At 45.0% G+C, this 57,671-nt stretch carries 46 protein-coding genes, 2 tRNA genes, 2 rRNA genes and 3 pseudogenes (2 of these 53 running past the window's edge); 22 read left to right on the forward strand and 31 right to left on the reverse strand.

Going from position 1 to position 57,671, the window contains the following annotated elements; translation table 11 throughout:
• The 3 genes from ACOJUN_RS08500 to ACOJUN_RS08510 form a co-directional block, all read left to right on the forward strand.
• Nucleotides 1-2,482, forward strand: a 23S ribosomal RNA gene (locus tag ACOJUN_RS08500); it begins 986 nt to the left of the window's first position.
• Nucleotides 2,483-2,685: 203 nt separating this feature from the next.
• A 5S ribosomal RNA gene (gene rrf / locus ACOJUN_RS08505) occupies nucleotides 2,686-2,801 on the forward strand.
• A 271-nt stretch (nucleotides 2,802-3,072) separates the two neighbouring features.
• The gene (locus ACOJUN_RS08510) at nucleotides 3,073-3,885 is read left to right on the forward strand and encodes a formate/nitrite transporter family protein (protein WP_317144287.1); all 813 of its coding nucleotides are present in this window, start codon (nucleotides 3,073-3,075) and stop codon (nucleotides 3,883-3,885) included.
• A gap of 100 nt (nucleotides 3,886-3,985) precedes the next feature.
• On the opposite strand, the gene ACOJUN_RS08515 is transcribed toward ACOJUN_RS08510, so the two are convergent.
• On the reverse strand, nucleotides 3,986-4,423 hold the full coding sequence (locus ACOJUN_RS08515) for a hypothetical protein (RefSeq protein ID WP_422136216.1): 438 nt from the start codon (nucleotides 4,421-4,423) through the stop codon (nucleotides 3,986-3,988).
• Nucleotides 4,424-4,911: 488 nt separating this feature from the next.
• Between ACOJUN_RS08515 and ACOJUN_RS08520 the strand changes: the two genes are divergently transcribed.
• The gene (locus ACOJUN_RS08520; RefSeq protein WP_422136217.1) at nucleotides 4,912-6,042 is read left to right on the forward strand and encodes a hypothetical protein; all 1,131 of its coding nucleotides are present in this window, start codon (nucleotides 4,912-4,914) and stop codon (nucleotides 6,040-6,042) included.
• 69 nt (nucleotides 6,043-6,111) lie between these two features.
• Here the strand turns inward: ACOJUN_RS08520 and ACOJUN_RS08525 are convergent, their stop codons facing one another.
• Nucleotides 6,112-7,881 (reverse strand): DEAD/DEAH box helicase, encoded by a 1,770-nt coding sequence (locus tag ACOJUN_RS08525; RefSeq protein WP_422136218.1) that lies wholly within the window; start codon nucleotides 7,879-7,881, stop codon nucleotides 6,112-6,114.
• Between the two features lie 124 nt (nucleotides 7,882-8,005).
• Between ACOJUN_RS08525 and ACOJUN_RS08530 the strand changes: the two genes are divergently transcribed.
• Nucleotides 8,006-8,665, forward strand: a complete 660-nt coding sequence (locus ACOJUN_RS08530; RefSeq protein ID WP_422136219.1) for an XRE family transcriptional regulator — start codon at nucleotides 8,006-8,008, stop codon at nucleotides 8,663-8,665.
• A gap of 86 nt (nucleotides 8,666-8,751) precedes the next feature.
• On the opposite strand, the gene ACOJUN_RS08535 is transcribed toward ACOJUN_RS08530, so the two are convergent.
• From ACOJUN_RS08535 to ACOJUN_RS08555, 5 genes are all read right to left on the reverse strand, one after another.
• A tRNA-Phe gene (locus ACOJUN_RS08535) sits at nucleotides 8,752-8,827 on the reverse strand.
• 41 nt (nucleotides 8,828-8,868) lie between these two features.
• Nucleotides 8,869-8,944: transfer RNA gene (locus tag ACOJUN_RS08540), tRNA-Phe, on the reverse strand.
• A 146-nt stretch (nucleotides 8,945-9,090) separates the two neighbouring features.
• On the reverse strand, nucleotides 9,091-9,309 hold the full coding sequence (locus ACOJUN_RS08545) for a hypothetical protein (protein WP_422136220.1): 219 nt from the start codon (nucleotides 9,307-9,309) through the stop codon (nucleotides 9,091-9,093).
• Between the two features lie 20 nt (nucleotides 9,310-9,329).
• The gene (locus ACOJUN_RS08550) at nucleotides 9,330-9,602 is read right to left on the reverse strand and encodes an oxidative damage protection protein (RefSeq protein ID WP_422136221.1); all 273 of its coding nucleotides are present in this window, start codon (nucleotides 9,600-9,602) and stop codon (nucleotides 9,330-9,332) included.
• Nucleotides 9,603-9,658: 56 nt separating this feature from the next.
• Nucleotides 9,659-11,125: a protein adenylyltransferase SelO gene (locus ACOJUN_RS08555; RefSeq protein ID WP_422136222.1), complete on the reverse strand. Its 1,467-nt coding sequence runs from the start codon at nucleotides 11,123-11,125 to the stop codon at nucleotides 9,659-9,661.
• 266 nt (nucleotides 11,126-11,391) lie between these two features.
• On the opposite strand from ACOJUN_RS08555, the gene ACOJUN_RS08560 reads away from it, so the two are divergent.
• A complete protein-coding gene (locus ACOJUN_RS08560) occupies nucleotides 11,392-12,429 on the forward strand; it encodes a hypothetical protein (RefSeq protein WP_422136223.1) in 1,038 nt (345 codons plus the stop codon).
• Nucleotides 12,430-12,517: 88 nt separating this feature from the next.
• Here ACOJUN_RS08560 and ACOJUN_RS08565 read toward each other — a convergent pair whose 3' ends face one another.
• Together ACOJUN_RS08565 and mutY are read right to left on the reverse strand one after the other, a co-directional pair.
• The gene (locus tag ACOJUN_RS08565; RefSeq protein WP_422136224.1) at nucleotides 12,518-13,432 is read right to left on the reverse strand and encodes an acyltransferase; all 915 of its coding nucleotides are present in this window, start codon (nucleotides 13,430-13,432) and stop codon (nucleotides 12,518-12,520) included.
• 91 nt (nucleotides 13,433-13,523) lie between these two features.
• Complete coding sequence (mutY, locus tag ACOJUN_RS08570; protein ID WP_422136225.1) at nucleotides 13,524-14,624, reverse strand: A/G-specific adenine glycosylase; 1,101 nt, start codon at nucleotides 14,622-14,624, stop codon at nucleotides 13,524-13,526.
• 293 nt (nucleotides 14,625-14,917) lie between these two features.
• Between mutY and ACOJUN_RS08575 the strand changes: the two genes are divergently transcribed.
• Together ACOJUN_RS08575 and ACOJUN_RS08580 are read left to right on the forward strand one after the other, a co-directional pair.
• Nucleotides 14,918-15,901 carry a TDT family transporter gene (locus ACOJUN_RS08575; RefSeq protein ID WP_422136226.1) on the forward strand — a complete coding sequence of 328 codons (984 nt, stop codon included), beginning with the start codon at nucleotides 14,918-14,920 and terminating at the stop codon, nucleotides 15,899-15,901.
• Nucleotides 15,902-16,123: 222 nt separating this feature from the next.
• Nucleotides 16,124-18,208 carry a hypothetical protein gene (locus tag ACOJUN_RS08580; protein WP_422136227.1) on the forward strand — a complete coding sequence of 695 codons (2,085 nt, stop codon included), beginning with the start codon at nucleotides 16,124-16,126 and terminating at the stop codon, nucleotides 18,206-18,208.
• Between the two features lie 154 nt (nucleotides 18,209-18,362).
• On the opposite strand, the pseudogene ACOJUN_RS08585 reads toward ACOJUN_RS08580, so the two are convergent.
• Nucleotides 18,363-18,524: pseudogene (locus tag ACOJUN_RS08585) on the reverse strand (A/G-specific adenine glycosylase); the annotation flags it as partial.
• A gap of 238 nt (nucleotides 18,525-18,762) precedes the next feature.
• Here ACOJUN_RS08585 and ACOJUN_RS08590 point away from each other — a divergent pair.
• From ACOJUN_RS08590 to ACOJUN_RS08600, 3 genes are all read left to right on the forward strand, one after another.
• A complete protein-coding gene (locus ACOJUN_RS08590; protein ID WP_422136228.1) occupies nucleotides 18,763-20,859 on the forward strand; it encodes a hypothetical protein in 2,097 nt (698 codons plus the stop codon).
• A 234-nt stretch (nucleotides 20,860-21,093) separates the two neighbouring features.
• Nucleotides 21,094-23,166, forward strand: coding sequence for a hypothetical protein (locus tag ACOJUN_RS08595; RefSeq protein WP_422136229.1), 2,073 nt, complete (start codon nucleotides 21,094-21,096; stop codon nucleotides 23,164-23,166).
• A 230-nt stretch (nucleotides 23,167-23,396) separates the two neighbouring features.
• The gene (locus tag ACOJUN_RS08600) at nucleotides 23,397-25,448 is read left to right on the forward strand and encodes a hypothetical protein (RefSeq protein ID WP_422136230.1); all 2,052 of its coding nucleotides are present in this window, start codon (nucleotides 23,397-23,399) and stop codon (nucleotides 25,446-25,448) included.
• 384 nt (nucleotides 25,449-25,832) lie between these two features.
• On the opposite strand, the gene ACOJUN_RS08605 is transcribed toward ACOJUN_RS08600, so the two are convergent.
• Complete coding sequence (locus ACOJUN_RS08605) at nucleotides 25,833-26,309, reverse strand: hypothetical protein (RefSeq protein WP_422136231.1); 477 nt, start codon at nucleotides 26,307-26,309, stop codon at nucleotides 25,833-25,835.
• A gap of 362 nt (nucleotides 26,310-26,671) precedes the next feature.
• Nucleotides 26,672-27,565, reverse strand: coding sequence for an IS110 family transposase (locus tag ACOJUN_RS08610; protein WP_422136232.1), 894 nt, complete (start codon nucleotides 27,563-27,565; stop codon nucleotides 26,672-26,674).
• 115 nt (nucleotides 27,566-27,680) lie between these two features.
• Between ACOJUN_RS08610 and tnpA the strand changes: the two genes are divergently transcribed.
• Both tnpA and ACOJUN_RS08620 read left to right on the forward strand, forming a co-directional pair.
• The gene (gene tnpA / locus ACOJUN_RS08615; protein WP_422136233.1) at nucleotides 27,681-28,085 is read left to right on the forward strand and encodes an IS200/IS605 family transposase; all 405 of its coding nucleotides are present in this window, start codon (nucleotides 27,681-27,683) and stop codon (nucleotides 28,083-28,085) included.
• Nucleotides 28,086-28,537: 452 nt separating this feature from the next.
• Nucleotides 28,538-30,592 carry a hypothetical protein gene (locus ACOJUN_RS08620; RefSeq protein ID WP_422136234.1) on the forward strand — a complete coding sequence of 685 codons (2,055 nt, stop codon included), beginning with the start codon at nucleotides 28,538-28,540 and terminating at the stop codon, nucleotides 30,590-30,592.
• Nucleotides 30,593-30,679: 87 nt separating this feature from the next.
• Here ACOJUN_RS08620 and ACOJUN_RS08625 read toward each other — a convergent pair whose 3' ends face one another.
• The 5 genes from ACOJUN_RS08625 to ACOJUN_RS08645 all read right to left on the reverse strand — a co-directional run bounded on the left by ACOJUN_RS08625 (nucleotide 30,680) and on the right by ACOJUN_RS08645 (nucleotide 37,753).
• Nucleotides 30,680-31,453, reverse strand: coding sequence for a metal ABC transporter permease (locus ACOJUN_RS08625; RefSeq protein ID WP_422136235.1), 774 nt, complete (start codon nucleotides 31,451-31,453; stop codon nucleotides 30,680-30,682).
• Entirely contained in the window at nucleotides 31,453-32,370 is a 918-nt protein-coding gene (locus tag ACOJUN_RS08630; protein WP_422136236.1) for a metal ABC transporter substrate-binding protein, read from the reverse strand. The genes ACOJUN_RS08625 and ACOJUN_RS08630 overlap by 1 nt, the downstream gene beginning before the upstream one ends.
• Nucleotides 32,351-33,589: a hypothetical protein gene (locus tag ACOJUN_RS08635; RefSeq protein WP_422136237.1), complete on the reverse strand. Its 1,239-nt coding sequence runs from the start codon at nucleotides 33,587-33,589 to the stop codon at nucleotides 32,351-32,353. Before ACOJUN_RS08635 ends, ACOJUN_RS08630 begins: the two co-directional genes overlap by 20 nt.
• Nucleotides 33,590-33,808: 219 nt before the next feature.
• Entirely contained in the window at nucleotides 33,809-35,902 is a 2,094-nt protein-coding gene (locus tag ACOJUN_RS08640; protein ID WP_422136238.1) for an AsmA family protein, read from the reverse strand.
• Nucleotides 35,903-36,010: 108 nt separating this feature from the next.
• Nucleotides 36,011-37,753 carry an SPOR domain-containing protein gene (locus ACOJUN_RS08645; RefSeq protein ID WP_422136239.1) on the reverse strand — a complete coding sequence of 581 codons (1,743 nt, stop codon included), beginning with the start codon at nucleotides 37,751-37,753 and terminating at the stop codon, nucleotides 36,011-36,013.
• 248 nt (nucleotides 37,754-38,001) lie between these two features.
• On the opposite strand from ACOJUN_RS08645, the gene ACOJUN_RS08650 reads away from it, so the two are divergent.
• From ACOJUN_RS08650 to hisF, 5 genes are all read left to right on the forward strand, one after another.
• Nucleotides 38,002-38,745: a hypothetical protein gene (locus ACOJUN_RS08650; protein WP_422136240.1), complete on the forward strand. Its 744-nt coding sequence runs from the start codon at nucleotides 38,002-38,004 to the stop codon at nucleotides 38,743-38,745.
• Between the two features lie 146 nt (nucleotides 38,746-38,891).
• Nucleotides 38,892-39,485 (forward strand): imidazoleglycerol-phosphate dehydratase HisB, encoded by a 594-nt coding sequence (gene hisB, locus ACOJUN_RS08655; protein WP_422136241.1) that lies wholly within the window; start codon nucleotides 38,892-38,894, stop codon nucleotides 39,483-39,485.
• Nucleotides 39,486-39,598: 113 nt separating this feature from the next.
• Nucleotides 39,599-40,243: an imidazole glycerol phosphate synthase subunit HisH gene (gene hisH / locus ACOJUN_RS08660; protein WP_422136242.1), complete on the forward strand. Its 645-nt coding sequence runs from the start codon at nucleotides 39,599-39,601 to the stop codon at nucleotides 40,241-40,243.
• Nucleotides 40,244-40,309: 66 nt separating this feature from the next.
• Nucleotides 40,310-40,666 carry a DUF4870 domain-containing protein gene (locus ACOJUN_RS08665; RefSeq protein ID WP_422136243.1) on the forward strand — a complete coding sequence of 119 codons (357 nt, stop codon included), beginning with the start codon at nucleotides 40,310-40,312 and terminating at the stop codon, nucleotides 40,664-40,666.
• A 41-nt stretch (nucleotides 40,667-40,707) separates the two neighbouring features.
• A complete protein-coding gene (gene hisF, locus ACOJUN_RS08670; RefSeq protein WP_422136244.1) occupies nucleotides 40,708-41,481 on the forward strand; it encodes an imidazole glycerol phosphate synthase subunit HisF in 774 nt (257 codons plus the stop codon).
• Nucleotides 41,482-41,531: 50 nt separating this feature from the next.
• On the opposite strand, the gene ACOJUN_RS08675 is transcribed toward hisF, so the two are convergent.
• From ACOJUN_RS08675 to ACOJUN_RS08720, 10 genes and pseudogenes are all read right to left on the reverse strand, one after another.
• A complete protein-coding gene (locus tag ACOJUN_RS08675; protein ID WP_422136245.1) occupies nucleotides 41,532-42,542 on the reverse strand; it encodes a hypothetical protein in 1,011 nt (336 codons plus the stop codon).
• Nucleotides 42,543-42,559: 17 nt separating this feature from the next.
• Nucleotides 42,560-43,714, reverse strand: a complete 1,155-nt coding sequence (locus tag ACOJUN_RS08680; protein ID WP_422136246.1) for an RNA-binding domain-containing protein — start codon at nucleotides 43,712-43,714, stop codon at nucleotides 42,560-42,562.
• Nucleotides 43,693-46,320, reverse strand: coding sequence for a TrlF family AAA-like ATPase (locus ACOJUN_RS08685; protein WP_422136247.1), 2,628 nt, complete (start codon nucleotides 46,318-46,320; stop codon nucleotides 43,693-43,695). The genes ACOJUN_RS08680 and ACOJUN_RS08685 overlap by 22 nt, the downstream gene beginning before the upstream one ends.
• Before the next feature lie 59 nt (nucleotides 46,321-46,379).
• The gene (locus ACOJUN_RS08690; protein WP_422136248.1) at nucleotides 46,380-47,657 is read right to left on the reverse strand and encodes an AhpA/YtjB family protein; all 1,278 of its coding nucleotides are present in this window, start codon (nucleotides 47,655-47,657) and stop codon (nucleotides 46,380-46,382) included.
• 163 nt (nucleotides 47,658-47,820) lie between these two features.
• A pseudogene (rhuM, locus tag ACOJUN_RS08695) lies at nucleotides 47,821-48,171 on the reverse strand (RhuM family protein); the annotation flags it as partial.
• Nucleotides 48,172-48,243: 72 nt separating this feature from the next.
• Entirely contained in the window at nucleotides 48,244-48,369 is a 126-nt protein-coding gene (locus ACOJUN_RS08700; protein ID WP_422136249.1) for a hypothetical protein, read from the reverse strand.
• A 129-nt stretch (nucleotides 48,370-48,498) separates the two neighbouring features.
• Nucleotides 48,499-48,633, reverse strand: coding sequence for a hypothetical protein (locus tag ACOJUN_RS08705; RefSeq protein WP_422136250.1), 135 nt, complete (start codon nucleotides 48,631-48,633; stop codon nucleotides 48,499-48,501).
• A pseudogene (locus ACOJUN_RS08710) lies at nucleotides 48,632-48,742 on the reverse strand (cell filamentation protein Fic); the annotation flags it as partial. The pseudogene ACOJUN_RS08710 and the gene ACOJUN_RS08705, both read right to left, overlap by 2 nt.
• Nucleotides 48,739-49,779, reverse strand: coding sequence for a virulence RhuM family protein (locus ACOJUN_RS08715; RefSeq protein WP_422136251.1), 1,041 nt, complete (start codon nucleotides 49,777-49,779; stop codon nucleotides 48,739-48,741). The pseudogene ACOJUN_RS08710 and the gene ACOJUN_RS08715, both read right to left, overlap by 4 nt.
• Nucleotides 49,776-50,114 carry an N-6 DNA methylase gene (locus ACOJUN_RS08720; RefSeq protein ID WP_422136252.1) on the reverse strand — a complete coding sequence of 113 codons (339 nt, stop codon included), beginning with the start codon at nucleotides 50,112-50,114 and terminating at the stop codon, nucleotides 49,776-49,778. Before ACOJUN_RS08720 ends, ACOJUN_RS08715 begins: the two co-directional genes overlap by 4 nt.
• Before the next feature lie 390 nt (nucleotides 50,115-50,504).
• Between ACOJUN_RS08720 and ACOJUN_RS08725 the strand changes: the two genes are divergently transcribed.
• The gene (locus tag ACOJUN_RS08725; protein WP_422136253.1) at nucleotides 50,505-51,221 is read left to right on the forward strand and encodes a hypothetical protein; all 717 of its coding nucleotides are present in this window, start codon (nucleotides 50,505-50,507) and stop codon (nucleotides 51,219-51,221) included.
• 372 nt (nucleotides 51,222-51,593) lie between these two features.
• Here the strand turns inward: ACOJUN_RS08725 and ACOJUN_RS08730 are convergent, their stop codons facing one another.
• Complete coding sequence (locus ACOJUN_RS08730) at nucleotides 51,594-51,815, reverse strand: hypothetical protein (protein ID WP_422136254.1); 222 nt, start codon at nucleotides 51,813-51,815, stop codon at nucleotides 51,594-51,596.
• 266 nt (nucleotides 51,816-52,081) lie between these two features.
• On the opposite strand from ACOJUN_RS08730, the gene ACOJUN_RS08735 reads away from it, so the two are divergent.
• Nucleotides 52,082-52,810, forward strand: coding sequence for a hypothetical protein (locus tag ACOJUN_RS08735; protein WP_422136255.1), 729 nt, complete (start codon nucleotides 52,082-52,084; stop codon nucleotides 52,808-52,810).
• 545 nt (nucleotides 52,811-53,355) lie between these two features.
• Nucleotides 53,356-54,057 carry a hypothetical protein gene (locus ACOJUN_RS08740; RefSeq protein ID WP_422136256.1) on the forward strand — a complete coding sequence of 234 codons (702 nt, stop codon included), beginning with the start codon at nucleotides 53,356-53,358 and terminating at the stop codon, nucleotides 54,055-54,057.
• Nucleotides 54,058-54,158: 101 nt separating this feature from the next.
• Here the strand turns inward: ACOJUN_RS08740 and ACOJUN_RS08745 are convergent, their stop codons facing one another.
• On the reverse strand, nucleotides 54,159-55,475 hold the full coding sequence (locus ACOJUN_RS08745) for a hypothetical protein (protein ID WP_422136257.1): 1,317 nt from the start codon (nucleotides 55,473-55,475) through the stop codon (nucleotides 54,159-54,161).
• A 421-nt stretch (nucleotides 55,476-55,896) separates the two neighbouring features.
• On the opposite strand from ACOJUN_RS08745, the gene serB reads away from it, so the two are divergent.
• A complete protein-coding gene (gene serB / locus ACOJUN_RS08750) occupies nucleotides 55,897-57,123 on the forward strand; it encodes a phosphoserine phosphatase SerB (protein ID WP_422136258.1) in 1,227 nt (408 codons plus the stop codon).
• A 40-nt stretch (nucleotides 57,124-57,163) separates the two neighbouring features.
• Here serB and ACOJUN_RS08755 read toward each other — a convergent pair whose 3' ends face one another.
• Together ACOJUN_RS08755 and ACOJUN_RS08760 are read right to left on the reverse strand one after the other, a co-directional pair.
• Nucleotides 57,164-57,592, reverse strand: coding sequence for a hypothetical protein (locus tag ACOJUN_RS08755; protein WP_422136259.1), 429 nt, complete (start codon nucleotides 57,590-57,592; stop codon nucleotides 57,164-57,166).
• On the reverse strand, nucleotides 57,579-57,671 hold the end of the coding sequence (locus ACOJUN_RS08760; RefSeq protein ID WP_422136260.1) for a hypothetical protein. It continues 93 nt past the right edge of the window; only the last 93 of its 186 coding nucleotides appear in the window; its start codon lies beyond the right edge, outside the window; its stop codon occupies nucleotides 57,579-57,581. The genes ACOJUN_RS08755 and ACOJUN_RS08760 overlap by 14 nt, the downstream gene beginning before the upstream one ends.

The raw sequence follows: 57,671 nt of genomic DNA on the forward strand, positions 1-57,671 counted from the left end.
CGGGGGTAGAGCACTGTTTGGGCTAGGGGGCCATCCCGGCTTACCAACCCCATGCAAACTCCGAATACCGATGAGTGCAATCACGGGAGACACACGGCGGGTGCTAACGTCCGTCGTGGAAAGGGAAACAACCCAGACCGTCAGCTAAGGTCCCAAAGTAATAGTTAAGTGGGAAACGATGTGAGAAGGCCCAGACAGCCAGGAGGTTGGCTTAGAAGCAGCCACCCTTTAAAGAAAGCGTAATAGCTCACTGGTCGAGTCGGCTCGCGCGGAAGATGTAACGGGGCTCAAACTATTCACCGAAGCTACGGGGTTCAGTTGTCAGTTTACAGTTGTCAGTTGGCAGTATGAGAAGTAAGTATGCAGCGATTTGAAGATTTAGAAGTATTTCAATGGGCCTATAAGCTTTCTTTGAAAGTTCACAAGCTCTCGCTGGAATTTCCGAGAATTGAACAAATGCATGGACTTGCTGATCAGATGCGCAGAGCCAGTAAAGGAATCTGTGCAAATATTGCTGAAGGACATGGGAAACTGATCATCTCAAAAGCAGAGTTTCGAAGGTTCATATTGATGGCTATCGGATCATCTGACGAAATGAGAGTTTGGTTAAGGTACTGCCTTGATCGTCAATTACATTGACGATCAGCAATGGCAAGACCTCAAAACCGAATACAACCAAGTCAGTAAGATGTTGGTTAGTTTGCACAAGAGTTTTAAATAACTCAGTTCAAACTGACAACCGACAACTGCAAACTGACAACTGAACCGGTAGAGGAGCGTTCTGTAAGCCGTTGAAGGTTCACCGGAAGGTGGGCTGGAGGTATCAGAAGTGCGAATGCTGACATGAGTAACGATAAAGGGAGTGAGAGGCTCCCTCGCCGGAAGACCAAGGGTTCCTGCGCAACGCTAATCGGCGCAGGGTGAGTCGGCCCCTAAGGTGAGGTCGAAAGACGTAATCGATGGGAAACAGGTTAATATTCCTGTACCCCTTTTGACTGCGATGGAGTGACGGAGAAGGCTAGGCCAGCAGGGCGATGGTTGTCCCTGTTTAAGGTCGTAGGCTGTGGACTCAGGCAAATCCGGGTTCACAAAGCCGAGAACTGATGACGAACCCACCAAGGTGGGGAAGTGGTTGATGCCAGGCTTCCAGGAAAACCTTCTAAGCATCAGGTCAAAAGGGACCGTACCCGAAACCGACACAGGTGGTCAGGTAGAGAATACCAAGGCGCTTGAGAGAACCTGGGTGAAGGAACTAGGCAAAATGGCACCGTAACTTCGGGAGAAGGTGCGCCGGCTTTGGTGATCGGGCTTGCCCCGTAAGCTGAGGCTGGTCGAAGATACCAGGTGGCTGCGACTGTTTATTAAAAACACAGCACTGTGCTAACACGTAAGTGGACGTATACGGTGTGACGCCTGCCCGGTGCCGGAAGGTTAATTGATGCTGTTATCGCAAGAGAAGCGGTTGATCGAAGCCCCGGTAAACGGCGGCCGTAACTATAACGGTCCTAAGGTAGCGAAATTCCTTGTCGGGTAAGTTCCGACCTGCACGAATGGCGTAACGATGGCCACGCTGTCTCCACCCAGGACTCAGTGAAATTGAAATCGCTGTTAAGATGCAGTGTATCCGCGGCTAGACGGAAAGACCCCGTGAACCTTTACTACAGCTTCACAGTGGATCTTGATGTTGCTTGTGTAGGATAGGTGGGAGGCTTTGAAGTGTGGACGCCAGTCTGCATGGAGCCAACCTTGAAATACCACCCTGGCAATATTGAGGTTCTAACCCAGGTCCTTTAGCAGGATCGGGGACATTGTGTGGTGGGTAGTTTGACTGGGGCGGTCTCCTCCCAAAGAGTAACGGAGGAGCACGAAGGTTGGCTAAGCACGGTCGGACATCGTGCGGTTAGTGTAATGGTACAAGCCAGCTTGACTGCGAGACGTACATGTCGAGCAGGTACGAAAGTAGGTCATAGTGATCCGGTGGTTCTGAATGGAAGGGCCATCGCTCAACGGATAAAAGGTACTCCGGGGATAACAGGCTGATACCGCCCAAGAGTTCACATCGACGGCGGTGTTTGGCACCTCGATGTCGGCTCATCACATCCTGGGGCTGAAGCCGGTCCCAAGGGTATGGCTGTTCGCCATTTAAAGTGGTACGCGAGCTGGGTTTAGAACGTCGTGAGACAGTTCGGTCCCTATCTGCCGTGGACGTTGGAAGTTTGAGAAGAGCTGCTCCTAGTACGAGAGGACCGGAGTGGACGAACCACTGGTGTTCGGGTTGTGTCGCCAGACGCATTGCCCGGTAGCTAAGTTCGGACGGGATAACCGCTGAAAGCATCTAAGCGGGAAGCCCCCTTCAAGATGAGACTTCCCTGGCCGTAAGGCCCATAAGAGACGTTAAAGACTATGACGTTGATAGGCGGGGTGTGTAAGCGTTGTGAGGCGTTGAGCTAACCCGTACTAATGACTCGAGAGGCTTGACCATATAACGCCAAAGCGATTTGCGCAGCGAAGCTGCCAGCAAAAGCTGGAAGCTTGAAGCCGTACACAGTGAACGAGAGTGTTGAGCAAGAATAGACGACACAGCTTAAAAGAGATTTGGATTCCAGAGCCTTGGTTTTCGAGAAACAGCTTCAAGCCTCCAGCTTCAAGCTTCCAGCTCGAGAGCCAACGGCTCGACCAGTTTTGCCTGGTGACCATAGAGCGTTGGAACCACCCGATCCCATCCCGAACTCGGTAGTGAAACGACGCATCGCCGATGGTAGTGTGGGGTTTCCCCATGTGAGAGTAGGTCATCGCCAGGCATTGAATAAAGCAAAACCCCGGTTGAGAGATTGATCGGGGTTTTTGTTTAATCGTATCCCATTACTCTCAAAACTTTTTCCTTCTTTGGTGCATGTTCACACAAAATGCACCGATTCACTTCTTTCCCATCAACTATTTTCTTCAGGTACTTGCCATCCTGTAAATAGTTAACTTATTAAAAATCAAATTGTTAAGTGATAAATCAAAAGACAGGCATCTTTTTTGCTGTGCAGGACTCGACGAATAATAAAATTAGCGAGATGGAATTATATGGCTTATATCGAACCCGATCAGTTTGTCAAAAAAATGGTGGACTCCGGTGAGTCAAAGATCTTTATGTCAACCAAAGATACTTTTATTCGAGCCTTCATGGCAGGAGCTATTCTGGGACTGGCGGCTATCTTTGCCATTACAGTGACTATCAATACTGGCTCACCGCTGATCGGAGCTCTGTTGTTCCCGATTGGTTTTATCATGTTGTATCTCATGAAATTTGACTTGTTGACCGGCGTCTTCACCCTGGTTCCTCTGGCGTTAATTGATAAACGACCTGGTGTGGATATGCGAGGGCTTCTCAGGAATTGGGGTCTGGTATTTCTGGGGAATTTTGCCGGAGCACTGACTACTGCTTTCTTTGTGTCGTTTATTTTGACCTATGGCTACAGCATTGATGGTGGAGCCATAGCTGCGAAAGTCTCCGCCATTGGTGAGTCGAGAACATTGGGCTATCAGGAGCATGGTCTTGCAGGTTGGTTAACGATTTTTGTTCGGGGAATGCTCTGTAACTGGATGGTATCAATGGGGGTTGTCGGCGCCATGATCTCAACGTCTGCAGGTGCAAAGATGGTGGCCATGTGGATGCCTATTATGCTGTTTTTCTTCATGGGCTTCGAGCACTCTATTGTCAATATGTTCCTTTTTCCCTTCTCAATGATCATGGGTGGTGAGTTTACTGTGATGGATTACCTGATCTGGAATGAACTGCCTACCGCTCTGGGGAATTTGGTAGGAGGTTTCCTTTTGGTTGGCCTGCCACTTTATTTGACCCATGTAAGAACCAGCCCGGAGCGAGGACTGGCTTAACGTATCAGAGTGACTGCCTCTCTTACATAAAGAGGTAGTCACAAAAGTTGTCTTGAGAAAAAAGAAAAGAACGGAAGGAATTTTACGTGGTGGCTCAGGTTTATTGCCGGGGCTCTGTAACCGCAACGCTCTCAAGAAAATCCATGATAGTCTGAACATCCTCCAGTTCACCTTCTTCATTCCAGAGTACTGCGATGGAACCTGCCCGGAAGCTCACTCTGACAGCGGAAGCAGGTAATTTGGAGAGCTTTTCAGAGCCGACTCTAGTGTTTTCAGGCCAGCATCCATCGGCTTTTTCCAGAACGATAACGGGATCATTATCTTCAGTCAAAGACACAGTGGAATACTCAAGCCATGGGCTCTGCTCGATAATGGCAGATTCAGGTAAAAGATCTTTGTCTTTGATTTCCCGACAGGTAAAGCCAGACAAGATGGCTTTGTTTCTAAGCTTCATACGACGCCTGTCTGACTTGGAAGGCAGGAGCCACATGAAGTTACCAATAATAATCAGAGCAATGAGTGCGATGATCCAGATCATGTCATTATTCTACTGTAAGTACTCAACCATACGAAATCATATTTTCTGACTCATTGTTCAGGCACTCTGACTGCGTTGCAACCCTGGTCATATAGCTTGCTATGTTCCCGTCGTTGTGCCTTGCAGAGCACCTGCCCAATAAGCCAGAAATATTCGATTCCGTATGGCTGAGTACTTAATGCCTTAAGCAAATGTTTATGGACAAGGATAATACCATAAGGAATTAAAAGTAGTTACTGACCAGCAGCAGGACTGATTTGTACCTATGTTCAGTAAGTCCCACCTGTGTTCTGTATCACGGACAGAGGCGATTAAATCAGATTCAGGAGCTTGATAATAGATTGATGTCTCTACAATTACTCCAGCTGTGAGCCCTATCAGCGGATATGATTCATTATCCGGATTGAAGTAAAAAAAGTAAGGATACCGTTGAACTTTATAAAAAAATAATAATCTAAGGAATATGAAATTAAAAAAGGAGAAGACAGATGATAGCCACTGGAGGAGCACCCAATAGCAATATTCTTGAGAATCACAGCCTGCTTGGTAGAAGCAATTCAGCTCAAGGACAACAGAACAGTGAGACACGGACCTGTTCCTGGGCTCAGCATAAAGTTAACAAATTGCATCTGAAATTAAGAGGACCAGATTCAGCATTAATGAAAGCAGCCAAACACAACGATACTAAGCTGATCAGCTATATCATTGACAGGCACCCGACCTCTTTACAACTTTGCTTGAAGCAAAAAAATCGAAATCCGGCCATTCAGGCGGCAGTTCATGGTAAAACGGAAGCACTCCAATTGTTAATTAACTATGGAGCATTACCGGATACAGTATTGGCGAGTGAAAGCTATGAAAAAGGAGAAGGTAACCTCCCCCGACTATTTGTTCGCAGTGGCAGGCACTCTAGTTATTCGCCTGCTGATTTCACATCAAAAATAATGAAGGTGTTACTGGAAAACAATGATACCAACGTTAATAGCGTCAATTGTATTCAAGATTTTACTGGAAGTATGTACATGACACCAACGGAATTAGTAAACAGCCAGGTAGGAGCCAAAAACAGAGGCGTAATCAGTGAATTACTGGCCAGCGATCCCAGAACCCGGGTAAATACAAAAATAGGATTTGAGTACTCAGGGCCTTTTAAATCTTCCTTTCATATTAAATTTCCTCCTGAGTTTTCATTTTATAAAAAAACGGGTGAAAGAAAGATCCCTGTTAGCCTTATCGGTCAGGCCATATTGTTAAATAACCCTCATTTAGCACTTACACTACTTGACCGTCCGGATCTGGATCCCGGTAAACCCGATGGAACAGTCGAAAACCTGCTGATTATTTTCTTTAATAAATTAGCAAAGGGCTTGTTTTATAATCTGGGAGATCCTCTGAGAAAAAAAATGATTGCATCCGAAGAATTTCGCAGGCAGATCCTGAACTGTGACTCATTGTTAGCCAAGAGACGATTCATCTTACTCTTATCTATGGATTTCAAAAGCAGGAATATCCAACACATCGAAGAACTTATTTGGCTTAATCGCGATGAATTAAACACGCGCATCAGACATGAACTCTCTCAATATGATATAAGAGAATCTGTCGAAAGAGAGGTTTAGTCTGGTTATTGCTGTCATAAATGTCTGGTTTCAGGCTCCTTCATAATAGGTCTAGAGTATGAGGAGGAGTTATTCAGCCTCATAAGCCTTTCGGTAATGACCCTCATAATCAAAGAGCTTATCAACGACCGACCAGTAGTGTTTCTCTTTTCTGGCAATCACGAAGTCTGGTTTGCGAAATTTCTTTTGTTGACTGATAACGGAGTCGACTGACTTTGCCCTGAAGGGCTCAGCACGATTAATCAGGGCATGTTTGCCAAAGTGATGATAAAAAGCACCTTGTTGTGCAGCGGTGTCCAGACGGAAATACTCGCTGACTTCAGCTCCGTCTTCATCGTAGTAGGTGATTTTGATTCTGGGGTGATTTCCTCCGGAGTCAGATTCCATCGTCATACCGGAGCAACGAAGCACCATACAGTCTTTCAGGTTAAGGGCATCTCGCAGTTTTTGATCCGGATCAACCAGTGTTTTTCTGCATTGATGACATTTTCTCGCGGCAATGTCGTTTTCTGCACCGCATTCTTGACACTCCTTGAAACGATAGCGGAAATCGCATCGAACGATTTGACCTTCAAACGTTTCAACGCCCTGGCAACGGCGACCATAGTGCTCGATCAGATCACCGTCATCATCGACAATGCCCCAGAAGCTGTTCTCATGGCCACAGGCAGGGCAGGGAACTGTCACCGCAACGGATTGGGAGTCTGGCTTTGGACTACCTACTTCAGGGCTGAACAGATCATAGCGATTGCCGGCAAAATCTATAACCAGACAATCTTTCTTGCCTCTTGCCAAACGTAGCCCACGGCCCACAATCTGTTGATAAAGGCTGACAGACTCGGTGGGGCGAAGAATAGCGATCAGATCAACATGGGGGGCGTCGAAGCCGGTGGTTAAGACCGAGACGTTGACCAGATATTTGATCTTCTGAGCCTTGAAAGCCTGAATCAGGTTATCGCGTTCCTGAGTAGCCGTGTCACCAATGATCAAAGCGGATTCAGATTCTGGCAGATAGCCCATTATTTCCCGGGCATGGTCCACGGTAGAAGCGAAGATCATGATACCTTTTCTGTTTTCCGACGCTTTCAGAACCTGATTGATGATCTGTTGTGTCGCCCGCCCTTCGCCCTTGAGCAGCGTGTTCAGATCAGCTTCGCTGTAGCGACCAAAACGGTCCCTTGATAAAAGACTGAAGTCGTAAAAAACAACAGGAGCATCAATCAAGGTTGCCGGTGTCAGATAGTTGTTTTTGATCATGTACGACAACGGAAGTTCATAAATGCAGCTTTTGAAAAATCGCTTTTCTGCCGTTCGCAGGGTGCCTTTTTGGTTTCCGGGCAGGTAATGCTGATAAATCCAACCCATGCCAAGCCGGTAGGGCGTTGCCGTTAATCCCAGTATTTTCAGCTTTGGATTGAGCTTTTGAAGGTACTCAATAATCTTGTGATAACTGGAGGTTTTCTCCAGAGAAACCCGATGACACTCATCTATGACCAGCAACGTGAAGTCCTCGTCATTAAACTGATCCAGGTTTTTAACGACAGACTGAACACTGCCAAATACAACCTGCTCAGTAGCCTCTTTCTTGCCCAGCCCGGCACTGAATATGGAAGCTTTCAGCTCATAGCTTTCGTATTTGACATGATTCTGTTCAACCAGCTCTTTGACATGAGCCAGAACCAGGACCCGGCCACGGGCAATGCGTCCCAGCTCACTGATGACCAGGCTCTTGCCAGCACCTGTGGGCAGTACCACAAGGGCAGGGTCGTCACTGTTGCGAAAGTGCTGTATCACTCTGGAAACAGCGTCTTGTTGATAAGGGCGTAGCTGGAAAGTCATTGGCTGATTATATCGGTCCTTTGCTAAAGGCTGAACAGCAGGCCTCTTTTTTATCTGTGCACGTTTAATCAGATCTGCTGTTGTATAATTGCTCTTTCATTCTTATTTCAGGACAAAACAGAGTATGGCAAACGCTTTCGCGCGTCGATTCCAGTTGATAGTTGATCGTCTGGCAAAGGGAAACAAAAAGCAGTTTGCCGAAATGACAGGCAAATCCGCCTCTCACATCTATAAAATCTGTCGGGGTACAAGCCGCCCTTCCATGGCCTATCTGGAAAGTCTCTATGATGAGTTTCGGGTCGACCTGAACTGGTTGCTGACTGGCAATCAAAACGACAGTGGACAAATATCTGATACTAAAGAAAGTAAAGAAATTGTCTTCGCTCCTATGTTTGATGTAGAGGCCAGTGCAGGAATGGGTTCAGCTGTTCAGGGTGAAGAAGTCAGCGATTATTTTGCTTTCAATAAAACCTTTCTGAGCCGACAATTGGGCGTTTCCGGTGAAAGTCTGGCATTTGTCACCATCAGCGGTGACAGTATGCTGCCCACCTTTCAGGACGGAGATCAGGTGTTGGTGGATCTGTCCCGGAGATCAGTCCATAGTGAAGCTGTTTACCTTATTCAAACCGAAGATGGTTTGATGGCCAAGCGGGTAAAACAGGTGCAGCATGAACTGAAAATAACCAGTGATAACCCTGAATATCCCCGTTGGAATATGGATCTGAAAAAGGTGGAAGAGAATCCAGTTGTGGGCAAGGTCATCTGGTGTGCCAGGGCGGTCTGAGTAGCGCTTCAGAGGTACACTATTAATCTGTAAATTTTTTCGGCGCACAAAAAAAGGGTTACAATTTCTCGTAACCCTTTGATATATGGTGCCTAGGGGCGGAATCGAACCACCGACACGCGGATTTTCAATCCGCTGCTCTACCAACTGAGCTACCCAGGCCAGACTGCTTTTCGACTTAATAGCACCATCGTGAAGATCGATGGTGCCTAGGGGCGGAATCGAACCACCGACACGCGGATTTTCAATCCGCTGCTCTACCAACTGAGCTACCCAGGCGTTTCATGCAATCATGTGCGAGGCGTATTAAACGGATTTCACCCCTCTGAGTCAAGTCGGCTACAACGATTTTCGGTCTTTTGAAGAAAAAAATTGGGTTGGATCAATAGATTAGAGATGTAACGCAGCAGACAGAGCTTGCTTTGTCATTGAAAAACGACATAGTCTGCCAATTCTTCCAGAGAGTCCAGTTCCGCTATTTCTTCAATCGGTGCCTGCCCTTTTTCTTCCTTGTAAGTCTGATAGGCCCGGGTATCTACAACAATGTCGCCATTTTCTTCCTGAAAGAGGACGGAGTGGTCGCTGATAGCAGAGAGGATCTGCTTCTTTTTGTTGTTAGAGATGGAAATGTCTTTGATGTTCATGGTAGAGGCTCCTAATCAGTTTACTTCTGCTCAGGCACAAAACCATCAGCGGTATCATAATCTTCACCGGCGAAAAACTTATCCATCTGTTCGGTCAGGTATTTGCGGGTTTCAGGGTCCAGCAAGTTGAGGTGTTTCTCGTTAATCAGGCGAGTCTGGTGGGCTTGCCATTCGCTCCAGGCTGTCTGGGAAACGTTCTCATAAACCCACTGGCCTTTGGGTCCGGGCAGAGGTGGTACAGCAAGACCTTCGGCTTCTTTTTTGAGTTTTACACAATGTACGGTACGGGCCATGGGTATCCTCATTTTCTTAATCAGTAACAGGTTGGAATGGTATAGCAAACTATCCGTCAGGACGAGCAGCTGACTTCCAGCTTTTTACCCCACTCAGGGGGCTTTTGAGCATAATGTTCCAGATCAGGGTGCTCATCATAGGGGGACTGCAACACTGTCATCAGTTGTTCAATCTCGACGTAATCCCCTTGTTCTGCCTTCTCGATAGCAGCCTGGGCGAGATAGTTTCGCAGAATGTATTTGGGGTTAATTTGCTTCATACGTTGGTGGCGCAGCTGCTCTGGCTCGGAGTTTTGAGAAACTCTTTCATCATAGCGTTGCAGCCATTGTCCGAGCGGCTCAGATTCGCTGCATAAAGCAACGAATGCGGATACTCCCTGACCCACATGGTAATCAGACAAGGTTCGGAAAAACAGGGTGTAGTCCACATGTTGTTCATGGAGCAACTGCAGAAGATCCTTGATCAGATCTGAGTCTTTGGGGTCTTCTTCCAGGAGTCCCAGCTTTTCACTCATCAATGACAGGTATCTGGCTGAGTATAGTGCAGGATAGGTGTCCAGTATTTTTTGCAGAACGGATACATCGTCGAGCAGAGGCACCAGGGCCTGTGCCAGTCGGCCACAGTTCCAGTAACCGATATCAGGTTGCTGGCTGAAGGCGTAGCGACCGGAGTGATCAGAGTGGTTACAGATGAAGTGCCAGTTGAAATCATCCTGAAAGCCGAAAGGTCCGTAATCAAAAGTTTCGCCGAGGATACTCATGTTGTCGGTGTTCATCACCCCATGCGCAAAACCGTTAGCCTGCCAAAGGGCAATCATTTCAATGGTTTTGTCTACCACCGTTTTGAAAAATAAACTGTATTTGTCGTTTTTATCGGAACACTCGGGAAAGTAGTTCTCAATGGTAAATTCGCCCAGAGTTTCAAGGGCATCGTATTGTTTGCTGTAGTAGAAATACTCAAAGTGACCGAAACGGATATGAGTTTTTGCCATTCGCAGCAGGGTAGATCCGCGTTCCTCAGTTTCACGGTAAACCGGAGTGTCGCTGGTCACCACACATAGGGCGCGGGTGGTCGGGATGCCCAGGTGAAACAGAGCCTCAGAGGCCAGGTATTCTCGAATGCAGGAACGTAGAACGGCCCGACCATCTCCAAATCGGGAATAAGGCGTCATACCTGCCCCTTTCAAATGGAGATCCCAGCTTTCACCCAGGTTGTTGGTCACTTCTCCAAGAAGCAAGCCTCGTCCGTCACCCAGCTGTGGATTGTAGCTGCCAAACTGATGTCCGGAGTAGATCATTGCCAGAGGATCGGAACCTTCCAGAGTTTTTAAGCCTCCAGCCACCTGGGCCAACTGTTCTTTGCAGGTGTCACTCAGCTCAAGATCTAACAGATCAGCGGCTGGCTGACTGACGGCTACCAGCTTTGGATTATCCAGAGGCGTGGCCTGAAGACGGGTGTAGAACACGTCAGGCAGCTGGCCAAAGCGGTTGTTAAAGTTGAGCTGATCCAGGCTTGTTCTCATTCAGGATTTTCCATACATCAGAGGACGGAAATGCCACCACTCCCTTCGACGGCATTGCTACGTTCAAATAATACCTTAGTATTTTACTAGGAAATCGTCCTGTAGGGGAGAGCTGTTCAGAAATGCTTATATAAAAAACGTCGGCTCAAGAGACGAGACACCAGAAAGAGCAGGAAGCATTTGTTAGATGGCGGTCGGAACATAAAGTTTGAACTTTCTTCAAAAAAAGCAGTCTAAACATTATTAATCAAATTTTTTGTATTAACATGAAAACCACAATAAAAATTTTAATGATCTGCCTCTTGGTTGAGCTTATGTCATTGTCTTCAACTGCTAAGGCATATGAAAGGGTATCCTGTAACTCCAGAAGTATTCAGGACTGTGTATTTGATATTTCAAATTCTCTCGGTATTGAGAATTATGAAGCTTGTGAGTTGAAAAACCTTAATTTTGAAAAAGGCTCTGTCACTAAAGATGGTTTCTATTCTTTAATATGCTCGTCTGATAGATTTTTTTTAAAAGAGTCACGAAAAAGCAATTATCAAGAAAACACACTTATTTATGACTACTTATCTACAAACTGCTTCTCTGAATTTTGCTCAATGTTAGTAAAACCAGTGAGAGAAGTTTCCCTTTCAAGTGATTCAGAACCCTTTTATTACGCTGTCTTTCCTTATGTAGAAGGAAAAACACTAAGTACAATAAAAGAAAAAATGTATTCAAATGGTTTAGATCGAAAAAAATTAAATATATTGTATAGAAAAATTGGAATGACTCTCGGTACTTTGCATAGCTCAGGGATAATCAATAAATATGGTGAAAACAATTTTATTTTATTGAAATCGCGCTTAGTGCATGGAGATTTGCATAGCTCAAATATAATCGTCAAATCTGATAATTCTGTGCTCTTTGTAGATACAGATGGTTTATACAAATCAGTAAAATCACCACAGCAGATAGTTATTGATATTAACACAGTGATACTTCAAGTTTTACCGGGGACGGTGTTATTACTTGATGACCCTGATTTATCTGATTGGATAAGTGCTTTTCCAGAGTTCGTTACTAATTTTGTAGATGGCTACTGTAGTTTATTTACTGAAATCCAATATAACGAGTGTGATTCAAAAATAAGAGTGCAAATGGTTTCGTTATTGAGAACTGTATATCAGTCACTTTTGACAAAGGATGATTCTGAATCAGAGGATGAATCAGAGGCTGTTGCTTACATAAATGCATACGTTCTGGAAAGTAGACTTGGAAAGTTGCTTTCGTCACATATTGAAAGCAAGCGTAAACTCTAGGCCAAAAAGAATTTTTTGGCCTAGGAGTCAGAATGAAGGCTGTATTATACGACTATGTTTTAGCTTTTTTTACCAGCTTCAACGATTGTCATTTAACAACACCTTCCTGACGCTGACTCATTTCCAGCATGAGCTGATCTTTCTCTACCCAGAGCTGATTGACCCATGCCTGAAAGTCATTTCGAAATTCAGCATCCTGCTGGTAGCTTCGACCTATGAATGATTCCGGGATCGTTTGTTGTTCAAAATGGATACTGACGCTTTTAATTCGACCACACAGGAAGTCCCAGAAGCCCAGCTGGTCTTTTTGATGATAAACAATGGTGATATTCAAAAGGGTTCTCACCTGCTCACCCAGTGCTCCGATCACGTAGCTGATACCGCCAGCGCGGGGGTTTAGTAAATGTTTGAAAGGTGACGACTGCTTTTGCTGTTTTGCTTTGCTAAAACGGGTGCCTTCAAGGTAATTGACAATGGATACCGGCATGGTTTTGAATTTTTCGCAGGCTTTGAGGGTATTTTCCAGATCTTTGCCACGTTTTTCCGGGTGCTTTTCAAGATAAGCTTTGCTGTAACGTTTCATAAACGGGAAGTCGAGAGCCCACCAACAGAGACCTATGACCGGAACGTAGATCAGCTCCTGTTTGAGAAAAAACTTCATCAAGGGGATTTTTCTGTTGAGCAGATGTTGCATCAGCAAAATATCAGCCCAGCTTTGATGGTTGGCAGTGACCAGATAATAGCCATTGGGGTTCAGATCTTTCAGGCCGCTGATATTCAGACGGGTTCCTGATAGCGCTCTGATCCAGAGAGAGTTGATGCTGATCCACAGCTCCGCCACAGAGTGGGCTATGCGTCCCATAAGGCGACGAAAGCTTTTTAGAGGGACGACGAGTTTTAAGAGAGAAAAACAGAGCAGCGGCAGGCTGAGAAAAAGGGTGTTGATGATCAAAAGGGAGACAGATAAACACCCTGTGACGTATTCTTTAAATCTACGGATCATGTTGGACTTGGCATTGTTTCATTGGGGTTGCGTAGTTTAACTCGAAATTTTTTTCAACTCTAACCCGGTAATTTCATATTGCTTATCGCCTTTACAGGCTCATCCTGATTTTACTTAACAGCTTGCTGACCGGAGCAGCCAGCCCCAGCTCGGACGGCTGATCAGGTTGAAACCAGTGCCATCGATCGCCATCCGCTACTGCAGAGGCTTTGTCAGTAAAAGATTTGATGGGGGTGATATCCAGGTGATAATGGCTGAATGTGTGTCGAAATGACGGCCACTCTTCAAAATCTTGCAGACTCAATCCGGTCATGTTTTGAGCAGCTTCAGACAGCACCTCCTCGATCTGGATTTCCGGAAACCCCCAAAGTCCTCCCCAAATACCCGTAGGAGGTCTTTTTTCCAACAGAACCTCTCCAAACTCGTTAATTACCATTAACATTCTTACCGATCGTTCCGGCTTGTCTTTTTTAGGTTTGGGCTCTGGGTAGCGGGTTTCTTCCCCGGCTTTATGGGCCAGACAATTTTGCTCTAACGGGCAAATCAGACAGGAAGGTTTGGTTCGGGTACAAATCATAGCGCCCAGATCCATCATCGCCTGAGTGTAATCAGCATTGCGATGATGTGGAGTATACTCTTCAGCAATACTCCAGAGTTGTTTTGCGACAGCGGACTGTCCGGACCAGCCAGGAATGGCCTGATAACGGGCCAGAACCCTTTTGACATTGCCGTCCAAAATCGGAGCACGAATACCCATACTGATAGATGCTATCGCTCCGGCAGTGGATAAACCAATCCCTGGTAACTGAGTTAATTCAGCAACAGAACGTGGAAACTCACCGGCAAAAGTGTCCATGACCATTTTGGCCGCCTTATGCAGGTTTCTGGCTCTGCTGTAATACCCCAGCCCACTCCACAAATGGAGTACATCATCGATCTCCGCTGAAGCCAGGTCTGCAACCTTGGGAAATCGCGCCATAAAGTTTTCAAAGTACGGAATAACGGTAGCGACCTGGGTTTGTTGCAGCATGACTTCGCTGATCCAGACCCGGTAGGGGTTGATGTTTTTCTGCCATGGCAGGTTCTTGCGGCCATGACCATCAAACCATTGGAGTATTTGCAGGCTGAAGGCTTCATTATTGCTATCTGGCGACATATCAGGGAGTCTGGGTTTGAAAATTGAGTCGTGCATTCTACTATGAAAAGTGCAATGAAATGCCGCTCAATCTGATTTCAAAGAGTTTTTGTATCTGCTTGCACTGCGAAGAGGGAAACATGATCTTCTGCACTTTAACCTAATCATTTTTCTGGCGCAGGCTGTTTTTATCGGAAGTATATGGCCTTCTTAAGTATAAGACTTACTGATCTTAATTATTTAAAAGTTTGAATTTTCTTATTCACCAAACAGGTTATTTTATTCACATGCCTTTTAAAAGCTGCTCAAACAGCCATGTGCGATGACAGACACTCTCGGTAATAAGCAAGATGAATAAGACTGCAAATCCAGGCCGCACGGCTGGTCTGGTAACAAGACTAAGCCGTGTACCCACTCCTCTTGGAGGCTTGGCTCTAGGCATTGCCAGCCTTGGTGCTGCCTGGTCTCTGGTCATGCCCGACCAGTCCCAGGGGCTGAAGCTGACCGCTGCGGTTATCGCCGCTATTCTGGTCTTCAAGGTGATGCTGAAGTTTATTTTGCACCCGCATTTGATTCGTGAAGATCTTTCACATCCCGTCATCAGCAGTGTTATGCCAACCTGCGCCATGGCGACTATGGTGATCGCCTCTGCACTCATGCCCGTTTCCGAATTTGCGGCACGCTTGCTTTGGGTGGCAGCCGTGCTGACACATCTGATATTACTGGCAGGTTTTGTGACTCACAGGATTCGGGACTTTGATATTGAGCATATGGTGCCCAGTTGGTTTGTACCACCCGTTGGTATCATAGTGGCTGCGGTCACCAGTACGGGTATGGGTTTTGAGTCGCTGGTCAGGCTGCTGTTTATCTTTGGAATGTTCTGCTATTTCGTAAAGCTGCCCATCATGTTCTATCGCCTGATCTTCAAGAACGCTATTCCTGATGCGGCGCTGCCTACTTTTGCCATTATGGGGGCACCTGCCAGTCTGTCTCTGGCGGGATACCTGACCATCACTGATAACCCCAGCCTGATTATGATCAGTATTCTGACGCCACTGGCTATTTTTATGACGGCAATGGTGTATATGGCTTTTATCAAGCTGCTGAGATTGCCATTTTCACCGGGCTATGCAGCCTTCACCTTCCCAATGGTGATTGGTGCCACAGCGCTGCTTAAGCTGGAAGGCAGGGTAAATGGTGTCTTTGCTGATCTCTTTTTTCAGCTGGGGCTCATGGAACTCTGGGTGGCTACTGCCATTGTGGCTTATGTTGTTATTCGCTATACCCTGTTTTACCTGAAGCCCAGGCCGCAAATGGCACAACCTGAACAGTAAATGACTGGCTTGATTCTTGTGTTCTGCCAGTCTTTTTTCAGGAGTATGATCCTCTCTCAACGGTCAAATTCTGGAGTGTATTCAGGTTTGGCTGTTAATCCCCGTAGACCGTTATCAAGCACGAAATCTGTCATTACTGGCATGGTTGTGGAATTTTTTTGGAAATTAATAGTCCAAAACATATGTAGCTGAGAAAATTAAATACGGTCAATGGAGTGACCTATGAATATAAACACTACCAGAACAAATACTCACGTACTTTACGAAAGCAGTCTTGCTAAAGAAAATGTTGATGAGAGTTTTGATTCAGAGCAGAGAGAAGTCAAGAGCTTTTCAAAAAAACGATGGGTTCAAGATAAATTCTCTGCATTGACAAAGCGGATACGAGGGCTTGCTTGTATTCTGCCAGATAGTAGTCATCGAAAGGCTAGTCAGACTATTCCCGAGAGGAAAGTTTCCCATTGGGTTACTACTGATGCTTTTGAAGTCCCGGATGAAGCAAGAAGCAGAGTGAGCGAGACGTTTACCGCAGTGGAAGTGGCTGAGCGTTTTCGAAATACCATTGAAAACCTTTTACATAGGCTGCGATACGACGAAATCGCAATGGAATATCATGAAGATGATCAAAGAGAAGAAATAACAGGAATTTTTATCGACTTTATTTTATGCCAGGAAGGTTTGGTCCATGATCGGTGTTTTACCGTTGAAAACAGTCCCGATAAATATGTGGCGGGTAAAACTACGAGCCAGGAGCGGATTAAAGAGATAGAGTCTTACTTGGATGTTATTTTTACCGAACAGGCAGCAGAGGCATCGAAATTTAATAAGCCCAGGTTACGTTATAGTCTGGGTGACATGCTGGTCGATTATCTTAACAAAAAAGAGAACGTACCGGATGATGTTACCCCAAAGATTAAGGTTACATATGATTTTCATATTTATGAGATTACTTACAAGAAATTGCTGAAAGAGATATATCCATTTTTTCAAACCCTTCTTGCAGGAAGAGGCTTTTTTTCCGAGTTAGTTTTGGTGTTTAATTGTGCCGCAAAATACAGACGGGAATTGATTGATAGTGCTTGTGTACCGTGTAAAACCGGCAATATGTTAACCATTGGTCTGCGGCTTAGCGAAAGTGATGTGAGAGAGTATTTTAATCGAAGTGTTATGGATGTTATTTTTTCAGGGCGCTGTGATGGTATTGTTAATGCCATGTTTGAAGGCTGTTCTCAAACTGACAATGAAGTGGAACCGGTAAACAGACCAAACCTTAAATTTGGTGAAGAACTTGAATATGATGTAAAAAATAAATTTTCTCGTACGCGGGGTCGGCTTTGTAATGGTTTTTCATTTCTACTCAAAGAAAAAGGGATGGTTTTACAAGCTTCCAATGACAAACGTGGCCCACACTTTGGCTTTGATAATAGCTTTACCGTAGTCTCTTTTTATGACTCAGAGGATTGGTTTGAAATAAACTGCACGCCTTATCATACAGATGATCAACGCGCAAAACTATCATTTCACAAGGTCATTGAAGCTACTGACTCAATGCGCAAGGAAGGATTGATTGATTATAGCTCCGGACATAAACACGTTGATGCTATGAGTGCCACTCAGGGTGATACCAGCGTGCTTCTGGCGATGGAGTCTGAGATCCAACGAAATCCTTTTTTGCTGAGAGCGTTTGGAAATAATGATCGTATCCTGCAGGACGATGAGGCCAGATGGTATAAAACATTTGCTGATTATAATCCAGACACAAAACCTTTTGCCTTAAAGCGGTTAAATAGAATCATTGACCGATATAATAAAAAAATAGAAGAAAATTATACTGAAAGGCCAAGCCATAAAGTGAGCACTGATTCGGAAAACAAAGAAAGACTTGAAGAATTTGCGCATTTTTATAGCCAAGTTGTTCATATGACGACTATACAGAAGGGAATTGGTTTCATTGGTGGCGATATAATGGGAAAGTTTATGGCTATGTCTTTGTTGCATATTACCGGAGCAAGCGGAGTCAACAAGTTATCTACGCTGGAATTTCGTTTTTTCCGTTGCCCGAAATCAGTACAGGAAATTGAGTTGATTAACCAATTCTTACAAACCTGGTTTCAATACATTCATCAGTGCAGGAAAGATAAAATTCCTTTGCAGCCTGTCCCTGAAGATATTCAATCCTCTAAAGACTATACGGCAGCTGAAGTTCAGCTAAAAACCATTGATTATCTCAGTAAACTAGGGCTGAACCCGGAGCATTATCGCTGTTTTTGGGGCGAAGTAAGAGATATTCCGTCAGCGACCGACTGAATGTAAAACTCAGGTTATGAACTATAGTGTCAGTTTTTAATGCTGGCGCTGGGGTGATTGGCCCCCAACCTCCTGATTTACCTCACTTCTTCTGAATCATTCCATCCCGATCATCAGCCTCATGCAGCAGGCCAGCACTGAGTAATATGAATCATCGTTCCGGCTTGTCTTTTTTAGGTTTTGGCTCTGGGTAGCGGGTTTCTTCCCCGGCTTTATGGGCCAGACAATTCTGCTCTAACGGGCAAATCAGACAGGAAGGTTTGGTTCGGGTACAAATCATTGCGCCCAGATCCATCATCGCCTGAGTGTAATCAGCATTTAACCTGAACAGAAAATGACTGGTTTTGATCCTTGTATTCTGCCAGTCTTTTTTCAGGAGTATGATCCTCTTTCAACGGCCAGTTCCGGAGTGTATTCAGGTTTGGCTGTTAATCCCCGAAGACCGTTATCAAACACGAAATCTGTCATTATTGGCAGGGTTGTGGAATTTTTTTGGAAACTAATAGTCTAAAACGCATAGCTAAGAAAATTAAATACGGTCAATGGAGTGATCAATGAATATAAATCCTAACAGAACAGATGCATATGGACTTTATGCAAGCAGTTTTGCTAAAAAAAATGTTGATGAGAGTTATGATTCAGAGCAGAGAGAAGTCAAGAGCTTTTCAAGAAAGCGATGGGTTCAAGATAAATCTTCTGCATTGATAAAGCAGATGCGCGTACTTGCTTGTAATCAGCCACATTTTTTTGATCGAGAGACTAGTCGGACTTCTTCCGATAGAAAAGTTTCCCATTGGGTTACTACTGATGGTTTTAAGGCCTTAGACGAAGCAAGAAGCAGAGTGAGCAAGACGTTCACCGCAGAGGAAGTGGCTGAACGTTTTCGCAATACCATTGAAAACCTCATACATAAGCTGCGATATGAGAAAATCGCAACGGGATATCATGAAATTGATCAAAGAGAAGAAATAACAGCAATTTTTATTGACTTTATTTTATGCCAGGAAGGCCTGGTTCATGATCGCTGTTTTACCATTGAAAGCAGTCCCGATAAATACTTGGCAGGTAAAACCATAAGCCAAGGGAGGGCTGAAGAAATACAGTCTTTCCTGGATGCTATTTTTACCGAACGGGCAGCAGAGGAATCAGAATTTTATGAACTTCGAATGTATTATAGTTTTGGGGATATGGTGGTTGATTATCTTAACAAAAAAGAAAGCGTATCGGATGATGTTATCCCAAAGACTGACTGTAAAAATGATTTTTGCCTCATTGAATTTACTTACGGGAAATTGCTGAAAGCTATATTTCCATTTTTTCAAACCCTTCTTGCTGGAAATGGCTTTTTTTCTGAGCTGGTTGTGATCTTTGATTTTGTCAAAAAATTCAGACAGGAAATCATTGATAGTGCATGTAAACCGTGTCAAACCAATAATGTTATAACCATTGCTCTACGCCTCAATGGTAATGATATAAGAGAGCATTTTAATCAAGATGTTATGGATGTTATTTTTTCCAGGCGCTGTGATGGTATAGTCAATGCCATGTTTGATAACTGCGCTTTTGGGACTGACAATGAAGTGAGACCGGCAAGCAGATTAAATCTTAAATTCGGTGAAGAGCTTGAATATGATATAAAAAATCAACCTTCTGGCTCAAAGTATCGGCCTGTTGCTACTTTTACATGTCGACTCCAAAAAAAAGGTATGATTTATCACGATGCTAATGCTTGCGGACCTGATGCATCTTATGGTTATGGTTTTGATAATAGCTTTGCCGTATACCCTTTTTACGACTCAATGAGATGGTTTGAAATAAACTGCACGCCTTACCATTCTGATGATCAACTCGCAGAATTATCTTTTGAGAAGGTGATTGAAGTGACTGATTCAATGCTCATCGACGGGTTGATTGATTATAGTTCCGGGCATAAACACGTCGATGCCTTGAGTGCTACCCAGGGTGATACCGGTGTACTTCTGGCGATGGAGTCTGAGGTCCAGCGAAACCCTTTTTTGCTGAGGGCATTTGGAAATAATGATCGTATCCTGCAGAACGATGAAGCTAAATGGTATAAAACATTTTCTGATTACGATCCAGACATAAAACCATTTGCCTTAAAGCGGTTAAATAAGATGATTGACCGATACAATAAAAAAATAGAAGAAAACGATACTCAAAAGGCAAGCCATAAGGAGAGCACTGATTCGGAAAAAAAAGAGAGGCTTGAGCAATTTGCAACTTTTTATAGCCAGTTTGTTCATATGACGACTATACAAGAGGGGTTAGGTTATATTGATGCCGATGTCAGCGGAAAGTTTATGGCTATGTCTTTACTGCACATTACCGGAGCAAGAGGAGTCAAAAAATTATCAACGCTGGAATTTCGTTTTTTCCGTTGTCCGAAAACGGTACAGGAAATCAAGTCGATTAACCAATTTTTGCAAGTCTGGTTTCAATACCTTCATCAGTGCAGAAAGGATAAGACCCCTTTGCAGCCTGTTCCTGAAAATATCCGATCCTGCATAGATTATACGGCAGAGGAAGTTCAAGCTAAAACCATTGATTACCTCACTAAATTAGGGCTGAATCCGGAGCATTATCGCTGTTTTTGGGGCGAAGTAAGAGATATTCCGCCAGCGACCGACTGAATGTAAAACCCAGGTTATGAACTATAGTCTCAGTTTTTAATGCTGGCGCTGGTGTGATTGGCCCCCAACCTCCTGATTTACTTCACTTCTTCTGAATCATTCCATCCCGATCATCAGCCTCATGCAGCAGGCCAGCACTGAGTAATATGAATCATCGTTCAGGAATTTTTTTACAAATTAGTAGTCTAAAGCACTAGAGCTTTAAAGAATTAAATGTGTTCATTAGAGATATTTATGAATATAAATACAACGAAAACAGATAGTTACGGATTTCATAAAAGCGGCCTTGCTGAAAAGACTGATGAAAGTTTTGATTCGGAACAGACAGTTTTCAAAAGTTTTTCAATAAAGCTACAGGTTGGGGATACATCCTCCGCACCGGTAGAGAAGATACGAGGGATCGGTACTATTGTACCAGGTTCGAGCCATCAGATTGCCAATCAGACTATTCCCGAGCGAAAAGTTTCCCATTGGGTTACTTCTGATGATTGTGAGGCCACAAATGCAGTCGGAGTCAGCGAGACGTTTACGCCTGAGGAAGTGGCTGGGCATTTCCGAGCTACCATTGAAAACCTCAGGCATTCACCGATAAACGAAAAAATCGCAAGGGAAAGCTATGAATATGATCAAACAAAGGAATTAACAGAGATTTTTATCGATTTTATTTTATGTCAGGAAGGTCTGGTCCATGATCGGTGTTTTACTGTTGAACGCAGCCCTGATAAATACGTGGCGGGTAAAACCATGAGTCAGGGGCGGGTAGCAGAGATAGAGTCTTACCTGAATGCTATTTTTAGCGAATGGGAAGCAGAGGGATCGAAAACTTATTGGCCTAGAGTAGATTATGGTTTGGAGAACATGCTGGTTGATTATCTTAAAAAAAAGGAAAACGTACAGGATGATGTTGCTCCAAAGATTGTGTCCTCTGGTAATTTTTGGCATAAAATCAGGTTCGAGAAATTACTGAAGGAGATATATCCATTTTTTCAAACCCTTCTTGATGGAAGAGGCTTTTTTTCTGAGTTCGGTGTTGTCTTTAATTTTTTCGTAAAATTCAAGCAAGAACTGGTTGATAGTGCGCGTGAACCTTGTAGAACCAACAAATTAAACATTGGTCTGCGCGAGAACAGAAGTCATATGAGAGAGTATTTTAATCGACATGTTCTGGATGTTATTTTTTCCAGACGCTGTGATGACATTGTTAATGCCATGTTTGGTGACTCCTCTTTTGAGACTGACACTGAAGCGAAGCCGTCAAAAAGATCAAACCTTAAATTAGGTGAAGAGCTTGAATATGATGTTAAAAATGATTTTTCCCGTACACGGGGTCGGCTTTGTAATATTTTCTCATCTCTACTAAAAGAAAAAGGGATGAGTAATCAGGCTATCACCGACCAACGTGGTGTGCACTATGGTTTTGATGATTGCTTTACCGTAGTCTCTTTTTATGACTCGACGGCGTGGTTTGAAATAAATTGTACACCTTACCATCCTGATGATGAACGCGCGAAATTATCTTTTGAGAAGGTGATTGAAGTTATTGATACAATGCGTAACAAAGGATTGATTGATTATAGCTCCGGGCATAAACACGTCGATGCCTTGAGTGCTACTCAGGGTGATGCCGGTGTGCTTCTGGCGATGGAGTCTGAGATCCAGCGAAATCCTTTTTTGCTGAGGGCGTTTGGAAATAATGATCGTATACTGCAAAAGAATGAAGCCAGATGGTACAAAACATTTGCTGATTACAATCCGGACACAAAACCATTTGCCGTAAAGCGGTTAAATAGGATCATTGACCTATACAATAAAAAAATAGAAGAAAATCATACTGGAAAGCCAAGCCATAAAGGGCGTACTGATTGGGAAAAAAAAGAGAGACTTGAGCAATTTGCCCATTTCTATAGCCAGTTTGTTCATATGACGACCATACAGAAAGGGCTTGGTTATATTGATGTTGATATCATGGAAAAGTATATGGCTATGTCTTTGTTGCATATCACCGGCGCAAACAAAGTCAACAAATTATCAACGGTGGAATTTCGTTTTTTCCGTTGTCCGAAAACGGTACAGGAAATTGAATTGATTAACCAATTTTTACAAGCCTGGTTTAAATACATTCATCAGTGCAGAAAGGATAAAATTCCTTTGCAGCCTGTCCCTGAGGATATTAAATCCTGCAAAGACTATACGGCAGCTGAAGTTCAGCTTAAAACCATTGAATACCTCAGTAAATTAGGGCTGAATCCGGAGGAGTATCGCTGCTTTTGGGGTGAAGTAAGGGATAATCCTTCAGCGCCTGATTGAATGCAAAGCTCAGGTTATGAACTTTAAAGTCAGTTATAACGCTGGCGTGGGGGTCATTGGCTCCCAACCCCTTCATTTATTTCACCTCTGCTGAATCATTCCATCTCGATCAACAGCCTCACGTAGCGGGTCAGCGAGTAATATTGATCATCGTTCCGGAATTTTTTCAGTAATTAATAGTCTAATGCACTCAAGCTTTAAAGGATTAAATGTGTTCAATAGAGGAATTTATGAATATAGACACTACCAAAGCAGATGCTTACGGATTTCATAAAAGAAGCCCTGCTGAAAAGACTGATGAAAGTTTTGATTCTGAACAAAAAGTATTCAAAAGTTTTTCAAGAAAGCTAAAGGTTGAGGATACATCCTCCGCACCGGTTGATAAGATACGAAGGCTCGGCTCTACTGCGCCAGGCTGCAGCCATCCGATTGCCAAACAGGCTATTCCCGAGCGAAAAGTTTCTCACTGGGTTACTTCTGATGATTGTAAAGCCATAAATGTAGCCGGAGTCAACGGGACGTTTACCGCTGAGGAAGTGGTTGAGCGTTTTCGGACTAGCATTGAAAACCTTATACATTCAGTGATATACAAAAAAATCACAAGTGAAGGCTATGCATTCTTTCAAGTAGACGAATTAACAGAGATTTTTATCGACTTTATTTTATTTCAGGAAGGTCTGGTCCATGATCGGCGTTTTAATGATGAAAGCAGCCCAGATAAATACCTGATGGGTAAAACCATGAGCCAGGATCGGGCTGAAGAGATAGAGTCTTACCTGAATGCTATTTTTACCGAATGGGCAACAGAGGAATCAAAAGCTTATTGCCCTAGAACGCTTTATAGTCTGGAGGACATGCTGGTTGATTATCTTAAAAAAAAGGAAAACGAACTGGATGATGTTAACCCAAAGATTGTGTCTTTTGATAACTCTTGGCATAAAATCAGGTTCGAGAAATTGCTTAAGCAGATATACCCATTTTTTCAAAACCTTCTTAATGGAACAGGCTTTTTTTCTGAGTTCTGTATTGTCTTTCAATTTTTCGTGAAATTCAGGCAGGAACTGGTTGAAAGTGCGCGTGAACCTTGCAGAACTAGCAAGTTAACCATTGGTCTGCGTGAGAACAGAAGTCATATGAGAGAGTATTTTAATCGACATGTTATGGATGTTATTTTTTCCAGGCGCTGTGATGCTATTGTCAATGCCATGTTTGATGACTCCTGTTTTGGGGGTGACAATGAAGCGAAGCCGTCAAACAGATTAAACCTTAAATTGGGTGAAGAGCTTGAATATGATGTTAAAAATGAAGATTCCGATACAGAGGGTCGGCTTTGTCATATTTTTTCATCTCTACTAAAAGAAACAGGGATGAGTAGTCGCACTATCACTGACAGACGTGGTGTACGCCATGGTTTTGATGATCGCTTTACCGTAATCTCTTTTTATGACACGTCGGCGTGGTTTGAAATAAATTGCACGCCTTACCATCCTGATGATGAACGCGCGAAATTATCTTTTGAGAAGGTGATTGAAGTGATTGATTCAATGCGTAACTTAGGATGGATTGACTATAGCTCCGGGCATAAACACGTCGATGCCTTGAGTGCTACTCAGGGTGATACTGGTGTACTTCTGGCGATGGAGTCTGAGGTCCAGCGAAATCCTTTTTTGCTGAGGGCGTTTGGAAATAATGATCGTATCCTGCAGAGAAATGAAGCGAAATGGTACAAAACATTTGCTGATTACAATCCAGACATGAAACCATTTGCCGTAGAGCGGTTAAACAGGATCATTGAACGATACAATAAAAAAATAGAAGAAAATTATATTGAAAAGCCAAACCATAAAGGGGGCACTCATTCGGAAAAAAAAGAGAGGCTTGAGGAATTTGCACGTTTTTATAGCCAGCTTGTTCATATGACGACTATTGATCCCGAAATAATGGGAAAGTACACGGCTATGTCTTTGTTGCATATTACCGGAGCACGCGGAGTCAACAGGTTATCAACGCTGGAGTTTCGTTTTTTCCGCTGCCCGAAAACGGTACAGGAAATTGAATTGATTAATCAATTTTTACAAGCCTGGTTTGGCTACATTCATCAGTGCAGAAAGGATAAAATTCCTTTGCAGCCTGTCCCTGAAGATATTAAATCCTGCAAAGACTATACGGCAGAGGAAGTTCAGCTTAAAACCATTGAATACCTCAGTAAATTAGGGCTGAATTCGGAGGAGTATCGCAGCTTTTGGGGTGAAGTAAGGGATATTCCGTCAGCGACCGATTGAATGTAAAACTCAGGTTATGAGCTTTAAAGTCAGTTTTAACGCTGGCGTGGGGGTTATTGGCTCCCAACCCCTTCATTTATTCCATCTCTGCTGAATCATTCCATCTCGATCAACAGCCTTACGTAGTGGGTCAGCGATTCAATTGATAGTGGTGATGCGTTTTATAAGATCAGCAATTTGTTAACAACAGCTTTGCGTAATAACAGGCGACACCGTAGCGAGGACGGCAGCTAGTTGAGGATGAAAATTTGGTTTCGTGAGGAGAATAGAGAACTATTTGACGAACAAAAGCAGATTTTCAGACCAATTTGCTGCCGCCACCGACTGCATGGATGCTGGAGCTAGAGCAACGCAGGAGCAGTTGCCACGCAGGGCAGTCTATTCTCAGTCAGTCTCCTTGCGATCATAACTGACCCAGACTTTAATTTTGTTGCTATCGGTATTGTCAATCCATACTAATCCGTTTGGATCTGTACCTTCGTCTACCCTTGCACGGGGATCCTTGCCAATCTCTTTCTCCCACCAAAGTCGAGCCGATCTCCCGGAATGATCTTTGCTTTTCACCTCGAACAGCTGTGCAGCGCCCGACAATTCGCTACAGTAACTCGTATCCAGGTAATGAATATTCATAGTTTGTCCGTTCTCATAGCCCGGAATCGTCTGAATATACTGCGGCAAGACATAGTCAACGCACATCCCCGATGAATCCCACTTTGCCGTAACTACATAGGGATCCTTATCAGTCCCGATTTTCTGTAAGAATTCTATTTGCCTGATACCATCGGAGAAAGCATCCAGGGGAAATAGTAAGAACACAACCATCAACAACGCTGGCATAAAGCTTTGGCTTGTCTTTTGCATCAACATAATCGAACCTACTGCCGTGTAACGACAATAGTTATACTAGGACACTCTGGTGTTTTTGCTAGGAGCCTTATATGGTCCGCCCCGTTTTGCAAGAGCCTGTTTTGTTAATTAGCAAACAAAGATAACTGCAATCATATATACGGCCTATTCATGAGGTCTAACCCTCTGGCCCTGATGGGTATCCGCGCAACCTGGCCTTATCAGTCCGACGGCCTCAAGGGCCAAGACTCCTATCAGGTTTCAGGTTGCCGGTTTTTACCTGTTTGCCATCAACTGTGCATGCTCATCGCAATCTGCGGGGGGGTTCCCCTTTGATTAAGCTTATGCTTTACTTTGCCGCTGCCGCCTTTACCTCATTATGCAGCCTTGTAAACTTCATTTCGGGTCATGATGACCCAGACAATCCGAGCCATTTTATTAGCCAGACCAACGGCGGCAACGTTGTGATTGCTGCGCTCATTAAGTTGGCTAACCCATTTTTTACAGCGGTCATCCTTATTTTTGAGGCAGTGGAGTACCGAACGTGCGCCGTGTATCAATAATGTGCGCAGGTATTTATCACCCCGTTTACTGATGCCCAGCAGGACTGACTTACCGCCTGTGGAATGCTGTCTTGGAACTAATCCCAACCATGCGGCAAGGTGTCGACCAGATTTAAAATACGTCGCATCACCAACGGCTGCCTTCAATGCTGTGGCAGTGATGGCTCCGATACCCGGCATAGTCATCATTCGACGACATTCGTCGTCGTTTTCAGCCAGCTCCTGAATTTTCTGGTCATACTGTTGAATACGCTTGTCAAGACTGGCCAACTCTTCTGATAAACCATGTAGCAGCTCACGAGTCAGCGAATGGAGTCCATTTTCAGCATCTTCCAGAATTCGTGGAAGCTGTGCACGAACTTTACCAATACCCTGGGCAACCACAATACCTTCTTCCAATAGTGACCCCCGGATCTGGTTAACCAGGGCAGTTCTCTGATCAACCGCTTGTTGACGATAGCGGTGCAGAAGTTGCCAGGCCTGCTGCTCTGACGTTTTAACAGGTACAAAACGCATGCTGGGCCGTGAAGCTGCTTCTGCAATCGCTTCAGCATCGTTGTAGTCATTTTTGTTGGTCTTGACATAAGGCTTGACAAATTGAGGTGAAATCAGCTTGACAGTATGCCCATAGTTCTTTAACTCCCGACACATAGCGGCAACCAAGCCAAGGTGGTTGAGGTTCTTAGACTGGTATTGAGCTTGAGGCATGTTGGTGCACCTGAATGTCTGTTTATTTCTTTGACAACAGATTTTAGGCAAATATCAATCGGGGTGGTGAAAGGCAGTTATAAAGACTTTAATAGCTATTTCCAAGGTTGGTCTAATGAAATTAAGAAAGGGTAGAAGATGCGTTTTTATGCTGCATGCACACATAATTTTTATCACAAAGTACAGAGGCAAAGTATTTACAGACGGAAACCTGAAAACACTTGAAAAAATATTCCAAAGCGTATGTTCTGATTTTGAAGTAGAACTGGAAGAATTTAACGGCGAGCAAGACCACGTACACATTCTGGTAAACTACCCACCAAAAGTAGCAGTATCAAAACTGGTAAACAGTCTGAAAGGTGTTTCAAGTCGAAGATTGAAGCAATACCATCCAGAGTTGATAAAGCCTGCATATATGAAAAATGCTTTATGGAGTCCAAGCTACTTTGCGGGTTCCGTAGGTGGTGCACCGATTGAAGTTCTTAAACAATACATCGAACAACAGGATAGACCGCATTAGGAGTCCTATTGGACTCCGAGCTATCCTTCCCAGCACTAGAAGTACTGGGCTTGACGCTCTTTCCGGTCAGCAAACTAATTCTGAACTTGAACTCGTTAGAAATGAGTTGCGACAGCAAAAAAACTCAGCTTGATAACTTAACAATCGCTTTCTGTTCAATGTTTATTTTTGGGCTTCTTGTATTATATTGTGTTCGGAGATGAGGGGTGGCGCCTGCAACTATATGGGAATGCTTTAGATAGCAGCATCACGATCTGGTTAGCATGACAACATCAGTAAATTGATTGTCTGGTTAGATAAGAGCGCTCCCTGATTTTGGGGTGAAGCAGCTCATCAGCCTCATGCAGCGGATCGGCATTGAGTAATATGAATTATCGTTCTGGAACTTTTTCAAGAATTAATAGTCTAAATCTACATAGCTAAGAAATCAAATACGTTCAATGGAGTGAACAATGAATATAAATTCTAACAGAACAGATGCTTGCGGACTTTATGAAAGCAGTCCTGATGAAAAGAATGATGATTGTTTTGATTCAGAACAGAAAGTATTTAAAAGTTTTTCAAGAAATTTGCAGTTTGATGATGAATCCTTTGCACAGGTAAATAAGATAAGCAGGCTTGGCTCTATTGCGCCAGGTTGCAGTCACCAGATCGTCAATCAGACTATTCCCGAGCGAAAAGTTTCCCATTGCGTTACTACGGATAGTGCTGAGGTAATGAATGTAGCCAGAGTCAGCGAGAAGTTTACAGCTGAGGCAGTGGCTGGGCATTTTAGAAATACTATTGAAAACCTCATACATACACTGAGATACAACGTAATCGAAAAAGAAAGCTGTAGAGGTGATCAAAGAGACGAATTAATAGGGATTTTTATCGATTTTATTTTATACCAGGAGGGGCTTGTCCATGATCGATGTTTTACTGTTGAAAGCAGCCCTGATAAATACGTGGCGGGTAAAACCATTAGCTTGGGGCGGGTTGAGGAGATAGAGTCTTTCCTGACTACTATTTTTACCGAAGGGGCAGCAGCGGAATCAAAAAGAGATTTGCGTGGATTATGTTATAGTCTGGTGGACATGTTAGTTGATTATCTCAACAAAAAAAAGAATCTATCGGATGATGTGACTCCATATATTGGGTATTGTAATCATAAATTTACCTACCAGCAATTAATGAAGGATATATTTCCATTTTTCGAAACTCTTTTTGCTTCAAGAGGCCTTTTTTCTGAGCTGGGTATTATCTTTGATTTTGCTGTGAAATTCAGGCAGACAATTATTGATAGTGGTTCTGGAGATTACAAAGACAGAAACTTGTTAACCATTGCTTTACGCAGAAACAAAAGTGATTTAAGAGAGTTTTTTAATCGAGATGTTATGGATTTTATTTTTTTGCGGCGCTGTGATGGCATTGTCGATACCCTGTTTGATAACTGCTCTTTACCGAATGACAATGGAGTGGATTTGGCAAACAGACCAAACCTTAAATTTGGTGAAGAGCTTGAATATGATCTAAAAGATGATTGTTCTCTTCGTTATGGTGATCATCGTAAGATTTTTTTATCTCGATTATCAGAAAAAAAGTTAACTGATCAAGGTACTGACGTACAACGTCGTGTACGCTATGGATTTAACAGTAAATTTACAGTGATCCCTTTTTATGACTCACGGCGGTGGTTTGAAATAAACTGCACGCCTTATCATTCTGATGATCAACTCGCGGAGTTATCTTTTGAGAAGGTGATTGAAGTAACTGATTCAATGCGAAACGAAGGATTCATTGATTATAGCTCCGGACATAAACACGTCGATGCGATGAGTGCTACTCAGGGTGACACTGGTGTGCTTCTGGCGATGGAATCTGAGATCCAGCGAAATCCTTTTCTATTGAGGGCGTTTGGAAATAATGATCGAATCTTACAGCAGGATGAAGCTAAATGGTATAAAACATTTGCTGATTATAATCCAGACACAAAACCATTTGCCGTAAAGCGGTTAAATAGAATTATTGACCGTTACAATAAAAGAATAGAAGAAAATCATACTGAAAAAACAAGCCATAAAGCGAGCACTGATTCGGAAAAAAAAGACAGGCTTGATCAATTTGCCCATTTTTATAGCCAACTTGTTCATATGACGACCATACAAATGGGGCTAGGTCCAATTGGTAATTATTGTATGGAAAAGTATATGGCTATGTCTTTATTGCATATTACCGGAGCAGAAAAAGTCGAGAAGTTATCAACACTGGAATTTCGGTTTTTCCGTTGCCCGAAAACGGTACAGGAAATTAAGTTGATTAACCAATTTTTACAGGCCTGGTTTGGCTACCTTCATCAGTGCAGAAAGGATAAAATCCCCTTGCAGCCTGTCCCAGAAGATATTAAATCATGCAAAGACTATACGGCAGTTGAAGTTAAGCTTAAAACCATAGATTACCTCAGGAAATTAGGGCTGAATCCGAAGGATTATCGCTGTTTTTGGGGCGAAGTACGGGATCTTCCGTAAGTGGCCTTATTTATGCCGACCTCAGGTTATGGGCTAAAAAGTCAGGCTACCAGAAGGTGAGTCCTTCTGGCGCTTTTTCATTGGCTATCAGCGCCTGCTCAATACTCTGAACAGTACACAGACAGCTGTCAAACTAACGACAACTGTCGCACCACCAGGAAAGTCATAAAGACTCGATAGCACCAATCCCAGAATCACACCTGCTAATCCTGCCAGATAGCCGAAAGCAAGAGCTTTCTTTCCAGACAACTGATTGACAGCCAGAGCGGGCATAATCAAGGCGCTGAATACCAGATAGACACCCACCATTTTGACGCTCAGTGTGACCATCAGGGCAAAGAGCGGGTAAAAAAGTCTGCCATCAAGGATTTCTGGTCTCATGATTGTCACTGCAAGAAAAGCCAAACTTGCCAATCCCGGAACCACCATGTCCTGCCAGCCAAGCCAGAGGATATGACCGTTCAGGGCTCTGGAAATATGCTCCGCGCCTTGGGGATCACTGGACATAAGAAGAGTGATAGAAGCAGCAGAGACCACATAAATGCAGCCAATAATCGCTTCCAGCTCTTTCTCTGAGTATTTGGCCAGCCATGCAATCAGGCCAGCACCACCAATGGAAAAGGCAAAGGGCATTAAAGCTCCTAATCCTGCGGAGCCATCGTGGGGAACATGACGGTGAGCCTGTGTCATCGTCAGGATATGAGCGACGATGGCACCCATAGCCGCGACCTGGGCAATAGCCAGATCCATGAAGACAATACCACGCTTCAGAACCTGTCTTCCCAGGACCAGGTGTGTACTGAAAACAATGATGCCTGCCACCAGGGCAGGCATCATGATTGCAAGAAGAGCCCATTCCATTATGAATCTTCCGGTTTGCCTGTCACTTTCAGCAGCTTTTGAATGAGATCGTCATACAAGCTGATCAGGTCTTTACTCTGTTTGCTGCCACCGACCGTCATCGGCAACTCTGTGGCGGGCACACCGGCTTTCTGACTTAACCAGTCCGCACCTTTTTTGTCCTGATAGGAGGCGTACACGACGGCATCGATAGACGTCTTTTTAGAAAGCTCCAACAAGGATGCCAGGTGTCTGGTTGAAGGTGGCAGACCAGGTTTGGGTTCCAGGTCACCAACAACATTCACACCCAGCCACTCCAGCAGATAGTCAAAGTTGCTGTGATAGGTCACCAGGTTTTTACCTTTCAGTGGAGCGGCTTCCTTTTCCCAGCGCTTGATATTGGTCTCCCAGACTTCTGAGAACTTTTTGGCGTTTGCCAGATATTCATCCCTGTTCCCCGGGTCAAGCTCTGCCATGCGTTCTGCCAGGGCCAGGGCGATTTTCTGCAGTCGATAAGGATCAAGATGCAGGTGAGGGTTTCCTTCCGGATGAACATCGCCCATGGTTGGATCTACTTTTTCAAGCTTACCGATGGTCTCTACCTGATCAGCAGCAAAGAACAGCCCTTTGTCTCCGGTCTGAATTTTTGGGTTGGCTGACTTCATTTGCAGAACCGGCAGCCAGCCGGTTTCCAGCTCAGCACCTGAGCAAACGACTATGTCTGCCTTTCTTATTTTCGAGATCAGTCCCGGACGAGCCTGAATGTGGTGAGGGTCCTGTCGGGCCGTTGTTGCCGTGTAAACCTTTGTATCAGTAGCGAGCTCTTCAGACAATGCAGCCCACTCAGGCTCACAGGCAAATACGGTCAATGCTCCATGACTGGATGCTGGAAAGGCCAGAGCGGATGCCAGCAACAGTTTAGAAAGTGTGCGCATCATGAGCTCCAAGGGACATAACATACTGAAGGGTTACGATGTTGTTGGTGTTTTCGAAACCGTCACCTGTCTGATGAGTGTACTGCAGTCTGACTGTGGAGAAGTGAGAGTGGCTCCAGGACACCATAAGTTCAGTTTCTTGCAGCTTCTTCTCGTCGAAATGGTCCTCGTGGGCTTCGAAGCCCCTGAACTCCCCGTAACGAGCACCCACTGCCCACTGAGGCGTCATCTTATAAACGCCACTCAGGTAGAAGCCTTTATTCTTTTCATTACCCTCAAAGGTGTCGCTGAGATCCTGTGTTTGCAGATATTCCCCTATCAGGGTCAGGCTGCGGTACTTGAAGTTACCATCAGGAGCCCACTTCCATACGGCATCGGCAATATAGGTGTTCTTGCCGGTAAATTGGGCGTTATGAGAGTGGCTGTGGCCCTCATCTTCTTCATGTCCGTGATCTTCATCGTCTTCGTGCTCATGGTCATGATTGCTGATGCTGGCGCCGTTGTCATTTCTGAGATAGCTCAGACCCAGCTGCCAGCTGTGCTCTTCATTAAAATCACCACCAATTTTGGTGAAGGCGGTGTAGACTCCCACTGATTTTGGATCGGTTAAATCTGCAGCCTGCATCTTTTTACCACTAAAAGCTTCGGTACCGATCGTCCAGAACGTATCGGTAGGCATTACATAACTCAGGCGTACACCGTCGTCATAGTAGTGTGACCCCAGCATTGCCCGGTAAGCGGCAGGCCTTTCAACAAATGAATCCGTGTGAGCGTGCTGACTATTCAGGTAGCCGATGTCAGACAGAAATCGACCAGCGCGAACACTAAAACCGCCAGGCAGAGCCAGAGTCTGGATAAATGCCTCTTCTGTTTCGAACTCGGTTTCGCCGCCGTGATGATGCACAACACCGGTGAACTTGCCGTAGAAAAGATCATCAATAGCCGCACTGACACCCAGTTCAATATGACCCAGACCAAAGCCCTTTTCATATTCGCTGAGAGCGCTGTCAGCTGACTTGTAATGGCCGTCCAGAATAAGGCTGAAATTTGGACTGAATCCTTCAGCATGAACAGTTGCGGTGGCTGACGCTGCTAGCAGAATCAGCGCTTTTGCCATTTGGCTGTAAGCTGATCTTTTGCGGATAGCTCCTTTAAAGGGAGTAACTTTGGTTGCTGGAGAGTGGAAGTCAGTAAAAATAATCGGCGGGTTGACTGCAGGCACAGAAGGCTCCTAGTGTGAAAATGCTCAATGCGTTGGGTGATATAAAGCTAGTCAATGCTTGTTATTTTGTAAATGTTATAACATAACGATTTGCATTCACAAGTTCTATTACTTCTGTGAATCCACCTTCGGCTGACAGCTTCTCGCATTCCCCCCCACTGATACCGACACGGATGAGCGGGGGGCAATAGAGCAGGAAGCATTGGAAAAACGGTTTTTTTATTTGAAAAGACCTTTCAGGGCATCTTTCAGGTGTCCGGCTTTCTTCTCAATCTCTTTTTCCACACGCTTTTTCACTTCTTGTCTGGCCAGTGAAGCAATGGTGTCGGCCAGACGTTTGGTATCAATACCACACTCCTGCTGTCCCAGCTTGCCTTGACAACGAACCGGCCAGGCGACATTGACGTAGTCTTCGTTGACCTCGCAGGCTGGGTCACTATCGGGAGCACGGTCGCCACTGATGTTCAGGCCCACATGAAAATCCATAGTCTGTTTGACCAGATTGATATCGCCGTCACCCTTGAGATTCAGGTTGGTCAGAGCAGCAGTCAAATCCTTATTGCTGGCTACCCCGTTGCTGATGGTGAAACTGCCTCCGAGCTGGGTGAACCGGGTGGTATGACCCCAGTCTTTTTTCTGCAGATCTTTCTTGCGTATTCTGGCAATTCCCTCACACACCATCTTGTCAAAGTTGGCCTCCGTAAAGGCTCCCTTATCGACATTGAAGTCAACCTTTCCGTTCAGGTTACTGATCAGGACACTCTGAAGCTGGCCATGGGTTGTCAGGTTCATGTCTGCATTGACCTTACCTTCAATGGATTTCAAAGCCGGTATGGGCTGAGCCAGAGCCTGCAGATTTATAGCGTTCAGATCTGCTGTTGTCTGAATTTCAGGATTACCCTGTTTGCGAACATCCAGCTTGCCGTCCAGATCAATGGTGCCCTCGTAGAAGCCGGAAGCCAGCTTGATATCTTGTTGTCCGTTCAGGGCTGTAAGCTGGACTGAAGGCTTGTTAAAAGTGAGTTTTGCCACGGTCAGGGAAGCCAGTTCCAGAGAGCCTTTGACGTTCAGAGGACGCAGGGCGTCTTCCGGAATCAGTGGCAGCGCCTGGTTGGGCTGAAGCTCTTTCACAGTACCTGACGCAAAGGTCGGAGGCTCTGTGCTCTGCACACCTTCAGACTTGCCTTTTGATTCTTCTTTGGTCTCTGTCTGTTCGGAGGCAGGTGGCAGGTAGCGATCCAGGTTCAGGTCACCGCCCTTGAACTGAAAAGTCATGTCCTGTTGTTGCAGGTTTCCGATTTTGAAGAAACCATCCAGATTGAAACCATCAAGCGTCAGATCCAGTTTGTCTGCAGAGAAGCTTTTACCATCGGTGTTAAAGCTGCTCTTGAAAGCCAGCTGGGTCATTGCCCCGGGATCTGCCATGGGGGGAAGCAGGATCTTGATCTCTTTCAGAAACTTGCCTGGATTGAACTGTGTGACATCCAGGTGGCCTTTCACCATCAACGGTTGTTGCTGAACGTTCAGGGCGCCGACAATTTGCAGGGTTTCGGTGCTTGTCCCGACAAGATTATCTGCTGCCGGGTTGGCCGATATTTTGAGATCCTGCAGATCATAGGTGCCCTCTTTGAGGCTGAACTTCAGAACACCCGTGATGCCAGTCATCAGTGTCAGATCGGGTTCACTGCTCTTGATACGAGCTTTCAGATTAAAGTCAAAAGGCTCATTGTTGCGAATTGCCCCGGTTTCCAACCCGGCCTGATCAACCAGGTAGGTTTTACCTGTGCTCTCGTCGTCATAACGGATCACCAGTCCTTCAACACTGACATTGGCAATATCCAATTCCAGAGGTGTAGATTCGGTGGTACCTTCGGGCGATACAACTGTTGTGGTCTCTGTTGCAACAGGCTCGCTACCTGTTTTTCTGGAAACCTCCCAGTTGCCCTGGCCGGACTCGTTCCTGACCAGATTAAGATCCAGCCCTATCAGCCTGGCTGTTTGCATTTCTACTTTTTTGCTTAACAAAGGTAGCAGCTTAACACTGACTTCCGCTGTCCCCAGTCTGGCCAGCTCGGAGTTGTCTGCCCCTTTAACATTCACCTGTTCAAGGGAAAGTCCCAGCCAGGGAAAGACCGACCAGCCAATAGGGCCGTCAATCGTGAGCGTCAAACCAGTATTGTCGTAAACCATTTTGGAAATGTCATCCCGGTAATTGTTGGGATCTATCACTTTCGGAAGAATCAGGGCAGCAGCAACAACAAGAATTATGATGCCAGCCACCAAAAAGGCGATGAGTTTAATTGCACGGTTCATTGGAGACCTCGGGATCTCTGGGTACAAAATATTGTTATTCCTTGGTCAGGATAGTGTACCGCAAGTGTTTGAGGAGTTGGTAAGGGGGGTGAAAATATTGTCCCCCCCCTAACTTTCCCGGGCCTGTAGTTTCTTGAGGGATTTTACCGAGCGGGTCCAGGGGTAGAGGACCTGGACAGCGTCTTTCAGTTGAGGTGAATTGAGAACAGCCAGAGCTTCTTTACTGCTGGTGAACTGACCTTGCAAAAGGACATACCAGTCTTTCTGGTTTTTTCGGTATCGCGCCGTAACTGCAGACTTCAATTCCGGGAATCGTTTTTTCAGCTTCTCAATGGCTTCTGGCTTGTTGGCTGAAAACCACTGAATGGTATAGCTGTTTCCCGGCCCACTGATGATTGTCCCTTGCGGTTGAGTAACCTTTCGGGAGGTTATCTGCTGAGTCTTTTCTGACTTCCCTGTAATGAGACTTTGTAGTTCATTAACCGATCGGACTCTGGGGGAGAGGCGTATAGAAATACGGGCCAGCTCCGGGCTGGAAAGTGCTCTGTTAGCCTGATCTTTGCTGGTATAGGGAGGACCCACGAGTAAAAACCAGTCCTGATATCCTTTCCGATAGTGGATGATCTGGGTGTCACTCAACTGTGCATACCGCCTGCGGACTCTTTCGAGCGTATCTCTTCGGGTTCCAGCCAGCCACTGGATAGCGTAACTGTGCCGGGAAGCTTTGAGAATGTCATGTCTGGCCGGTTGCTGGTACTCTCTGGCTTCTTTTGGACGACGATATTCGTTGGTCTCTTCCTGGACCGAATACGTTGAATAACCCTCATTCAGGTAGCTCTGCTGGTAGTGCAGTTTTGTCTGAAAGTCCTCCTTTTCAGGAGTCGTCCGGGTATAACGCTGCGAACGAGGAGCACTGTAGTTCAAATCCATTGGTTCTTTATAAGGCTCGGACTGATAGGACGAGTGAAATGGTGGCTCAGATGTCTGCTGAGAATCGACGTTGTAATCCCGATGGGTTTCTTGTTGCTGCAATTTTGGATAGGCGGGAGCGATACTGGCAAACAATCGATTATTGTCCGGCTTTACAGGATTATTGTAGGCATAACGCTGTTCGTTCAGTGGCTGTGAGGGGTCACCGGGATCTCTGAGTTCACCTGGCATAATCAGGTTGAGCTTCTGAATGCTGGCCAGAGACCGTGTCCAGGGATAGAGTTTGTCGGTCAGCAACAACCGGGGAGGACTGTTGAGGGCTGTCATTGCTGACTGGCTATCTTTGAATGGTCCGTCCAGCAATAAAAACCAATCTTTGTTTTTGCGCTGATAGCGGACAATCGTCGCTTGCTGCAGGACCGGGAAACGACGCTGTAGATCCCTTAATGGTTCTTCGGTATGGGTTGCGAGCCACTGGATAACAAAACTCCCATGTTCCGAGCCCATTAGTTCGTTGACTCTCTGCCGGAGTTGTTGTTCTGGAGTCGTCTGTTGATAGGTGTAGGAGTAGTTGTTACCCTGCCGAGGATAGTCCGGCTGCACAAACTCCTGTTTGAACTGGTTGTCTGGCTCCGCTTTGACAGGCTCATAGTGCTGCTGAGAAATAGTTTCCGGGTACCCGTTATTTCTATTTGAAGCAGAATAAGCAGCGGTTTCCAGAGATTGTTCGTAACGATCTGTCTGGCTGCTTCGGCATAGCCAGTCGCTGCTCTGATCGGAGCGACAATCCCATGATGAACTCAGTGTCAAGGGTTTTGGAGGCAATAAAAGGGCATCCGCCGAAAAAGCGGTGAGTGTTGCCAGGGTAGCAACAACTCCGAGCCTGATGTTTTTTTCCATAAACAGCACTCGAGCTGACATGAATCAGATCCTTCTGATCATTGCTTTTAACAAATCAGGTTTGAAAAATAATTGCAAGTCTTGTGTTGAATTAATTTTTCAGTCGCCAAGTGTTGTCTGGCTCATCGAACAGCAAGCAATGACCCCGGGAAATGTTCAACCCTCGCTATGGTGCGGCAGTTCAGCGACTAATATGGTGGTGAGGTTGTTTGCGTGACTCTGCCTGGGGAAAATCGGCCTCTGCCGCCTGAATACGTTGGGAACGGGTTATGGAGACAATGGACGCTTTTGGGATAATGTCAGTCAAACGATGGCTGGCAACAATGTTCTGCCTGGCTTTGCCCGTCTCTTCATGGGCTTTGGACCTGGCGTGTTTCCCGAGGGTTGATACCACTCAAAAGCAATACCTTGTTGCTTCAGACATGCTGATGCTGGAAGCAGCCAGGGAGAAGAAGCTCAACAAAGACAAGGCTGAGTTCCCTGTCTGGGTCAGCGGTTATCAGCGGGGCTGGTTTGCCAGAGTCGTTGAAAAATCACCGACAAAGACCGTTCCGGGTGTTACCCCAAAAGAAGGGAAGTTATTCAATGGCTTGTTGTTGGCATCATCCGGTCATCAGATCAGCAGCCTGGATCGCAATGAAACTCTGAACTGCAGAACCCTCATCAGTGTCAGACAACTCAAGACAATGGCTGGTGGCCAGCTACCCGGGAAGGGGCAAATCTGGATCTATGTCCTCAAGCCCGGGAGTATGAAGAGAGCGGCTGGCAAATACCCAATCCAGCAGTCGGATGTCGATAATTTCCTTACCGGGTGTGTGGAACAGTCCAGGGCATTTTCACTGCCTCAGTTTGCTGAACAATGTGTGGATTTTACTGTAGGCTGGTCGCAGAACTGGGCCAATGACCGTGAAAGGCCTTCCGGTGGCAGGCTGGTACAGAACAAACGAAAGGAGATAGACAGATTGCTTGAGAGGCTGGAAGCAGAACTTTTCGAAAAAGTACGAGATGAATAGCTCGCCTGCTTGATAGCTGCTCCGTATAATGGCCGGATTGAGGTCCGGGAGTCAGCAAGCATTCAGGTTTGAATGGTCTTTATTTGAGTCTGGTAGTAATAACAGCTCAGACTCTATGTACAGAATAGATATAATTGGAGATTATCATGGCTGAGCGCAAGGCCAGTGTTGAAAGAAATACGCTGGAAACCCAGATCAGGGTTGATATCAATCTGGATGGCAGTGGCAAAGGCCAGTTCGACACTGGTGTGCCATTTCTTGATCATATGATGGACCAGATTGCCCGTCATGGCATGATGGATCTGGATATCAAGGCTGTGGGTGACAACGAAATCGATGACCACCATACCGTAGAAGATATCGGTATTACCCTGGGGCAGGCGTTCACCAAAGCCATTGGTGACAAGAAAGGTCTGACCCGATACGGGCACTCCTATGTACCGCTGGACGAGGCGCTTTCCAGAGTCGTCATCGATTTTTCCGGACGTCCCGGCCTTGAGTTTAATGTCGATTTTACCCGGGCCATGATTGGCAAGTTTGATGTCGACCTGTTCTACGAGTTCTTCCAGGGCTTTGTTAATCATGCCAATGTGACGTTGCACATTGATAACCTGCGCGGTCGCAATGCTCACCATCAGATAGAAACGGTCTTCAAGGCCTTCGGCCGGGCATTGAGAATGGCCTTGGAACTGGATCCTCGTATGGCTGGCCAGATGCCATCCACCAAAGGATCGCTGTAATCAGCCATGAGCAAAAAACAGCCATGAGCGAAAAAAAGCTTTGAGTCCACTTCAAACAGACAGGGTGATGCAGTCGGTATGTTTTTCATTAAGCTGTCAGGTGAGTTAAAAAAATGAAGACAGTTGCAGTCATCGATTATGGGATGGGTAACCTTCACTCTGCCAGTAAAGCTCTGGAACACGTGGCCAGCAGCGATACCCGTGTCAAGGTGACTTCTGACCCGAACATTATTCAGCAGGCCGATCATGTGGTGCTTCCCGGTGTCGGTGCTATCCGTGATTGTATGGCAGAAATTCGTGCCAAAGGCGTAGATGATGTGGTGCGGGAAGTGGTCGAAAGCCAGCGCCCGCTTCTGGGTATTTGCGTTGGTATGCAAGTCATGTTGAATCACAGCGAAGAGAATGGTGGCGTTGATTGTCTGGGTCTGATGCCCGGGCAAGTAAAATTTTTTGGCAAGGGGCTGGTGGATGAGGCCGGTGAAAAACTGAAAGTTCCTCACATGGGCTGGAGCCCGGTTCAGCAACATCGTGACCACCCTTTGTGGAAAGGCATCGAAGATAATGCCCGCTTCTATTTTGTCCACAGCTATCATGCTCATGCAAATGACGATGGGATGGCTGTTGGTCGTTGTCACTACAGCGTTGATTTTGATGTGGCTTTAGCACGGGACAATATCTTTGCGGTGCAGTTTCACCCTGAGAAAAGCGCTGACAGCGGCTTGAAACTGCTTGAGAACTTTTTGAACTGGAATCCTTAGAGGGGGCTCGACACTTAAAATACGTTCGAGCTTAAAAAAATGGACATAGACGCTTTGCAACCATTTATGAAAAAGCCCGATTCCAATGAGAAGAATTGGGCTGTTTTCTCCCATATTCTGACCTTGTTTGGCTGTGTCCTGCCAGGCACGAACCTGTTGATCCCTTTTCTGATCTGGTATCAGAAAAAAGATCAGTCTATGTTTATTGCCCATCATGCCAAAGAGTCTCTGAATTTCCAGATCACGGTGACTCTGGTGATTGCCATCTGGGGATTACTGAATGCTGTTCTGATCGGGCTGCTCTTTCTTCCCCTGATTCCGTTTGCGGTGGTTTTTGCCCTGATTTTTGTGATCCGGGCCAGCATGAAAGCCAGTCGGGGAGATGAGTACCGATATCCGGTATGCCTACGTCTGGTCAACTGAGTCTTTAATCGGTTTATTGCAAAAAATAGAGAGGCCGCTCAATGGGCTTAGCGAAAAGAATTATTCCCTGTCTGGATGTTGACAATGGCAGAGTAGTGAAAGGCGTCCAGTTTCTTGATATCCGTGATGCCGGTGACCCCGTTGAAGTGGCTCGACGCTATAACGAAGAGGGTGCAGATGAGATCACCTTTCTGGATATTACCGCCAGCCATGAAGACCGCGACACCATGGTTCATACCGTTGAGCGTATGGCCAGCGAAGTGTTTATCCCTCTGACGGTAGGCGGCGGCATTCGCAAGGTGGAAGATATTCGTACCCTGCTCAATGCCGGTGCCGACAAAGTCAGTATTAATACGGCTGCTGTCTTTAATCCTGAATTTGTTCAGGAAGCTGCCGATCGTTTTGGCTCCCAATGTATTGTTGTTGCCATCGATGCCAAGAAGGTCAGCCTGTCAGGTGAGCCTGAACGCTGGGAGATCTTTACCCATGGCGGCCGAAAACCAACCGGACTGGATGCGATTGAGTGGGCCAGGAAAATGGAACAGTTGGGAGCTGGCGAAATTCTTCTGACCAGTATGGATCAGGATGGAGTAAAGAACGGTTACGACATTGGCGTAACCCGAGCCATATCCAATGCTCTGGACATTCCTGTTATTGCCTCGGGTGGTGCCGGAAATCTGGATCATCTGGTTGAAGCTGTGAAGGAAGGTAAGGCCGATGCTGTTCTGGCTGCGAGTATTTTTCACTTTGCTGAATACTCTATTCCCCAGGCCAAAGCTTACATGGCCAGGCATGGCATTGAGATGAGAGTCTGAAATAGTAAGAAGGAAAGAAATTAAACTTTTTCCTTCCCGCATTTTTAGAGTCAGTACAGCATCACTTTTCCAAAAATGATCATTACAGCGACCAGCAGCACGACTGACGTTTGTTCTGCTTTTGTCGCAGAATCATGGGCTTCTGTGCTGACCACTGTTGACTCATCAGCACCCATTTTTATCTCGAAATGGGCCGAGTTGTACTGACCGTCTGGTAATACACTGGGCAGTGAATAGGCCCGATTAGTCAGAATTTTGTAAACATCAGGGTCACCTGATTGTACTTTAGCTCTGGTGTTTAATGTCCATTCATTTTGGATTTTTTCCAATCGACCGGGAAACTCTTGACCGCCGAGCATCGAAGTCAGTGCAAAATAAGTATATTCAGTGATCATGCAACTGTAGTTACAGCTTTCATCCTCATAAGTGAACCAGGCGTGTTTAGGGTAACTGTCCGGGATTGTATCAAACCGACCACCACGAGCTTTGTCCATGGCATCGGCAATCAATGAACCGTGTCGCTCGCCAAACACTTCAGGATAAATTTTGCTGTAGCCAAGATGGGTGATCAAATGCAGTACTTCTTCGAGGGCGCCATCAAATACACCTCTGTCCGCGCCATTTGGGTGTGTTTCGCTTGCTTTCAGGTCTTGCAGATTGGGTAGTTTCTTTTTATTTCCGACTTTATCCCTTACAGGCTGTAGTTCGGAATCGTCAGCTATCATTGCCAAAGTGGCTTTTTGTGCAACTAACATATCTACCACTTGCTGATTGTCGATAAGGCCATCGTCATTGTTATCGAGGTATTCAGCCAGGATTTTCGCAGCATGAAGCAGCTTTTCATCGGGTACTTTTTCTGTGCCCCGAACTTTAATACCAAACACAGTCGTGTATTTTGGAAACACCATAGCCAGAGTTTGTTGGTTTTCAGATATAGGAGTTGGAGCAAGCGTTGTCGTCTGCGTCGTGTTTTGTGAGTAATTACCGCTGCCGTAGGCGTATAAACTCAAACTAATAGCTATCGCTATCGCTGTTTTAACTATGGCTAGATTGGACTTCATGATCTCTCCGTAAGTATTCAGCACCCTTTACGAAAAATAGTTACCTTGAAGATATTTGAGTCTCGATCATCAATAAAATCTATATCTGGGTAGGCTTTGATTGCTCGCTTGATGCCACTACCAAGACCTCGGTATGGCAGCAATCTGGGGGCAAATGATGCAAGGACGGGGTTGCGAACATTAGAGTTGCCCATTTTTATGTTCTCTACCGTCAGGTTATTCGGCAGATGTCCTGGGCTTATAATTTCAATGCGGTCAGTAAATACCAATAATTTTACAGGTGCTGAGATATAGTAGTCTCTGTGTATTAACGCATTGGCGATGAGTTCTTCAAGAACAATACGTGGTATTTCAGGCTCACCAATGGAGTTAAACCCTTGATCTTTTTGAATGTGCTTGATGTTCGACAGCACAAACCCCAGAGACTGCTGAAAAATATCGGTTAGTTTGCCCTTAACATCCTGACTATCAATATATTGAGTGTCCTCAATATTTTTTCCAGGGAAGGCAACCGCTTTGACAATGAAAACAGGCAGTCGAACTTGTGGGCGAGTGGAAAACAGTAATGTACCTGCAATATTCAGCAAGTCATCTTTTGCAAGATTCATGTTTTCTAATAACTGTGAACGAGAAATGTGCTGTTTATCTGCAGACTCTCCGTATTCTCGTTCAAAGAAAGTATCAAAAAATTCTTCATCAATCTCAGTTGTAAAAGAGTTTTGCACCGATGATTCATCAGCATGTACCAACCCTGCTTCCTGAAACATCCGCTGAAGCTCCTCGCGGGCTGTGACTCTTCTCTTATCAGAACCATTTTTTACCCAAATGTAACCACTTGAGTCCATGTAGGGTTTGACTAAACCAGCCTCGACGGTCAGTACGATTACTCTGCCTCCAGGAAGAGTAAAGTTCTGGGTAATCGGGTTGATTGCTGGCATTACTCTGTTTGTTGCCGCATTGGCAATATTTTGATTGATTTCTCGTAACTCAGCATCAGACAGCCCTGTTATTGTGCCATCATCATTGACGCCAATGAGAATATGGCCACCCTTTGAGTTGCTAAAAGCGGCCATTTCTGATGCTAACGAATTAACGTTGTTTACAGTTGCTTTAAACTGGTGTCTGGAATCTTCACCGTTGGCAATAATGCCTAAGAGTTCTGCGGTTTCCATGCCTCGTATACCTGTTTACGTTTTTCAAATGCTTCTGTTCCGCCTTCCATGACGCTAACAATTCGTTGCTGTATGTTGCAGCAGTCAATACTTCCGCTATTAGACTGGATTCTATCATCACGGTATTCGCAGGCAACGACCAGTTCGGAGTCACCCAATACAGGTATGTTTGCGTTGTGAGTTGCAAAGACAAACTGAGTTTTTGGTTTTAGTTCCTGTATTAACTTGATGACATCGTCATAGATGGTTTGGTTATCCAGATCGTCTTCTGGCTGATCTATGATAACAACATCATTTTCACGCTGGCTTAAAACAAAGAGCATGAGGGCAGAAGCTCTCTGACCTAAAGAGTGTTGAGCCAAAGGTTTGTTGTGATATTCAATGGTGTAAGTATTAGGCACCTGCCACGTAACTAAGCTATCTAGTTTATCTTCAAAGTACTGCCAGAATGTATCAAACGAGCCACCCAGAATGGATTTCAGTCGATCTTTCTCACGCCACATAGCGCCAAAGTCCTGAAACTCATCAACAACGCTTTGCAGCGTTATCTCACGAATACGACTCCCACGGAACAAGTCCTGAATATGTTTAAGCATAGCGGCTTTACTGGCTTTGAAATCGGATCGAATTTTCAAAGGAGAGTCAACAAGGTTAATCTTATTTAGGATCTGTTCGATGGCACGATATTCGTCTGACCATAATTTATCGAGGCCATCCAACTCCTTCCCAAGAGTTCCACCAAGATCGCTGTATTGTTGTTCACTCTTGGCTAACACTTGTAGCATTTGCTCTGCCTGATCCAGCAAAGATTTTAGTTGCTTAAACTCTTGTGGGCTGATGGCCTGTGCACCAGCTTGCTTGAGTTCTCCTGCAAGCTTTCGTTCTATTTCCGCAAACTCTTCTTTCAGAGATAGTTTTTGTTCACTAAAGCCGAAAAGTTTTTCTCGTAATTGTTGCAACGTAGCCTGACTATCGGTAACTACCTGCTTTATGCTATCAAAGCCAGCTAACAGGCTTTGATAGGTAGTAAAAAAGTCATCAAAAAACGGTTTGTTCTGTGGTGACTTATAGAGAACCTGATTTTTTAGCTCATCTTCAAAGTTGGCTATAAAACGGTTCAATTCAGACAGGTAATTATCAGCACCAAGAACAACTTGTTGTGCTTTTCGTTCATCGCGGTCAAAGTCAATCTGTTTTTGTAGTTTGGTTTCCACACCGTGCTGCTGATAAAACTTCAGTTGAAACTGAGCATCTTGCTGTTTTTGTGTCCACTCCTGTTTTTGAGATACCGCCCGGTTAAGCCTCTTGATCTGGTGAATTGCATCCAGCACATTGTGTTGACCCTGTTTAATTTTTTCACGCACGGGTACGAGAGCATCACCTACCAGTTTTTCTATCAGATCTTTTTCAAATCCTGCTCCAGTACTGGAAAGATCTTTTTGACCAAAATAGATAGGCTGATGAAGGACGGTTTCCCGGATAGAGACTCCCGGTTGTAATTGCCCGTTAACAAAAACATCGGGTCTTTCGCCTAGAATTCTGCGAACTTGGTAGAGCTGTCCGCGACGGTCGATGGCATCAATAGTGATTTTTCCACCACTATGTAACAGGTGCTTAACCAGTCCTTCCTTGTAGTCAATATCGGATGCTTTTGCCCCAAAGGGAATGTTCAGTGCATAACGAATTCCTTCAAGAATGGATGACTTCCCACTACCCCGAATACCTATCAAAGTATTCAGTCCAGGAGAAAGAAATATCTCTGTACCACCCAGAGTGCCAGCACCTTCAAAGCTGATTTTCTGGATATATGAGTGAGAGTATTCTGGTTGAATAGAACGAACTCTGGCTTCTTTGCACTGAAGGGCAAACTTAACGGCTTCAAAACTAAAAGCTCCCAGTTTTAAAAAACAGGACTCCTTTCTGACAGACATATCTGCCAACTGCTTAGCATCACATCCTTCGACTTCAGCTGGGTAGAGCTTGTCCAATGCTTGCCTGATTTTATCTCGCGTATCATGGGATCGAACCTTCTGAAAAGCCAAGGCTCTGCGCTGAACGGCAGTAGTATCAAATAACTCCTTAACACGCCCAGGTGACAGCCCACCCCACAAACCATTGGGTGCTTCGACATGAGCAAAAACCAAAAAATAATCTTTTTGGAATTTATCCAGTTCCCGGACAGTGTCCACCAGATTATGGTTAGAGCGAGCATTTTCATCTTCAAAGTTGGCAATACCCGCAAACGTCAGGCTCAAGAAACTTTGTATATGGTTAGCTTGCTCCTTGTTGTTAAACCACTCATCAGAAAATACGACCAGAGTATGTACACCTGATTGCCCATCTTTGACTGACAGCTCAATACCCGGCAATAAACCAATGCCGGACTTTTTGGCTTTTTTGCGCAGAGCTTTGAATTCATTCAGATCAAATTTGTTGTGGTTGGTAATGACTCCAAGACCAATGTCTGCAACCAGCAGGGCTTCTATATATTGATTAAGATAATCATTATCTTCACCCTTATAGCTGAATTCTTTATCTGCGCGTGTGTGCAGATGAAAATCGGCCTTTAACCATTGACTGCCATTTTGAAATCGTTTTAGAGTCATTGACCACCCTCCTGAGTAGATTCTAAACAGCTATGAGCGAAGAAAACAGTAGGCGTTGACTATCGCTCCAGCTCCCGGCTGATGGAATAAGCCTCCTGCGCAATGGCTTGCTGCTGTTCTGCAGGTAAACCGGTGACCTCCACAATATCTTCGCCCTGTTCACTGAGTTTTATTTCGGGCTCTCCGGCTGGCAGCCAGTTGAGCTGATCACGAAACATGTGAATACCTTCCGAGTCAGGAAGACTCGCCAGCATCAACGCATGACTGGCGGCATTGTCGGATTGTGAGGGATGCTCGCTACCGGGGAAATCACAGATACCGTCACTGATACAGATACCCAATCCCATCTCCAGCGAAGCGATGTTCTGCTCGCCAACCACCCTGTTAAGACTTTGTATTAACAGGGCACAACTCAGGGCATCCATGGCAAAAGAAGCACTTTCCAGACTGGAAAAGTGAATATACCCGGTGCCATCTGGTGTGTAACTTAACTCGCCCTGGTAATGTTGAGTGGCACACCTGAGCGCTTCGCTCTGAGTCTCAATAATGTTCATCAGATCGTGGGGGGCCAGCAGTTGCCGCAATCGGGACAGGTTTTTATTGCGGACACTGATAATGGCCGAGATTTCCTCTTTTTCCTCTTCCTCGGGTTCCGGCTCAATGGAGTCCATCAGTTTTTCAGTCAGTTGTTTTTCCACAAAACCAGAGAGTCGAAGTACTTCATTTCTAAAGGAGACCGGATTGGCCGGGGATTGCAGAATAGAATGCAACTGCCTTTCAATAAGCTTAAGTCGGGAAGTGATATTGGAGGCGAAAAAGGAGAGCAACAACAATCCACTGATCAGGAGAATGATGCTGATCGTAATGATCAGTGTCAGAGCATCGCCGGAATTTCGGGTCAGTAACTCACTGTCCAGTTGCAGGCGGACATAGCCTGCAATTACGTCCTGATAGTGTATCGGTGACGAATAAGTTTCACCCTTCTCACCGACCTCATCGCTCTCTGAAGAGGCTATTTCACGATTATCAATGCTGTATATGGCGGCCTTGGCCACGTAAGGGTTTTGCACCAGCTGTCCCAGCAATACGTTGAGACTGAGCCTGTCTCCTGTGACCAGCATATCGGTGGCCGCACTGGCTGTCTGGGCACTCAGCAGGCTTCCGATGGAGTCAGCCTGATGACGGCTGGCAGACTCCAGCTCGCTGCTGACCAGAAAGCCGGTAGACAGAGTCAGGGCTGTGAAAAGCACGCCAAACAGCAACAATAGTTGTTGGCGAAGGGACAGAGCTTCTGATTGTCTGGCAAACAGGGTGATGATTTTTTTCGGCAATGACAAGGCCGAACCTCCTAAGGTGTTATGTCAGGCGCTTCCATTGAACTGTTCTGCCAGAGTGCCGATCACGCGGAGCTTTGTGCATTGAAGTACGCATTGGGTGCCAATAGGCACGATTCTAACAGAGAATGTGGTTAAAACCTGACTTTCAAACACGCACGTTTGTTTAAATAAGGTCATTAGTGCCCATCAGCGGTTGGTCGGCATCGGCTTTTAAAGCGATGATTTCCGCTGCCGTATGACCGGTAATAGCAAAATGAAATTTGTCTTGCACATGGGCATAAAACAAACGAGTGGTGTCTGATTTGGGATGATAGTCGATACTGCACTCGGCAAAGATATCGGTAATCTGCTGGTAAATACGCCGCTCACTGGCATGGATGGAACGCACCCGCTCCAGCAGCTCTTTAAAGTAATCCTTACCAAAATACCGGCCATTTTTTAAACGTTCATCATCCATGGCAAAGTCCTTGATGATGTATTCCTTGATTAAGGCTATCGCCCAAATGCGGAACTGTGTGGCTTGGGTTAGCCTACGGAAATGACGGCATCCAGGTTGTAGTACTCGAGCTTGCGTTTTACCTCCCGCTTACCCTCCCTGTTGAACTGTTTCCAAAATGGAAATAGTTGCTTTTTGATCCAATTCGCCACTGGAGTAGATATTCTCCAGATGCCTGGAAATAGCTGGAACACCCACGCCAAACAGTTCAGCCATACGCTTCTGGGTTAGCCATAGGGTCTCATTGTTCAGCAGGACCTCTCTGCCTTTACATCTCCACCGGGAGCGGTATAAAGCAGGAATTTGGTGGTTTGGTCTTGCAGGCTCAGGTTTTTATGGCTCATGTCAGGCTGCCCTCTCTTCTGGCTTTGGGAAGCTTAGCAGCAGGTCACGGTAGTATTCGTACTGCTTTTGGTGCAGCTCAATTTCTCGGGGTAAGCCTTCGGTGATGGAGTGGGTCAGGGTGTCGAATTTATCCATTGATATCACCAGAATCCAAGAGCTGTTTGGCTTTTTGCTTGCTGAGCTTTTCTTCTGCTTTGGCCAGTTCTATTTGGTCGGTGATGTTTAATTTATTGGCCGGAATCATGGCTTGCCTCCATTTTTCTTTTGGGAGGCTTCTATTTTTTTTATCTCTTTGTCGAAGTCACTTTCAAACAGACGGTCTTGAACAATGCGGTACTTTTCAAATTCACTTTCTGCCCAGTCCTTTGCAATTTGCTTTGATACTGTTCCAGAGTTGTGCAGGATCTCACGGTCATCGAATTCGAGGAACTGGTCCAGTCTTTTGGCCCAGTCCTCCATGGTCATGGGCATCTTTCTCAGGGCACGTGCTTCCGCCAGTTCAAGGTAGGCGTTGACGATTCGGCTCAATCCATCCATCTCCTCTTTACTAAGATAGTTTTTCGCAACAGAGACATCAGTTTTCAGGACTTTGCCATCGGGTGAGTTTTTCCAGCTGGTTAACCCCATATTTGCTTTTTCGCTATTTGCGCGTTCTTTGATCAGTTCAGCTGCAGTGTGGCCATGAATTGCGTAATGAAGTTTATTCTGAACCTTTGAAAAAAATTCTCGGGTGATAGGAGCATCCTTGTTGTAATCGATGCTGGTCGAGTAAATATCAGTTATTTTCTGATAAAATCTGCGTTCGCTGAGGCGGATCTCGCGGATTTCTTCCAGCAGTCTCTCAAAGTAGTCTTCCCCGAGAAAGGAGCCATTTTCCATACGCTCTTTATCGATGACATAACCCCTGATGGCAAAGTCTCTCAGGGCTTGGGTAGCCCATTGGCGAAACTGAGTAGCACGCACAGAGTTCACCCGATAGCCCACAGAAATGATCGTGTCCAGATTGTAGTGCTTGGTATTATACTTTTTGCCATCTGTGGCAGTTATCCGGAAATTCCGGATAACTGAATTTTCTTGTAATTCGCCCATTTGGAAGATATTTTTCAAATGTTCATTCACTGTTCGCACATCAACCCCAAAGAGTTGCGCGATGAGTTTTTGTGACAGCCAGATGGTTTCATCTTCATAACGAGCTTCAATGCTCTGCGTTTCGGACTGGGCTGTAAAAATCAGAAACTCCGCAGTGGAGTTGCGGACGAATTTTTTGTTGTCTTTTCTCATGCCTTAACCTCTGTACCTTCTAACTCAGCCACAATGGCATCAATCTCCGAGCGTAGTTGATTTATTTTTGCCAACCGTGTTTTCAGCTCAGCATTCACCTGGGTAATATCAACCTTCTCCCGGGTATCCCTGGCTTCTACATAACTGCTGACCGACAGGTTGTAGTCATTGTCAGCGATCGTCTCAAGGCTGACCGACTTTGCGACATGCTCCACATCGTCCTTGCTGTCGAAGAACGCCATAATCTGCTGGATATGTTGATCCGTCAGCACATTGTTATTGGTCTCTTTTTTAAAATCACAGCCAACTACTGAGCCACGAACGTCGTTGGACACTGGTCATTGAGGCACTCCTGAAAATAAGGTTCTTCTGACAGCACGCTACCGCTCAGAGATTTGGCTACTGCAATCAGCAACAGGCGGAGCATGGGTCTCGATAGCTCTGTCAGTAAAAAAGAGTTCAGTTTATCACTTTCGCTGAAAAGCCTCGCCCAGAAGTGGGCCGGGAGCGTCAAAATACTACAAAATGACAAGCAACAGTCTGAAAAGTGGGCTGATTTACCGTAAATATAAAATCACCGAACAGATCAGCCCTTATTCACAGCTTTGTTAATTGCAATGACTTCAATGTTATGAACCTTCGTTCCAAAACCAACTCTAAACTATTGAATCAATCTCAAATGTTCTTGCTAAGTGAGAACGAAACTAACTAAAGAGGTATTAAATATGAATAACGTCGATAAGAATTCCGGAATTGTTGGTTTATTTTCGCAAAAGCCTAAGGAAGAAATACCAAAGGGTGTCAGCTTCGGCAGAACCACAATGGCAGCTGACAAAGTTGATTCTTCATTGAGCCATGTTGTAAACGGAAGTGGCACCGATCACTCAAGCCAGAGGTTGGAAACTATTGCCAGCACCAGCACGTCACTTGGACAGAGAGTAGTGTCTAACCAGACGAACACCGAAATAGACGCAGCAAAAACAAAAGCTCAGGAGAATGTGTCGGCAATCATAGATCACTTGGATGGTATGAAAGAAAGACTAATTGCCAAGGATAAATATTGTAGAAATACAGCTCATAACCCAGATATCCAAGTATTTGAGAATGTAATCCAATTACTTGGGCATCTTGAACCTGGTAATATTTCAGAATTTGCAGAATGCTGTGATTCCACATGCTTTGTTAAATTCGGTGATCATTCTTTTTGTACTACTGATTTTAATTTTTATTATGGGTCTGAGGTATTATTCTCTTTACACCATAATGTTTTCATGCCTTGTGGTAAAGGTTATTCTTTAAAGAAGGGAGCTGAAGTTATTGAAACCAGCGCCTTATTTGATGAACTCTATTTTGCTCCTGGTGCTCCTGGTGCTCCTGGTGCTCCTGGTGCTCCTGGTTATCAAGCTGCAAAAAGTGAGTTTGAGAGACTTCAGAGCAGCTGATTTTATCGGCTTGTCCGTTCGCTAATAACCTGACGAAAAAGCAGCTTATAGTGAGCTATATTTTGCCATTCTGTTTGAAATGGCTCGCACAGTACTTAAAGCTGGACAGGGTGAGCGGACATTTGCCGGGTATAATTGATGACCCCGCACCAACAGCTGAAAACAGCCTGCTGGGAGCTGGTCATTGAGGCATTTCTGAAAATGATCTTCTTCTAACAATACGCTGTCGCTCAGAGATTTGGCTATTGCAATCAGCAATAGGCGGAGCAAGGATCTCGATGGCTCTGCCAGTAAAAGAGGGGCAGTCTACTTACTACCTTTGCCGAAAGCCTCGCCCAGAAGAGGGTGTCGCAAAACTTCAACAGCTCGTTCTCACGCTCTGAAGTCGTCATTCCCGCGAAGGCGGGAATCCAGCGCCAATGGTGGATCTCTGCCTTCTCGGGGATGACAAGGCCAGGGGGACACCGGGCAGTATGGTTCTGGTGGAGAGTCAGTGTGGATTCCCGCCTTCGCGGGAATGACGAGAATGAAGCCGGGAATGACGAGAATGAAGCCGGGAATGACGAGAATGAAGCTTGCAATGACGGGAGTCAACGCGTTCCCACGCCGGAGAGAGTTTTGCGACACCCTCAGAAGAGGGCTGGGAGACTCAAAATACTACAAAATGACAAGGAACTACCTGTAAAGTCGCCTTACCGTAAATATAAAATCATCGAATAGATCAGGTCTTATTCGCAGGTTATTCAATTGCAATGACTTCAATGTCATGAACTTTTGTGCCAAAACCAACTCTAAACTATTGAATCAATCTTAAATGTTCTTACTAAGTGGGAATGAAGCTAACTAAAGAGGTATTAAATATGAATAAAGCAGATAATAATTCCGGAATTGTTGGTTTATTTTCACTAAAGCCTAAGGAGGAAACACCAAAGGGTGTCAGCTTCGGCAGAACCACAATGGCAGCTGACAAAGTTGATTCTTCATTGAGCCATTTTGTAAACGGAAGTGATACTGGTCACTCAAGCCAGAGGTTGGGAACTCTTGCCAGCACCAGCACGTTGCTAGAACAGAGAGTAGTATCTAACCAGGTGAGCACCGAAATAGTCGCAGCAAAAAAAAGACCCCAGATGGCTGTGTCAAAAATTATAAATCACTTAGATGATTTTAAAACAAAAATAATTGCCGAGGATGAATATTGTAGAAATAAAGCCCATACTCGGGATATCCAAGTATTAGAGAATATCATCCAATTACTTCAGCATCTTGAACCTTGCAAGATTTCAGTAGTTGTAAGATTTAATGTTGGGGCAGGTTCTGTTAAAATCGGTGATGATTTTTTTAGTACTGTTGATTTTAATGTTTATTATAGGGGTCAGATGTTATTCTCTTTATTGCAGAATACTGTCAGTCCTGGTGATACACGTAATCCTGTGAAGCTGGGAGCTAGAGTTGTTGAAACCAGCGCCTTATTTGATGAACTCTATTTTGCTCCTGGTGGCCCCGGTTATCAAGCTGCAAAATGTGAATTTGAGGTATTGCAGATCAAATCGTTACTTGATGGTCTTAAAGGTTTACCTGTCCACGAATAACCTGAGCGAAAAGGCAGTTTATAGTGAGCTACAGCTTACTCGTTTTGTTTGATATGGTTTGCACAGTACTCAAAGTTGAATAGGGTGAGTAAATCAAAGACAGCTGCGGGGTAAAATCAATGACCCTGCAATAACAGCTAAAACAGTTTGTTGGAGCTCTGGTCATTGAGGCATTCCTGAAAATGATGTTCTTCTAACAATACGCTGCCACTCAGAGATTTGGCTATTGCAATCAGCAATAGGCGGAGCAAGGATCTCGATAGCTCTGTCAGTAAAAAAGGGACAGTCTACCTTCGCCGAAAGCCTCGCCCGGAAGAGGTCTGGGAGCGCCAAAATACTACAAAATGACAAGTAACTGTCTGAAAGTGGCCTGACTTACCGTAAATATAAAATCATCGAATAGATCATGCCTTATTCGCAGGTTTGTTAATTGCACTGACTTCAATGTTATGAACCTTTGTTCCAAAATTAACTCAAAACTATTAAGTCATTTTTTTAATGCTCTTGCTAAGTGAGAACGAAGCTAGCTAAAAAAGGTAGTAAATATGAATAATGTAGATAACAATTCCGGCATTGTTGGTTTATTTTCGCTAAAGCCTAAGAAGGAAACACCAGAGGGTGTCAGTTTTGGCAGAACTACAACGGTAGCTGATAATCTTGATTCTTCATTGAGTCATGCTGTAAACAGGATTGATCCCGATCACTCATGTCAGAGGTTGGGAGCCGTTGCCAGCACCAGCACGTCACTTGAACAGAGAGTAGTGTCTAACCAGACAAGCAGTGAAATAGACGCAGCAAACAAAAAAGCTCAGGAAACTTTGTCAAGAATCATAATGCGCTTGGATTCAGTTAAAAAAAGTCTAATTGCCATCGATAAACTTTTTGAAAAGACAGATTCTAGCCAGTATATTCAAGTATTTGAGAAGGTCATCCAATTACTCGGGTATCTTGAACCTTGCAATATTTCAGAAGTTATGGAACATAAATCCGGTGATGGTTTTAGTGCTATTTATAAGCACTTTTATTATGGGGATGAGGTGTTATTCTCTTTATTCCATAATAGTGCTATTAAAAGTGCACTCGAATGTGGTCATATGAATGGGTTACCAGCTATTCAAACCAGCGTCAAATTTGAAGAACTCCTTTTTGCTCCTGGCGGCCCCGTCTATCAAGCTGCAAAATGTGAATTTGAGGTATTACAGATCAAATCGTTACTTGATGGTCTTAAAGGCTTGTCTGTTGGCTAATAACCTGACGAAAATACAGCTTATAGTGAAAAGGTTTACTTATAGAGACTTACCTGGCGGCATAGTTTGAGATCAGAAACTCATAGGTATCACCAAACAGGTCAATTGGGTTTGCCACCATATTTTTTTTCATACCATCTTTCAAAATCACTGTTCTCGCTTGAGCTTGAGCTCGAGCTTGAGGTTTCATCTTCATCTGACTCTTCTATGCCTGCTCTTTCTTCGGCATGTCGCATATGACGCATTGCAAGACATGATGCTGTTAGTATGCCTGCCAGTAGCAATTCATCATCTTGATGAAACCGTGAAAATATTTCTTCCCTTGTAACCGCCGGTCCAAGAGATTGTTCCAGGATAGAATTGATTCTTTCATCTGTATTTTCCGGGAATAGTATTCTAATCAATCTGGCAATCGCACAACCCAGTGCTGTCACTGCGTTTTGAGACCCTGGCAACGCTGCCGAAGCGCTCCCGGTCGCACCATCAATAGTTTGGGACGCATTGTCTATTTCTCTTTGCTTTCTGGATACCAAATAATGATAAAGACTTTCCAGCTTCAGCGATTGATGCTGGTCTTCCACCCAGAATCTTTCATTAAATTCTTCTTTATCAAGAAAGTCTTCAGAAAAATCTGTCATTAGAAGAGAATGAAGCATTTCTATTGTTTTCAATTTCTCCACCAGGAACCTCAGCAGAATCATAGTGTCATTAACGTTTTCAGTATCTGCGTAGTTTTCATAATTCATAAAGGCCGTCACTTCTACAAAAGTTGGTGTTATCGGATAATCCAGAAAGTTAGAGAGTATTGATTTGTCGTCGTTTATTCCCAGAAGTCCATGACTTGTTGACAAGGGAGAGTTTCCCTTGCTGCCAAGACCTGCAAGAGAAAAAATAGCCTGATCTGGAGTCAGGCTGCCTGAATATTGTTCTCGCTGACTGCTCTTTCGATAATCGCTGCTTTGTAAAAAAACACTCGTCGGCAAGCCGTTTAAACCAGTTGGCAATGTTTTTGCCTTTATAGTGATGCCCGAAAAAAACTGTCCTGTTTTTTCAGTCTGAATTGAAGCATCAACAGGCACAAAAGCAGCCTTCTTCTTCTCTAACAGAGCCTGCAAATCAATGTGGATCAGATGACCTGAACGATCAGTCACAACCAGAGACTGGCCACCATCTGCCCGAAGTCTGATGGTATCTTTTTCGTTAATGTCTGAAATCAGCAGTACTGAGCCTTTTTGGGAATCAAAAAACGGAGTAAAACCATGGATGGATAAAATTATATCGCCCACAACAATAATGGAACCATCGCCCAGCACTATAGATAATGGCTCAGGCGAAGGGGTTGGGGGAGAATCTCCTTTAACTGTTCCTACTGCAATCAAAGTAAAAAATAACAATGTTTGCCGTAAGCTGTTTCGCATTGAAAAACCCCACTTAGCAGAAAATAAATTGGAAACACCTAATGCTTGAACGGTGCCGACTATTGATCACTCCGACCTGCAATGCTACACAAACCCTGATTGTCGTATGTTGAGTGGGGATATTGATGCAGAGCAGGTAAATACCCATTGCCTTTGATGGATTACTGCAACAAATCGACAGTGTAGCTTGTTTTCCAATTCCCAGATTTTTCTGACTCATAAAGTGTTTTATTTGAGCTGTCCATGACGTGATTCCCCCTTTTAACCAGATCAGAATATAGGACAAAAAGCGTCAGGGCTCCTCACTGCCTGACGGCAATGAGCTCTATGAGTTACAATGCATTGTCTAACCACCATGAGCGATAGAACAAGGCTGGTTACCACCGTTTTTCATTCAAAACGATAAGAAGTCAGGTGAACTGTGAGAGAGATTCTGCTGATCAACGTGACAGGGCAAGACAAGCCCGGTCTGATGTCCACAATAACGACCATCATGGCCACCTGTGCTCATCAGAACGGGGGGCTGGAAATGCTTGATACTCGCCAGTCGATTATCCGTGACACCCTGACCGTGGGGACTCTTTCATGGCAGATCATCCTTCGATTGCCAGAAGGTTTGGAAACCTTTCCCGTGGTGACAGATCTGCGTTTTCACTTTGATGAGCTTGAACTTCAGTTTAATTATCAGGCCCTTTCTGATGAAGACTATGAACAGTGGGTATCCGGTCAGGGCAACAATCGTTACATCCTGACCCTGCTTTCCAGAAATATAACGGCAGAACAAATCGCCGGTGTTGCCAATATCACGGCTGAACATGGGCTGAATATCGATCAGATTACCCGACTGTCTGGCCGTTGTCTGGAGTTCTCGGTCGGGGGTGTTTCTCCCGATCTGGATAAATTGAGAGCGGACTTTTTACACATCTCCCCGGAGATGGATATGGATGTGGCCTTTCAGGAAGACGACATCTATCGTCAAAATCGCAGACTGGCGGTGTTTGATATGGACTCTACCCTGATTGAAGCCGAGGTTATTGATCGGCTGGCTGAAGCGGCGGGTGTGGGTGTCAAGGTGGCAGAAATCACTGAAAGGGCCATGCAGGGCAAACTGGATTTTAATGAGAGTTTCCGCGAGAGACTGGCCATGCTGAAAGGTCTGGATGAGTCGGTTCTGGCAGGCATAGCCGAAAAGCTTCCTATAACAGAAGGGGCTGAGAAGCTGTTTCAGAGCCTGAATGCCCTGGGCTATAAAACAGCCATTCTGTCTGGTGGTTTTACTTACTTTGCTCGCTTCCTTCAGGAGCGATTAGGGGTCGACTATATCTTTGCCAATGAACTGGAAATAGTTGATGGCAAAGTGACTGGTGCAGTCAAAGGTGAAATCGTCAATGGCGAGCGCAAGGCGACCCTGCTCCAACAGATCGCCCGGAGAGAGGGGATTTCTCTGGAGCAAACCATTGCCGTAGGCGATGGAGCTAACGACCTGCCCATGCTGGGAGTGGCCGGGTTGGGTGTTGCGTTCAGGGCCAAGCCCCTGGTCAGACAGAGCGCCAGACAGTCTGTCTCAATATTGGGTCTGGATAGCATACTTTACCTGTTAGGCTTCGGTGACAAAGGCCTGCAAATGTTGAGTCAGGATAACAGCTAAGCGAGGTTCTGGCGTTCAATGATTAGAAGACAGTTTTTATTCATTCAAGTAATGAACCCTGCACTGTCTCACTGCACTGATCAGCCCTCTCACCGTCAATCAAAAGTTCCCCTTCCTGGTCACCCTGCCCATCCAGAACCCGGTAGAGCAGTGAATAAGCGACCCGCCACTGCCCTTCTGCCACCTTCAGGGTGACCGATTTAGTATTCAGACGGAGGACATGCCCAAAATGTTCCTCTCCCTGCTTATCTTTAAAACCCAGCAGATCTCCAACAGCAATGGCATGGCGACTCAGCCCTTGCCGGGTTTCATGATTAACACGGGCATCGGCTCCTTCAAGATTGAGCATGTAGTAAGGCACTGACCAGCGTTTACCATCGGTAAAATCCAGTACCAGTGCTCGCTTTTGCCTAAGCTGCAAGACTTCACAGTCACGAAGCGAATTGCTATTACGGTCAAAATAGCTCATTCTGTCCTATGGTCAGTGCCGCCTTGATCCGCCCTATGCGCTCTGACGACTCCAGCTCCAGGTCGATCATGGCGTTCAG

Source organism: Endozoicomonas sp. ALD040, assembly GCF_049275945.1.
In the GTDB taxonomy this organism is placed as follows: domain Bacteria; phylum Pseudomonadota; class Gammaproteobacteria; order Pseudomonadales; family Endozoicomonadaceae; genus Endozoicomonas_A.

Bases quoted from the DNA above. Each gene is read 5' to 3' on its own strand.
- hisH (WP_422136242.1), top strand. From the start codon at position 39,599: ATGAAGACAGTTGCAGTCATCGATTATGGGATGGGTAACCTTCACTCT.
- ACOJUN_RS08705 (WP_422136250.1), bottom strand. From the start codon at position 48,633: ATGGATAAATTCGACACCCTGACCCACTCCATCACCGAAGGCTTACCC.
- ACOJUN_RS08735 (WP_422136255.1), top strand. From the start codon at position 52,082: ATGAATAAAGCAGATAATAATTCCGGAATTGTTGGTTTATTTTCACTA.
- ACOJUN_RS08575 (WP_422136226.1), top strand. From the start codon at position 14,918: ATGAATAAGACTGCAAATCCAGGCCGCACGGCTGGTCTGGTAACAAGA.
- ACOJUN_RS08600 (WP_422136230.1), top strand. From the start codon at position 23,397: ATGAATATAGACACTACCAAAGCAGATGCTTACGGATTTCATAAAAGA.
- ACOJUN_RS08545 (WP_422136220.1), bottom strand. From the start codon at position 9,309: ATGAACATCAAAGACATTTCCATCTCTAACAACAAAAAGAAGCAGATC.
- ACOJUN_RS08725 (WP_422136253.1), top strand. From the start codon at position 50,505: ATGAATAACGTCGATAAGAATTCCGGAATTGTTGGTTTATTTTCGCAA.
- ACOJUN_RS08530 (WP_422136219.1), top strand. From the start codon at position 8,006: ATGGCAAACGCTTTCGCGCGTCGATTCCAGTTGATAGTTGATCGTCTG.
- hisB (WP_422136241.1), top strand. From the start codon at position 38,892: ATGGCTGAGCGCAAGGCCAGTGTTGAAAGAAATACGCTGGAAACCCAG.
- hisF (WP_422136244.1), top strand. From the start codon at position 40,708: ATGGGCTTAGCGAAAAGAATTATTCCCTGTCTGGATGTTGACAATGGC.
- ACOJUN_RS08555 (WP_422136222.1), bottom strand. From the start codon at position 11,125: ATGAGAACAAGCCTGGATCAGCTCAACTTTAACAACCGCTTTGGCCAG.
- ACOJUN_RS08740 (WP_422136256.1), top strand. From the start codon at position 53,356: ATGAATAATGTAGATAACAATTCCGGCATTGTTGGTTTATTTTCGCTA.
- ACOJUN_RS08515 (WP_422136216.1), bottom strand. From the start codon at position 4,423: ATGATCTGGATCATCGCACTCATTGCTCTGATTATTATTGGTAACTTC.
- ACOJUN_RS08560 (WP_422136223.1), top strand. From the start codon at position 11,392: ATGAAAACCACAATAAAAATTTTAATGATCTGCCTCTTGGTTGAGCTT.
- ACOJUN_RS08755 (WP_422136259.1), bottom strand. From the start codon at position 57,592: ATGAGCTATTTTGACCGTAATAGCAATTCGCTTCGTGACTGTGAAGTC.
- ACOJUN_RS08520 (WP_422136217.1), top strand. From the start codon at position 4,912: ATGATAGCCACTGGAGGAGCACCCAATAGCAATATTCTTGAGAATCAC.
- ACOJUN_RS08625 (WP_422136235.1), bottom strand. From the start codon at position 31,453: ATGGAATGGGCTCTTCTTGCAATCATGATGCCTGCCCTGGTGGCAGGC.
- ACOJUN_RS08675 (WP_422136245.1), bottom strand. From the start codon at position 42,542: ATGAAGTCCAATCTAGCCATAGTTAAAACAGCGATAGCGATAGCTATT.
- ACOJUN_RS08745 (WP_422136257.1), bottom strand. From the start codon at position 55,475: ATGCGAAACAGCTTACGGCAAACATTGTTATTTTTTACTTTGATTGCA.
- ACOJUN_RS08620 (WP_422136234.1), top strand. From the start codon at position 28,538: ATGAATATAAATTCTAACAGAACAGATGCTTGCGGACTTTATGAAAGC.
- ACOJUN_RS08685 (WP_422136247.1), bottom strand. From the start codon at position 46,320: ATGACTCTAAAACGATTTCAAAATGGCAGTCAATGGTTAAAGGCCGAT.
- ACOJUN_RS08565 (WP_422136224.1), bottom strand. From the start codon at position 13,432: ATGATCCGTAGATTTAAAGAATACGTCACAGGGTGTTTATCTGTCTCC.
- ACOJUN_RS08610 (WP_422136232.1), bottom strand. From the start codon at position 27,565: ATGCCTCAAGCTCAATACCAGTCTAAGAACCTCAACCACCTTGGCTTG.
- ACOJUN_RS08700 (WP_422136249.1), bottom strand. From the start codon at position 48,369: ATGGCTGAACTGTTTGGCGTGGGTGTTCCAGCTATTTCCAGGCATCTG.
- ACOJUN_RS08525 (WP_422136218.1), bottom strand. From the start codon at position 7,881: ATGACTTTCCAGCTACGCCCTTATCAACAAGACGCTGTTTCCAGAGTG.
- ACOJUN_RS08580 (WP_422136227.1), top strand. From the start codon at position 16,124: ATGAATATAAACACTACCAGAACAAATACTCACGTACTTTACGAAAGC.
- ACOJUN_RS08510 (WP_317144287.1), top strand. From the start codon at position 3,073: ATGGCTTATATCGAACCCGATCAGTTTGTCAAAAAAATGGTGGACTCC.
- ACOJUN_RS08640 (WP_422136238.1), bottom strand. From the start codon at position 35,902: ATGAACCGTGCAATTAAACTCATCGCCTTTTTGGTGGCTGGCATCATA.
- ACOJUN_RS08550 (WP_422136221.1), bottom strand. From the start codon at position 9,602: ATGGCCCGTACCGTACATTGTGTAAAACTCAAAAAAGAAGCCGAAGGT.
- ACOJUN_RS08605 (WP_422136231.1), bottom strand. From the start codon at position 26,309: ATGCAAAAGACAAGCCAAAGCTTTATGCCAGCGTTGTTGATGGTTGTG.
- ACOJUN_RS08680 (WP_422136246.1), bottom strand. From the start codon at position 43,714: ATGGAAACCGCAGAACTCTTAGGCATTATTGCCAACGGTGAAGATTCC.
- mutY (WP_422136225.1), bottom strand. From the start codon at position 14,624: ATGCACGACTCAATTTTCAAACCCAGACTCCCTGATATGTCGCCAGAT.
- ACOJUN_RS08645 (WP_422136239.1), bottom strand. From the start codon at position 37,753: ATGTCAGCTCGAGTGCTGTTTATGGAAAAAAACATCAGGCTCGGAGTT.
- tnpA (WP_422136233.1), top strand. From the start codon at position 27,681: ATGAAATTAAGAAAGGGTAGAAGATGCGTTTTTATGCTGCATGCACAC.
- ACOJUN_RS08665 (WP_422136243.1), top strand. From the start codon at position 40,310: ATGAAAAAGCCCGATTCCAATGAGAAGAATTGGGCTGTTTTCTCCCAT.
- ACOJUN_RS08650 (WP_422136240.1), top strand. From the start codon at position 38,002: ATGGAGACAATGGACGCTTTTGGGATAATGTCAGTCAAACGATGGCTG.
- ACOJUN_RS08590 (WP_422136228.1), top strand. From the start codon at position 18,763: ATGAATATAAATCCTAACAGAACAGATGCATATGGACTTTATGCAAGC.
- ACOJUN_RS08630 (WP_422136236.1), bottom strand. From the start codon at position 32,370: ATGATGCGCACACTTTCTAAACTGTTGCTGGCATCCGCTCTGGCCTTT.
- ACOJUN_RS08715 (WP_422136251.1), bottom strand. From the start codon at position 49,779: ATGAGAAAAGACAACAAAAAATTCGTCCGCAACTCCACTGCGGAGTTT.
- ACOJUN_RS08595 (WP_422136229.1), top strand. From the start codon at position 21,094: ATGAATATAAATACAACGAAAACAGATAGTTACGGATTTCATAAAAGC.